Annotated in this window: 46 protein-coding genes and 3 tRNA genes (1 of these 49 running past the window's edge); 29 read left to right on the plus strand and 20 right to left on the minus strand. The window is 67.0% G+C overall.

Translation table 11 applies throughout. The features are described 5' to 3' along the window. Positions 1-82: 82 nt before the first annotated feature. A tRNA-Arg gene (locus ACAG24_RS15280) sits at positions 83-156 on the minus strand. A gap of 98 nt (positions 157-254) precedes the next feature. On the opposite strand from ACAG24_RS15280, the gene ACAG24_RS15285 reads away from it, so the two are divergent. The 10 genes from ACAG24_RS15285 (at position 255) to ACAG24_RS15330 (ending at position 16384) form a co-directional block, all read left to right on the plus strand. Continuing rightward, positions 255-1742 carry a wax ester/triacylglycerol synthase family O-acyltransferase gene (locus ACAG24_RS15285; protein ID WP_370473850.1) on the plus strand — a complete coding sequence of 496 codons (1488 nt, stop codon included), beginning with the start codon at positions 255-257 and terminating at the stop codon, positions 1740-1742. A 20-nt stretch (positions 1743-1762) separates the two neighbouring features. After that, positions 1763-3292, plus strand: a complete 1530-nt coding sequence (locus tag ACAG24_RS15290; protein WP_370473876.1) for an HAD-IB family hydrolase — start codon at positions 1763-1765, stop codon at positions 3290-3292. Beyond that, complete coding sequence (locus ACAG24_RS15295) at positions 3289-5667, plus strand: glycerol-3-phosphate 1-O-acyltransferase (RefSeq protein ID WP_370473849.1); 2379 nt, start codon at positions 3289-3291, stop codon at positions 5665-5667. Before ACAG24_RS15290 ends, ACAG24_RS15295 begins: the two co-directional genes overlap by 4 nt. Positions 5668-5698: 31 nt before the next feature. Continuing rightward, a complete protein-coding gene (locus tag ACAG24_RS15300) occupies positions 5699-7729 on the plus strand; it encodes a bifunctional copper resistance protein CopD/cytochrome c oxidase assembly protein (RefSeq protein WP_370473848.1) in 2031 nt (676 codons plus the stop codon). Positions 7730-7838: 109 nt separating this feature from the next. Beyond that, positions 7839-8006, plus strand: a complete 168-nt coding sequence (locus ACAG24_RS15305) for a hypothetical protein (protein ID WP_370473847.1) — start codon at positions 7839-7841, stop codon at positions 8004-8006. Positions 8007-8036: 30 nt separating this feature from the next. Then, positions 8037-8501, plus strand: a complete 465-nt coding sequence (locus ACAG24_RS15310; protein ID WP_370473846.1) for a single-stranded DNA-binding protein — start codon at positions 8037-8039, stop codon at positions 8499-8501. 112 nt (positions 8502-8613) lie between these two features. Further along, positions 8614-10287, plus strand: coding sequence for an energy-dependent translational throttle protein EttA (gene ettA / locus ACAG24_RS15315; RefSeq protein WP_370473845.1), 1674 nt, complete (start codon positions 8614-8616; stop codon positions 10285-10287). Positions 10288-10404: 117 nt separating this feature from the next. Further along, the gene (locus ACAG24_RS15320) at positions 10405-15288 is read left to right on the plus strand and encodes an NAD-glutamate dehydrogenase (protein WP_370473844.1); all 4884 of its coding nucleotides are present in this window, start codon (positions 10405-10407) and stop codon (positions 15286-15288) included. 53 nt (positions 15289-15341) lie between these two features. After that, positions 15342-15704 carry an acyl-CoA thioesterase gene (locus ACAG24_RS15325; RefSeq protein ID WP_370473875.1) on the plus strand — a complete coding sequence of 121 codons (363 nt, stop codon included), beginning with the start codon at positions 15342-15344 and terminating at the stop codon, positions 15702-15704. Next, positions 15692-16384, plus strand: coding sequence for a DUF8185 domain-containing protein (locus ACAG24_RS15330; RefSeq protein WP_370473874.1), 693 nt, complete (start codon positions 15692-15694; stop codon positions 16382-16384). The genes ACAG24_RS15325 and ACAG24_RS15330 overlap by 13 nt, the downstream gene beginning before the upstream one ends. 7 nt (positions 16385-16391) lie before the next feature. Here ACAG24_RS15330 and ACAG24_RS15335 read toward each other — a convergent pair whose 3' ends face one another. Genes ACAG24_RS15335 through ACAG24_RS15345 form a run of 3 tightly spaced genes read right to left on the minus strand, consistent with a single transcriptional unit; the run spans position 16392 to position 20663 of the window. Further along, positions 16392-16802, minus strand: a complete 411-nt coding sequence (locus ACAG24_RS15335) for a globin (RefSeq protein WP_445206196.1) — start codon at positions 16800-16802, stop codon at positions 16392-16394. 50 nt (positions 16803-16852) lie between these two features. Next, positions 16853-19450, minus strand: coding sequence for a LuxR C-terminal-related transcriptional regulator (locus tag ACAG24_RS15340; protein WP_370473842.1), 2598 nt, complete (start codon positions 19448-19450; stop codon positions 16853-16855). A gap of 52 nt (positions 19451-19502) precedes the next feature. After that, complete coding sequence (locus tag ACAG24_RS15345; RefSeq protein WP_370473841.1) at positions 19503-20663, minus strand: catalase family protein; 1161 nt, start codon at positions 20661-20663, stop codon at positions 19503-19505. 202 nt (positions 20664-20865) lie between these two features. Between ACAG24_RS15345 and ACAG24_RS15350 the strand changes: the two genes are divergently transcribed. The 3 genes from ACAG24_RS15350 to ACAG24_RS15360 are packed head-to-tail and all read left to right on the plus strand — an operon-like array spanning position 20866 to position 22247. Next, on the plus strand, positions 20866-21525 hold the full coding sequence (locus ACAG24_RS15350) for an HNH endonuclease (protein WP_370473873.1): 660 nt from the start codon (positions 20866-20868) through the stop codon (positions 21523-21525). Between the two features lie 25 nt (positions 21526-21550). After that, the gene (gene ctaJ, locus ACAG24_RS15355; RefSeq protein WP_370473840.1) at positions 21551-21784 is read left to right on the plus strand and encodes an aa3-type cytochrome oxidase subunit CtaJ; all 234 of its coding nucleotides are present in this window, start codon (positions 21551-21553) and stop codon (positions 21782-21784) included. After that, positions 21771-22247 (plus strand): DUF5130 domain-containing protein, encoded by a 477-nt coding sequence (locus ACAG24_RS15360; RefSeq protein ID WP_370473839.1) that lies wholly within the window; start codon positions 21771-21773, stop codon positions 22245-22247. The genes ctaJ and ACAG24_RS15360 overlap by 14 nt, the downstream gene beginning before the upstream one ends. A gap of 19 nt (positions 22248-22266) precedes the next feature. On the opposite strand, the gene ACAG24_RS15365 is transcribed toward ACAG24_RS15360, so the two are convergent. Then, positions 22267-22659, minus strand: a complete 393-nt coding sequence (locus tag ACAG24_RS15365; protein WP_370473838.1) for an HNH endonuclease — start codon at positions 22657-22659, stop codon at positions 22267-22269. A gap of 76 nt (positions 22660-22735) precedes the next feature. After that, positions 22736-25321 carry an aminopeptidase N gene (pepN, locus tag ACAG24_RS15370; protein ID WP_370473837.1) on the minus strand — a complete coding sequence of 862 codons (2586 nt, stop codon included), beginning with the start codon at positions 25319-25321 and terminating at the stop codon, positions 22736-22738. Between the two features lie 95 nt (positions 25322-25416). Here pepN and ACAG24_RS15375 point away from each other — a divergent pair, with 95 nt between their 5' ends. The 7 genes from ACAG24_RS15375 (at position 25417) to ACAG24_RS15405 (ending at position 32272) form a co-directional block, all read left to right on the plus strand. Next, positions 25417-26037 carry a mycothiol-dependent nitroreductase Rv2466c family protein gene (locus tag ACAG24_RS15375; RefSeq protein ID WP_370473836.1) on the plus strand — a complete coding sequence of 207 codons (621 nt, stop codon included), beginning with the start codon at positions 25417-25419 and terminating at the stop codon, positions 26035-26037. A 117-nt stretch (positions 26038-26154) separates the two neighbouring features. After that, entirely contained in the window at positions 26155-27552 is a 1398-nt protein-coding gene (locus tag ACAG24_RS15380; protein WP_370473835.1) for a purine-cytosine permease family protein, read from the plus strand. Next, a complete protein-coding gene (locus ACAG24_RS15385) occupies positions 27549-27992 on the plus strand; it encodes a nucleoside deaminase (RefSeq protein ID WP_370473834.1) in 444 nt (147 codons plus the stop codon). Before ACAG24_RS15380 ends, ACAG24_RS15385 begins: the two co-directional genes overlap by 4 nt. Further along, complete coding sequence (locus tag ACAG24_RS15390) at positions 27989-28942, plus strand: isopenicillin N synthase family dioxygenase (RefSeq protein WP_370473833.1); 954 nt, start codon at positions 27989-27991, stop codon at positions 28940-28942. Before ACAG24_RS15385 ends, ACAG24_RS15390 begins: the two co-directional genes overlap by 4 nt. Before the next feature lie 181 nt (positions 28943-29123). Further along, the gene (locus ACAG24_RS15395; RefSeq protein WP_370473832.1) at positions 29124-29597 is read left to right on the plus strand and encodes a ribose-5-phosphate isomerase; all 474 of its coding nucleotides are present in this window, start codon (positions 29124-29126) and stop codon (positions 29595-29597) included. A 136-nt stretch (positions 29598-29733) separates the two neighbouring features. Continuing rightward, on the plus strand, positions 29734-30534 hold the full coding sequence (locus ACAG24_RS15400; protein ID WP_370473831.1) for an Fpg/Nei family DNA glycosylase: 801 nt from the start codon (positions 29734-29736) through the stop codon (positions 30532-30534). Positions 30535-30583: 49 nt separating this feature from the next. Then, on the plus strand, positions 30584-32272 hold the full coding sequence (locus ACAG24_RS15405; protein ID WP_370473830.1) for a cation:proton antiporter: 1689 nt from the start codon (positions 30584-30586) through the stop codon (positions 32270-32272). A 3-nt stretch (positions 32273-32275) separates the two neighbouring features. Here the strand turns inward: ACAG24_RS15405 and ACAG24_RS15410 are convergent, their stop codons facing one another. Next, positions 32276-33112 (minus strand): DUF1542 domain-containing protein, encoded by an 837-nt coding sequence (locus tag ACAG24_RS15410; RefSeq protein WP_370473829.1) that lies wholly within the window; start codon positions 33110-33112, stop codon positions 32276-32278. 357 nt (positions 33113-33469) lie between these two features. On the opposite strand from ACAG24_RS15410, the gene ACAG24_RS15415 reads away from it, so the two are divergent. After that, positions 33470-35488, plus strand: a complete 2019-nt coding sequence (locus ACAG24_RS15415; protein WP_370473828.1) for an Ig-like domain-containing protein — start codon at positions 33470-33472, stop codon at positions 35486-35488. Positions 35489-35530: 42 nt separating this feature from the next. Here ACAG24_RS15415 and ACAG24_RS15420 read toward each other — a convergent pair whose 3' ends face one another. Both ACAG24_RS15420 and ACAG24_RS15425 read right to left on the minus strand, forming a co-directional pair. Then, positions 35531-36178 (minus strand): hypothetical protein, encoded by a 648-nt coding sequence (locus ACAG24_RS15420; RefSeq protein ID WP_370473827.1) that lies wholly within the window; start codon positions 36176-36178, stop codon positions 35531-35533. A 204-nt stretch (positions 36179-36382) separates the two neighbouring features. Then, a tRNA-Gly gene (locus ACAG24_RS15425) sits at positions 36383-36453 on the minus strand. Between the two features lie 136 nt (positions 36454-36589). On the opposite strand from ACAG24_RS15425, the gene ACAG24_RS15430 reads away from it, so the two are divergent. The 4 genes from ACAG24_RS15430 to ACAG24_RS15445 all read left to right on the plus strand — a co-directional run bounded on the left by ACAG24_RS15430 (position 36590) and on the right by ACAG24_RS15445 (position 39578). After that, positions 36590-36666: transfer RNA gene (locus ACAG24_RS15430), tRNA-Pro, on the plus strand. Between the two features lie 51 nt (positions 36667-36717). Continuing rightward, on the plus strand, positions 36718-38184 hold the full coding sequence (gene tig / locus ACAG24_RS15435; protein ID WP_370473826.1) for a trigger factor: 1467 nt from the start codon (positions 36718-36720) through the stop codon (positions 38182-38184). 54 nt (positions 38185-38238) lie between these two features. Beyond that, positions 38239-38910, plus strand: coding sequence for an ATP-dependent Clp protease proteolytic subunit (locus ACAG24_RS15440; RefSeq protein WP_370473825.1), 672 nt, complete (start codon positions 38239-38241; stop codon positions 38908-38910). Then, entirely contained in the window at positions 38907-39578 is a 672-nt protein-coding gene (locus ACAG24_RS15445; protein WP_370473824.1) for an ATP-dependent Clp protease proteolytic subunit, read from the plus strand. Before ACAG24_RS15440 ends, ACAG24_RS15445 begins: the two co-directional genes overlap by 4 nt. A 6-nt stretch (positions 39579-39584) precedes the next feature. Here the strand turns inward: ACAG24_RS15445 and ACAG24_RS15450 are convergent, their stop codons facing one another. After that, the gene (locus ACAG24_RS15450) at positions 39585-40025 is read right to left on the minus strand and encodes a TIGR03618 family F420-dependent PPOX class oxidoreductase (RefSeq protein ID WP_370473823.1); all 441 of its coding nucleotides are present in this window, start codon (positions 40023-40025) and stop codon (positions 39585-39587) included. Positions 40026-40158: 133 nt separating this feature from the next. On the opposite strand from ACAG24_RS15450, the gene ACAG24_RS15455 reads away from it, so the two are divergent. Beyond that, on the plus strand, positions 40159-40428 hold the full coding sequence (locus ACAG24_RS15455; protein ID WP_370473822.1) for a hypothetical protein: 270 nt from the start codon (positions 40159-40161) through the stop codon (positions 40426-40428). A gap of 411 nt (positions 40429-40839) precedes the next feature. After that, positions 40840-42120, plus strand: coding sequence for an ATP-dependent Clp protease ATP-binding subunit ClpX (gene clpX / locus ACAG24_RS15460; RefSeq protein ID WP_270720617.1), 1281 nt, complete (start codon positions 40840-40842; stop codon positions 42118-42120). Positions 42121-42133: 13 nt separating this feature from the next. Here clpX and ACAG24_RS15465 read toward each other — a convergent pair whose 3' ends face one another. The 6 genes from ACAG24_RS15465 to ACAG24_RS15490 form a co-directional block, all read right to left on the minus strand. Then, the gene (locus tag ACAG24_RS15465; protein ID WP_370473821.1) at positions 42134-42301 is read right to left on the minus strand and encodes a hypothetical protein; all 168 of its coding nucleotides are present in this window, start codon (positions 42299-42301) and stop codon (positions 42134-42136) included. Then, on the minus strand, positions 42298-43644 hold the full coding sequence (locus tag ACAG24_RS15470; RefSeq protein WP_370473820.1) for a nucleotide disphospho-sugar-binding domain-containing protein: 1347 nt from the start codon (positions 43642-43644) through the stop codon (positions 42298-42300). Before ACAG24_RS15470 ends, ACAG24_RS15465 begins: the two co-directional genes overlap by 4 nt. A gap of 11 nt (positions 43645-43655) precedes the next feature. Then, positions 43656-44966, minus strand: a complete 1311-nt coding sequence (locus tag ACAG24_RS15475; protein WP_370473819.1) for a glycosyltransferase — start codon at positions 44964-44966, stop codon at positions 43656-43658. Between the two features lie 115 nt (positions 44967-45081). Then, positions 45082-45981, minus strand: a complete 900-nt coding sequence (locus ACAG24_RS15480) for a GGDEF domain-containing protein (RefSeq protein ID WP_370473818.1) — start codon at positions 45979-45981, stop codon at positions 45082-45084. A gap of 408 nt (positions 45982-46389) precedes the next feature. After that, complete coding sequence (fdhD, locus tag ACAG24_RS15485) at positions 46390-47211, minus strand: formate dehydrogenase accessory sulfurtransferase FdhD (RefSeq protein ID WP_370473817.1); 822 nt, start codon at positions 47209-47211, stop codon at positions 46390-46392. A 34-nt stretch (positions 47212-47245) separates the two neighbouring features. Further along, positions 47246-49564 carry an FdhF/YdeP family oxidoreductase gene (locus tag ACAG24_RS15490; RefSeq protein ID WP_370473816.1) on the minus strand — a complete coding sequence of 773 codons (2319 nt, stop codon included), beginning with the start codon at positions 49562-49564 and terminating at the stop codon, positions 47246-47248. A gap of 178 nt (positions 49565-49742) precedes the next feature. Between ACAG24_RS15490 and ACAG24_RS15495 the strand changes: the two genes are divergently transcribed. Next, positions 49743-51920 carry a glutamine synthetase III family protein gene (locus tag ACAG24_RS15495; RefSeq protein ID WP_370473815.1) on the plus strand — a complete coding sequence of 726 codons (2178 nt, stop codon included), beginning with the start codon at positions 49743-49745 and terminating at the stop codon, positions 51918-51920. Positions 51921-51943: 23 nt separating this feature from the next. Here the strand turns inward: ACAG24_RS15495 and ACAG24_RS15500 are convergent, their stop codons facing one another. Further along, entirely contained in the window at positions 51944-53038 is a 1095-nt protein-coding gene (locus ACAG24_RS15500) for an NHL repeat-containing protein (RefSeq protein ID WP_370473814.1), read from the minus strand. 1 nt (position 53039) lies between these two features. Between ACAG24_RS15500 and ACAG24_RS15505 the strand changes: the two genes are divergently transcribed. Beyond that, the gene (locus ACAG24_RS15505) at positions 53040-54665 is read left to right on the plus strand and encodes a Na+/H+ antiporter (protein WP_370473813.1); all 1626 of its coding nucleotides are present in this window, start codon (positions 53040-53042) and stop codon (positions 54663-54665) included. Positions 54666-54674: 9 nt separating this feature from the next. Here the strand turns inward: ACAG24_RS15505 and ACAG24_RS15510 are convergent, their stop codons facing one another. The 3 genes from ACAG24_RS15510 to ACAG24_RS15520 all read right to left on the minus strand — a co-directional run. Then, positions 54675-55520, minus strand: a complete 846-nt coding sequence (locus tag ACAG24_RS15510; RefSeq protein ID WP_370473812.1) for a sugar phosphate isomerase/epimerase family protein — start codon at positions 55518-55520, stop codon at positions 54675-54677. Positions 55521-55622: 102 nt separating this feature from the next. Continuing rightward, positions 55623-57116 (minus strand): CoA-acylating methylmalonate-semialdehyde dehydrogenase, encoded by a 1494-nt coding sequence (locus ACAG24_RS15515; RefSeq protein WP_370473811.1) that lies wholly within the window; start codon positions 57114-57116, stop codon positions 55623-55625. Between the two features lie 30 nt (positions 57117-57146). Continuing rightward, positions 57147-57671, minus strand: partial view of a Gfo/Idh/MocA family protein gene (locus tag ACAG24_RS15520; protein ID WP_370473810.1) — the 3' portion only. 480 nt of this gene lie beyond the right edge of the window; 525 of the gene's 1005 nt are visible here — the last part of the coding sequence; its start codon lies beyond the right edge, outside the window — the gene reads right to left on this strand; the stop codon is at positions 57147-57149.

A 57671-nucleotide genomic window follows, 5' to 3' on the forward strand; every position in this document is an offset into this window, starting at 1 on the left:
CGCCCCCAAAGGCCCCAAACGGAAAAAACCGCGGACCTAAAGTAGGTCCGCGGCTATTCCGATGTCTTGCGACATCACAAAGCGCCCCCGGCAGGAATCGAACCTGCGACCTAGGGATTAGAAGGCCCTTGCTCTATCCGACTGAGCTACGGAGGCTGCGTCCAGGAGTGTATCGCGCGCGAGAGCTGTGACCGGTGTGGCAACAGCGACTAAAGCCGCTCCGCGTCCGACGGCCGCCGACTAGCGTGGTGCGCATGAGCAATGCGCCGAACTTGGACGCGGCCGGACTTCCGGAAGAACTCAGCCCGCTCGACCAGATCCTGCATCGCGGGGAGGCCAACCCCCGAACCCGCTCGGGCATCATGACGGTCGAGCTTCTCGACACGACCCCCGACTGGGACAGGTTCCGCACCCGCTTCGAGCATGCGTCGCGCAAGGTCCTTCGATTACGTCAGAAGGTCGTCACACCCACCCTGCCGACCGCGGCGCCCCGCTGGGTGGTCGACCCCGATTTCAATCTCGATTTCCATCTGCGCCGCGTGCGGGTTCCGGAGCCCGGCACCTTCCGTCAGGTCATGGACCTCGCCGAGATCGCCGCGCAGTCCCCACTCGACATATCCCGGCCCCTGTGGACGGCCACGCTGATCGAGGGGGTGGAGAACGGCCAGGCCGCCCTGATGGTGCATTTCAGCCACGCGGTCACCGACGGCGTCGGCGGCGTCGAGATGTTCGCCAACCTCTACGACCTCGAACGCGATCCGCCGCCGCAGCCGGCGCCGCCGCTGCCCGTCCCTGCCGACCTGTCGCCGAACGATCTGATGCGCCGCGGGCTCAACCGGTTGCCCGGCACCATCGTCGGCAATGTGCGCGACGTACTCTTCGGCGCCGCAAAGGGCGTCGGTCACGTCGTGCGCGACCCCGTCACCCGGCTCGGCAGCGCCATCGATTATGCGATGTCGGGGGCTCGCGTGGTGGGGCCGGTGGCCGACCCGTCGCCGATCCTGCGCCGGCGCAGCCTGTCGTCCCGCAGTGAAGCCATCGACATCGAGTTCGGCGACCTGCACCGGGCCTCCAAGGCGGCGGGCGGGTCGATCAACGACGCCTACCTCGCGGGTCTGTGCGGCGCGCTGCGGCTCTACCACCAGGCCAAGGGGGTGCCCGTCGACACGCTGCCGATGGCCGTCCCGGTGAACACGCGGTCCGACGACGACCCGGCCGGGGGCAACCGCTTCGCCGGGGTCAACCTCGCGGCGCCGATCGGACTGTCCGATCCCGAGGTGCGCATCCAGAACATCCGCTCGCAGATGACCAGCAAGCGCGACGAACGGGCTCTCGACATGGTCGGTGCGATCGCGCCCATGGTCAGCCTGCTGCCCGACAGCGTGCTTGAGTCGATGGCCGGGTCGATCGTCAGCTCGGACGTTCAGGCGAGCAACGTTCCCGTCTACGCGGGAGACACCTTCATCGCCGGTGCGAAAGTGTTGCGTCAGTACGGCCTCGGACCGCTGCCCGGTGTCGCGATGATGGTCGTGCTGGTCTCGCGGGCGGGCTACTGCACGATCACCGCGCGCTACGACCGGGCATCCATCACCGATCCGGACCTCTTCGCGCAGTGTCTGGTAGCCGGATTCGACGAGGTGCTCGCCCTCGGCGGCGACGGTCGGGCGACGCCCTCGACGTTCACCGAAGACACCGAAACCCTGGCAAGCAGAGTCGAACTGAACGGAAGTGGCCAGCAGTGACGACACCGGGCAGCGCCGAGATGCGTCTTCCAGGATCGGTCGCCGAGGTCCGGGCCAGTGAAAGCGGCCCCCACGTCGGAGCGTTCTTCGATCTCGACGGGACGCTCGTCGCCGGGTTCACCGGCGTGATCATGACGCAGGATCGATTGCGGCGCAGGCAGATGTCGGCGGGCGAATTCATCGGCATGGTGCAGGCCGGTCTCAACCACCAGCTCGGCCGGTCCGAATTCGAGGACCTCATCGGCAAGGGCGCACGCATGCTGCGCGGTAACTCGGTCGCCGACGTCGACGAGCTCGCCGAACGGTTGTTCGTTCAGAAGGTCGTCGGCAGAATCTATCCCGAGATGCGTGAGCTCGTCCGCGCCCACATGGCCCGCGGCCACACCGTCGTGCTCAGCTCGTCGGCCCTGACGGTCCAGGTGGAGCCTGTCGCCCGCTTCCTGGGCATCGACAACGTCCTGAGCAACAAGTTCGAGACCGACGACGACGGCCTGATCACCGGTGAGGTCCAGCGGCCCGTCATCTGGGGTCCCGGGAAGGCCAGGGCGGTACAGGAATTCGCCGCCGCCCATGACGTGGATCTTTCCAAGAGCTATTTCTACGCCGACGGTGACGAGGACGTCGCGCTGATGTACCTCGTCGGGAACCCGCGCCCTACCAACCCTGCAGGCAAGATGGCTGCGGTCGCCGCCAAACGCGGATGGCCGATTCTGCGGTTCAGCAGCCGCAGCGGTTCGAGTCCCGCCTCGCAACTGCGCACGGTGGCCGGCATCGCCAGCATGGTGCCGATCGCGGCGGGCGCCCTCGGCGTCGGACTCCTGACCCGCAACAGGCGCACCGGCGTGAACTTCTTCACGTCGACGTTCGGCCGCACCCTGCTCGACATCGTCGGCATCAACCTGCAGGTTCTCGGCAAGGAGAACTTGACCGCGCAGCGGCCCGCGGTGTTCATCTTCAACCACCGCAACCAGGCCGATCCGCTGATCGCCGGCCGGCTCGTCAGCGACAACTTCACCTCGGTCGGCAAGAAGGAACTCGAGAACGATCCGGTCGTCGGCACCATCGGCAAGATCATGGACGCGGCGTTCATCGACCGCGACGATCCGCAGAAGGCCATCGAGGGCCTCAAGAAGGTCGAAGAACTTGCGCGCAAAGGTGTTTCGATCCTCATCGCGCCCGAGGGCACGCGCCTGGACACCACCGAGGTCGGCGCCTTCAAGAAGGGTCCGTTCCGCATCGCCATGTCCGCCGGCATCCCGGTCGTGCCGATCGTCATCCGCAATGCCGAGGTGATCGCCTCCCGCGACTCCAGCACCTTCAACCCGGGAACTGTCGACGTCGTCGTGTACCCACCGATCCCGGTGGACGACTGGACGCACGACACCCTGCCCGAGCGCATCGAGGAAATCCGTCAGCTGTATCTGGACACGCTGAAGGACTGGCCGCACGGAGAACTGACACTCCCCGAGCTGTACACGCGAGCGAAACCCGCCAAGAAGCCGGCGCGCAAGGCGGCCAAGAAGACCGCCGCGCCCAAGGGGCGGCGGTGAAGATCCGCGCCGACGACATCGCGGCCTACACCGCCGTCGGCGACACCCTGGTCCTGGCCGCGGCGTCCTCGCCTGCCGAGGAGGCGCTGCTCAACGACTGGCTGGAGGCCCAGCGCCGCGCGCATCCCGAGTCGACGATCGAAGTGCTCAAGCTGCCCGCCGACGACGACCCACCGCCGGCCACGCTCGCCCGGCTGGTCCAACTGCTGGAGGCCGACGCGGATCGATCTGTGGTCCCGGTGCGGGTGTTCTGGATCCCCGGCGGCCTCCCGACCCGCTCCAAAGTGGTGGCCCTGATATCCGGCCGCGACACATACCGTCCGCCAAAAGTGTTGCAGCACAGCATTCTCAAGCGCGACTCGTCCCGCGCCCGCGTCGTCGCCGGCGAACCGGCCAAGGTGTCCGAGCTGCATCGGCACTGGAGCGAGACGACCGTCGCCGAGAACCCCAGGGAATTCGCCCGCTTCGTGATCCGTCGCGCAATCCTGGCCATCGAACGCGTCGAACTGCGTCTGCTCGGCCCCGAATACAAGTCGCCGCAACTGATCAAGCCGGAAGTGCTGGCGTCGGCCCGGTTCCGGGAGGGTCTGGAGAAGATCCCCGGTGCGACGATCGAACAGGCCGGGGAGATGCTCGACGAACTCGGCACCGGTTGGAGCCGCTTCTCGGTGGATCTGATCCCGTCGCTGGGCCGCGCGATCTTCAGCCGCGGCTTCGATCCCAACATCGACTACGACCGCGCCGAGGTCGAGGTCATGCGCCGCTCGCTGGAAACGCATCCGGCCGTACTGCTGTTCTCGCACCGCTCCTACCTCGACGGCGCGATCGTGCCTGTCGCGATGCAGGAGAACCGGCTGCCGCCGGTCCACACCTTCGCGGGTATCAACCTGTCGTTCGGCTTCATGGGCCCGCTCATGCGGCGCTCGGGTGTGATCTTCCTGCGCCGAAAGCTCGACGACCCGCTCTACAAGTTCGTGCTGCGCCAGTTCGTCGGCTACATCGTCGAGAAGCGGTTCAACTTGTCGTGGGCGATCGAGGGGACGCGGTCGCGCACCGGAAAGATGTTGCCGCCCAAGCTCGGTCTGCTCGCCTATGTCGCCGACGCATACCTGGACGGGCGCAGCGACGACATCCTGCTGCAGCCCGTGTCGATCAGTTTCGACCAGCTCCACGAGACCGCCGAGTACGCACGCTACGCCCGCGGCGGCGAGAAGGCCCCCGAAGGCCTGTCGTGGCTCGTCAATTACATCCGGGCGCAGGGCGAACGCAACTACGGCAAGATCTATGTCCGCTTCCCCGAAGCGGTTTCGATGCGCGAGTACCTCGGTGAACCGCACGGTCCGATGACGGCTGACGAGTCCGCCAAGCGTCTCGCGATGCAGAAGATGGCGTTCGAGGTGGCGTGGCGGATCCTTCAGGTCACCCCCGTCAATGCCACGGCCCTGGTGTCGGCACTGCTGCTGAGCACCCGCGGGGTCGCGCTGACCCTCGATCAGTTGCACCACACGCTGCAGGACTCGCTGGACTATCTCGAGCGCAAGCAGACCCCGATGACCAACAGCGCGTTGCGGTTACGCACCCCCGACGGTGTCCGCGTCGCGGTCGACGCGTTGTCCAACGGCCACCCGGTGACACGCGTCGACAGCGGCACCGAACCTGTCTGGTACATCGCACCTCACGATGAACTCGAAGCGTCCTTCTACCGCAATTCCCTGATCGACGCGTTCCTGGAGACCTCGCTGGTCGAGTTGGCACTGGCATTCGCCTCGCGGGCGGAATCGGGTCGCCTCGAAGCGTTCTGGGCTCAGGTGATGCGCCTGCGCGATCTGCTGAAGTTCGATTTCTACTTCGCCGACTCCGCGGCTTTCCGTGCACATGTGGCGGAGGAGATGTCCTGGTACCCCCGCACACGAGGAGGGGAAAAGGCAGAGTACTGGGAAAGTCACGTGGACGCCGGTGGCGAACAGATCGACGCGCTGCTGCGGGCCAAGCGCCCGGCGATCGCCGGACCGCTTCTTCGGCCGTTCTTCGAGGCCTACCAGATCGTCGCCGATGTGCTGCTCGATGCGCCGGCGGAGATCTCGGAGAAGGATCTGACCACCAGGGCCCTCGGGTTGGGGCAGCAGTATGTGGCCCAGGGGCGGGTGCAGAGCAACGAGTCGGTGTCCGCGCTGCTGTTCACGACCGCGCGACAGGTCGCCGCCGACCAGAAACTGCTCGAGCCGGCCGCCGACCTCGCCGAGCGGCGCCGGGCGTTCCGCGACGAACTGCGCGGCATCCTGACCGACATGGACAAGGTCGATGCGTACTCGCGCGAGCAGTTCTTCGAGCGGGAGCGCAGCCGCAGGCAACTGCGCAACGCACCTGTGTCGTAGATCGCGTCTGGCGAGGTCATACGCTGGCTTCATGACCACGTCCGATCAGCTGCCGGCCCGCAGCACGCCATCCGGCCTGCGCACCGCGCCGGTCTGGTCGGTGCTTTACGGGGTGGCACTGCTGGCCGGGGTGACGGCCGCCGCACTGTCCGCGCTGTCGCTGACCGCTGCACTGACCGCGACGGGCTTGCCCGACCCCGGCCCGACGACCACCTATGGGTTGCCGTTCGTGAAGGCCGTCGGGGAGATCGCCGCGGTGACGGCCGTCGGCTCGTTCCTGTTCGCGGCGTTCCTGGTGCCGCCCCAGAAGAGCCAGGTGCTCGACGCCGCCGGCTACCGCGCGTTGCGCACGGGAACCCTCGCATCGGGGATCTGGGCGGTCTGCGCTGTGCTGATGGTGCCGTTGACGGTGTCCGACGTCAGCGGGCAGCCTCTGACGACGCGACTGAGTTTCGCGGACATCTGGTCGGTGGCCGACCTGATCGAGATCGCAGGCGCTTGGCGGTGGACGGCTCTGTTCGCGATTCTGGTCACCGTCGTCAGCATCCCCGTGCTGCGCTGGTCGTGGACGCCGGTGCTGTTCGCGGGCTCTCTGTTCACACTGCTGCCGTTGGCGTTGACAGGGCATTCCTCGGCCGGTGGCTCTCATGACGTCGGCACCAACAGCCTGCTGATCCACCTGATCGCCGGCGCGCTGTGGGCCGGCGGACTGCTGGCACTGCTGGTGCACGCGCTGCGGGGAGGCGAACACGGCGACCTCGCGGCGCGCCGGTTCTCCGCGGTCGCCCTGTGGTGTTTCGTGGCGATGGCGCTCAGCGGGGTGATCAACGCGCTGGTCCGGGTTCGGCCCGCGGACCTGGTGAGCACGAGCTACGGCGCTTTGGTTCTGGTCAAGGTGGTCGCGCTGCTGGCGCTCGGCGCCCTGGGCTGGCAGCAGCGACGCAGGGGAGTGGCGGTTCTCCAGAAGGACCCCCGGGCGCGCGGCGCGCTGATCCGCCTCGCCGTCGTCGAGGCGGTGATCTTCGGCGTGACGTTCGGTGTCGCCGTCGCGCTCGGTCGCACACCCCCGCCTGCCCCGTTCGACCCGAACCTCTCGATCCCTGCGCTGGAGATCGGCTACGACCTCGCCGGCCCGCCGACCGCGGCGCGGCTGCTGTTCGACTGGCGGTTCGACCTGATCTTCGGCACGGCGGCCATCGTGTTGGCGCTCGTCTACCTCGCCGCGGTGCGCAGGTTGCGACGGCGCGGTGACGCGTGGCCCACCGGGCGGGTGGTCGCGTGGCTGCTCGGCTGCCTGGTTCTGCTGCTGGCCACCTCGTCGGGCATCGGCCGGTACATGCCCGCCATGTTCAGCATTCACATGATCGCGCACATGCTGCTGTCGATGCTGGCGCCGATCCTGCTGGTGCTAGGCGCGCCGGTGACACTTGCCCTGCGCGCGCTGCCAACGGCCGGGCGCGACGCCCCGCCGGGTCCACGGGAGTGGTTGCTGGCCGCGCTGCATTCGCGGGTGTCACAGGTGCTGACCAACCCGTTCGTCGCGACGGCGCTGTTCATCGTCGGCTTCTACGGGCTCTACTTCGGCGGCATCTTCGACGCGGTCGCGGGCAGCCACACCGCCCATCTCGCGATGAACCTGCACTTCCTGCTCAGCGGCTATCTGTTCTATTGGGTGGTGATCGGTGTCGACCCGACCCCGCGGCCGATTCCGCATCTGGCCAAGCTGGGCATGGTGTTCGCATCGCTGCCGCTGCACGCGTTCTTCGGTGTCGTGCTGATGGGCACCCAGTCGGTGATCGCCGAGACGTTCTACCGGTCACTGCAGCTGCCGTGGCACACGGACCTGTTGGGGGACCAGCGCCTGGGCGGTGGAATCGCCTGGGCTGCAGGGGAAGTACCACTCGTGGTCGTGCTCGTCGCATTGTTCGTGCAGTGGCGCCGCAGCGACGACCGCACCGCCAAACGACTGGACCGCGCCGCCGACCGCGATGAGGACGCCGACCTGGCGGCGTACAACAACATGCTCGCCGAACTGGCGCGCCGCGAGCGCGAACGCGGCTGACGCTGCCGCGCTGCGATGACCGGCGGCCACCTGCTCCGTCATATTTTCAGATGTTCAGATATTCAGGTGTTGTGCTAGCGTTGCGGCACGGGCCGGCCAGGCGACAGCGATGCAGCACATCGACGCCATGGCCGGCCCGCACCAATTGACGGGCGTCGGTCATCCCCACATCGGATTTCATCCACAGCCCGCGGTCGCCGCACCCGAGTTCCGGACGGATGTGTCGGCGGCGAAGCGCTCAATGGCGGTGTCATCGACGGGCCAGGCAGGTGCCTGACCCGTAGCCAAGGAAAAGAGAGGCACCGCCATGTTCGAGACGCCCATCACCATTGTCGGCACCATCGCCACCAAGCCGGACCGCCGTTGGGTCGGCGACCAGGAACTCATCAAGTTCCGGGTGGCCAGCAATTCCCGCCGGCGCACCGCCGACGGCACCTGGGAGCCCGGCAACTCGCTGTACGCCACGGTCAACTGCTGGGGCCGTCTGATCACCGGCGTCGGCGCGGGGCTGGGCAAGGGAGACCCGGTGATCGTCGTCGGCAACGTCTACACCAGCGAGTACGAGGACCGTGACGGTAATCGCCGGTCTTCCCTGGAGATCCGCGCGACCTCCGTCGGTCCGGATCTGGCGCGCTGCATCGTGCGTATGGAGAGCCGCAAGCATCCCGAACCGCCCGCCGCGACCCCGGCCGCGCAGGTCGAGCCCGGCGAGGACGCACTCGACGAGGACGCGTCGGAGGTCGACGAGGGGGCATTGCCGCTGACCGCCTAGCGGCCAACAGCGTCGATGCGGGCGCGCCTAGGATGGTTCCCGACTATCGCGTGGTTCGAACCGATCGCTTGAGTTCGAGACCCGAGATCTGAGAAAGGCGACATCTGAGGCTATGGCCGAGTTCATCTACACGATGCGGAAGGTCCGCAAGGCGCACGGCGACAAGGTCATCCTTGACGACGTCACGCTGAACTTCCTTCCGGGCGCGAAGATCGGTGTCGTCGGGCCCAACGGCGCCGGTAAATCGAGCGTCTTGAAGATCATGGCCGGTATCGACCAGCCCAACAACGGCGACGCCTTTCTCCAGCCCGGCGCGACAGTCGGCATCCTCATGCAGGAGCCGCAGCTCGACGAGACCAAGACCGTGCGCGAGAACGTCGAGGAAGGCGTCGCCGTCAAGGCGAAGCTCAACCGGTACAACGAGGTCGCCGAGCTCATGGCGACCGACTACACCGACGAGCTGATGGAAGAGATGGGCAAGCTCCAGGAGGAGCTCGACGCCGCCGATGCGTGGGACATCGACAGTCAGCTCGAACAGGCGATGGACGCACTGCGCTGCCCGCCGCCCGACGAGCCCGTCACCCATCTCTCCGGCGGCGAGAAGCGCCGCGTCGCGCTGTGCAAGCTGCTGCTGTCCAAGCCGGACCTGCTGCTGCTCGACGAGCCCACCAACCACCTCGACGCCGAGAGCGTGCTGTGGCTCGAGCAGCACCTCGCCGAGTACAAGGGTGCGATCCTCGCGGTCACCCACGACCGGTACTTCCTCGACAACGTCGCCGAGTGGATCCTCGAGCTCGACCGCGGCCGCGCCTACCCCTATGAGGGCAACTACTCCACCTACCTGGAGAAGAAGGCGGAGCGCATCGCGGTCCAGGGCCGCAAGGACGCCAAGCTGCAGAAGCGCCTCAAGGACGAGCTGGAGTGGGTGCGGTCGGGCGCCAAGGCCCGTCAGGCCAAGAACAAGGCCCGCCTGCAGCGCTACGAGGAGATGGCCGCCGAGGCGGAGAAGACACGCAAGCTCGACTTCGAGGAGATCCAAATCCCCACGGGCCCGCGGTTGGGCAACGTGGTGGTCGAGGTCGAGCACCTCGACAAGGGCTTCGACGGCAGGCAGCTCATCAAGGACCTGTCGTTCACGTTGCCGCGCAACGGCATCGTGGGCGTCATCGGCCCCAACGGTGTCGGCAAGACGACGCTGTTCAAGACGATCGTCGGACTCGAGGCGCCGGACAGCGGCACGGTCAAGGTCGGCGAGACGGTCAAGCTGAGCTATGTCGACCAGAGCCGCGGCGGCATCGACCCCACCAAGACCGTGTGGCAGGTCGTCTCCGACGGGCTCGACTACATCGAGGTCGGCCAGAACGAGGTGCCGTCGCGCGCCTACGTGTCGGCGTTCGGCTTCAAAGGCCCCGATCAGCAGAAGCCCGCGGGCGTGCTGTCCGGTGGTGAGCGCAACCGGCTGAACCTGGCGCTGACGCTCAAAGAGGGCGGCAACCTGATCCTGCTCGACGAGCCGACCAACGACCTCGACGTGGAGACCCTGAGCTCGCTGGAGAACGCGCTGCAGAACTTCCCCGGATGTGCGGTGGTGATCAGCCACGACCGCTGGTTCCTGGACCGCACCTGCACGCACATCCTGGCGTGGGAGGGTGACTCCGACAACGAAGCCAAGTGGTTCTGGTTCGAAGGAAACTTCGGTGGCTACGAAGAGAACAAGATCGAACGCCTCGGAGCAGACGCCGCGCGTCCGCACAGGGTCACCCACCGGAAGCTCACGCGGGACTAGTCTCGTTCTGCGACCAGGTAACCGGGTGCGCATCCGAGAAGCAGTCCAGTCCGAGCCCCAGGGCGCCCGGTTGCAGCCAACGACGGCCGGTGCGCACGTGTGAGTCAGGAGCGGCGAATGTCGTTGAACCCCGGCGCCTCGGGCGATCCAGAGCGCGCGGCCCTACCTCCCGAGGTCGCCGACCGGCTCATCCCCACCTATCTCGCCACCTACCGGGGACCGCACGGTGGCGCGCCCGGCGCCGAAGCAGCGGTGACCGGACCGCTGCGCAGACAAGGCAGCGACACGGTCAACAGCCCGGCCCTGGTTGCGGCGCAGCTCCAGCTGGGCGGCAGGCGGGCGCCGGGGGAGACGAACGTCGCGGTGTACTCCGCCGACCACGCCGGCGGCTTCGGACCCGCGCTGCAGATCGTCACCGACAACGCGACGATGCTGATGGACTCGGTGACGGTGCTGCTGCACCGCATCGGCGTCGCCTACACCGCCATCATGAATCCGGTGTTCCGCGTTCGGCGCGGCGCCACGGGTGAGCTCCTGGAGATCGCCGCCGCCTCGGACGGCACCGTCATCGACGGTGTCGACGAGACGTGGGTGCATGTGCAGCTGGCGAGCACCGTCGACCAGCGTGCGCTCGACGAAGCCGAACGGCTACTGCCGCGTGTACTGGCCGACGCCAGGCAGGTGGCGAGGGATTCCACCGACATGGCCGCGGCGCTGCGGATCCTGGCCGCCGAGCTCGACGGCGACACCGGCAGGCGCTTCCCGAGCCCGGATCGGAAAGACGTCGCTGCACTGCTGCGTTGGCTCGCCGACAGCCACTTCGTGTTGCTCGGCTACCAGCGCTGCACCGTCCGCGACGGGGACGCCACCGTCGACCCCGCCAGCCGTCTCGGCGTGCTGCGCCTGCGCCAGGACGTGCTGCCACAGCTGACCAACAAGGACGAACTCCTGGCGCTGGCGCAGGCCACGATCCCGAGCTTTCTGCGCTACGGCGCCTATCCGCAGATCGTGGTGGTCCGGGAGCAGTCCCCGGACGGTGACGACTCCGAGGCGGTCGAGCACCGCTTCGTCGGGTTGTTCACCGTCGCGGCGATGAACGCGAATGTTCTCGAGATCCCGCTGGTGTCCCGTCGCGTCAACGATGCGCTGGCCATGGCGCACCGCGATCCGAGCCACCCCGGGCAGTTGCTGCTCGACATCATCCAGACCATTCCGCGCTCGGAATTGTTCGCGCTCAGCGCTCGTGGCCTGCTCGACATGGCGATGGCCGTGGTCGACCTCGGGTCGCGGCGGCGCACCCTGCTGTTCCTGCGCGCCGATCCGCTCGCACACTTCGCATCCTGCCTGGTCTACCTGCCCCGCGACCGCTACACCACCGCCGTCCGACTCGAGATGCAGGACATCCTGGTGCGAGAGCTGGGCGGTGTGAGCATCGACTACGCCGCGCGGGTCAGCGAATCCCCTTGGGCTGTCGTGCATTTCACGGTGCGCCTGCCGGAGGGCTCTCGTAAGAACGACATCGACGTGTCCGAGCAGAACGAGTCGCGCATCCAGGACCTGCTGACCGAGGCGGCCCGCACCTGGGGCGACCGGCTGCTGGGCTCCATCCGCGCCGGTGGCCCGATCGACCAGAGCACCGCCGAGCACTACGCGTCCGCCTTCCCAGAGGTGTACAAGCAGGCCATTCCGCCCGATCATGCTCTCGGCGATATCGCGATCATCGAAGAGCTGGAGGACAATTCGGTCAAGCTCGTGCTCGCCGACGGCGACGATCCTGGCGTGTCACATCTCACCTGGTATCTCGGCGGGCAGTCGGCATCGCTGAGTCACCTGCTGCCGATGCTGCAGTCGATGGGTGTCGTCGTTCTCGAGGAGCGGCCGTTCACGGTCACACGGCCCGACGGTCTGCCCGTGTGGATCTACCAGTTCAACGTGTCGCCGCACCGTGGCATCCCGGAGGCGCCGCCGGGGCCCGAACGGGAAGCAACTGCAGAGCGTTTCGCCGATACCGTCACCGCCATCTGGCACGGCAACGCCGAGATCGACCGCTTCAACGAGTTGGTGTTGCGTGCCGGGCTGACCTGGCAGCAGGTCGCGGTCCTGCGCGCCTACGCCAAATACCTGAAGCAGGCCGGCTTCCCGTACAGCCAGTCCCATATCGAGACCGTGCTCAACGACAACGCACGCACCGCGCGGTCACTCGTCGAACTGTTCGAAGCGCTGTATTTTCCGGCCGCCCCAGCCGCTGACCAGAACCCCGGCGGCGCGAACCGGGACGCGCAGGCGGCCGCGGCAGCCGTCGCCGCCGACATCGATGCGCTGGTGAGCCTCGACACCGACCGGGTGCTGAGGGCGTTCGCGTCGATGATCCAGGCGACCCTGCGCACCAACTACTTCATCACCCGCCCGGAGTCGGCTCGGGCCGAGAACGTGCTGTCGTTCAAGCTCAACCCGCAACTGATCGACGAACTCCCGTTGCCGCGACCCAAATTCGAGATCTTCGTCTACTCGCCTCGGGTCGAGGGTGTGCATCTGCGGTTCGGCTTCGTCGCCCGAGGCGGCCTGCGGTGGTCGGACCGCCGCGAGGACTTCCGCACCGAGATCCTGGGGCTCGTCAAGGCGCAGGCGGTCAAGAACGCGGTCATCGTCCCGGTGGGCGCCAAGGGCGGGTTCGTGGTGAAGAACCCGCCCGCGCGTACCGGGGATGCGGCCGTCGACCGCGACGCCACCCGCGAAGAGGGCGTCGCCTGCTACCGGCTGTTCATCGCCGGCCTGCTCGACATCACCGACAACGTCGACAAGGTCACCGGGGATGTCATCGCGCCCGCCGACGTCGTCCGTCGCGACGGCGACGACGCCTACCTCGTGGTGGCGGCCGACAAGGGCACGGCGACGTTCTCCGACATCGCCAACGACGTCGCCAAGTCCTATGGCTTCTGGCTCGGCGATGCCTTCGCCTCAGGCGGATCGGTGGGCTATGACCACAAGGCGATGGGCATCACGGCCAAGGGCGCCTGGGAGTCGGTGAAGCGCCATTTCCGCGAGATGGGCATCGACACCCAGTCCGAGGACTTCACCGTCGTCGGCGTCGGTGACATGAGCGGCGACGTGTTCGGCAACGGAATGCTTCTGTCCGAACACATTCGATTGATCGCCGCGTTCGACCACCGCCACATCTTCATCGATCCCACACCAGAGGCCGCAACGTCGTTCGCCGAGCGGCAACGGATGTTCGACCTTCCGCGCTCCAGTTGGGACGACTACGACAAATCGCTGATCAGTCAGGGCGGCGGGGTGTTCAGCCGGGAGCAGAAGTCCATTCCGATCAGCCCCGAGGCCAGAACGGCGCTCGGGCTCGACGAGGGTGTCACCGACATGACCCCGCCCGCGCTGATGAAGGCGATCCTGAAGGCGCCGGCCGACCTGCTGTGGAACGGCGGCATCGGCACGTACGTCAAGGCCGAGACGGAGGCCGACGCAGATGTGGGCGACCGCGCCAACGATGCGGTCCGCGTCAACGGAAACCAGGTGCGCGCCAAGGTCATCGGCGAAGGAGGCAACCTCGGCGTGACATCGCTGGGGCGCACGGAGTTCGACCTCTGCGGCGGTCGTATCAACACCGACGCGATGGACAACTCTGCCGGGGTGGACTGCTCCGACCACGAGGTCAACATCAAGATCTTGATCGACTCGCTGGTGACGGCGGGGAAGGTCAGCGCCGAGGACCGCACGGATCTGCTGTTGTCCATGACCGACGAGGTCGGCCGGCTCGTGTTGGCCGACAACGAGAGTCAGAACGATCTGATGGGCACCAGCCGGGCCAATGCGGCGAGTCTGTTGAACGTGCACGCCCGCATGATCAAGGACTTCGTCGACGAGCGCGGGCTCAACCGTGAGCTCGAGGCGCTGCCGTCGGAAAAGGAGATCCGGCGCCGCATCGACGCCGGGATCGGCTTGACCTCGCCCGAGTTGGCCACGCTGATGGCCCACGTCAAGCTGGCGCTGAAGGACGATCTGCTCGCCACCGATCTGCCGGACCAGGACGTGTTCGCCGCCAGGCTGCCCTGGTATTTCCCGGCCCCGCTGCGCGAGCAGTTCACCAGTGACATCCGGTCCCATCAGCTGCGCCGCGAGATCGTCACCACGATGCTCGTCAACGACGTCGTCGATACCGCGGGCATCTCGTACGCCTACCGCGTCACCGAGGACGTCGGGGTGTCCCCGCTCGACGCCATCCGCAGCTTCGCGGCCGCCGACGCGATCTTCGGTTTCGGGAAGGTGTGGCGACAGATCCGTCGAGCCGGGGACAACGGGGTGTCGGTGGCGGTGACCGACCGAATGACATTGGATCTGCGTCGCCTCATCGACCGCGCCGCACGCTGGCTGCTCAACTACCGGCCGCAGCCACTGGCGGTGGGCGCCGAGATCAACCGGTTCGCCGAGAAGCTGGCGGCGTTGAGGCCGCGGATGCCGGAATGGTTGCGCGGCGACGACAAGGCGATCGTGGACAAGGAAGCCGGCGAATTCTGCGCACAGGGCGTGCCGAGCGAGGTCGCGTACATGGTGGCGACCGGGCTGTACCAGTTCAGCTTGCTCGACGTCATCGACATAGCCGACATCGTCGACCGGGACCCGGCGGAGGTCGCCGAGGCGTACTTCGCGTTGATGGACCACCTCGGCACCGACGGACTGCTCACCGCGGTTTCCCGGCTTGCCCGCAACGATCGCTGGCATTCGCTGGCGCGGTTGGCGATTCGTGACGACATCTACGGCTCGCTGCGGGCGCTGTGCTTCGACGTTCTGTCCGCTGGCGAGCCCGACGAGAACGGTGTCGAGAAGATCGCGGAGTGGGAGATGACGAACAGCTTCCGGATCGGCCGTGCGCGCCGGACGCTGACCGAGCTCTATGAGTCCGGGGAACACGATCTGGCGACTCTGTCGGTGGCGGCGCGGCAAATTCGCAGTATGACCAGGACGAGTGGAACGGGAAGTACCGGGTGACCCAATTGCACGGCTTCACGGCACCGGTGCATGTGCGGTGGTCGGACATCGACATGTATCAGCACATCAACCACGCCACGATGGTGACGATTCTCGAAGAGGCCAGGATCCCCTTCCTGACAGAACCTTTCGGCGACGAGATCACCACGATCGGGTTGCTGATCGCGGACGTGAACATCTCCTACAAGGCGCAGCTGCGGCTCGTCGATTCCCCGCTGCAGGTGACCATGTGGTCCAAACGGGTGCGGGCCGTCGACTTCACGATCGGTTACGAGGTGCGTTCGGTCGGAGCGGCTCCTGATTCCAGGCCCGCTGTCGTCGCTGACACCCAGCTGGCCGCCGTGCACATCGAAGAGCAACGGCTGCAACGGCTTTCCGAGTCCCAGCGCGAGTACCTACAACGCTGGATCCGATGACCGAGCGCGGCGTATGGCTCGGCCCCGACAACCGTGCGGCCCATCGCGAGGATCTCGCGACGTTCGTCGAGCGCGCCTTGCGACTCGACGAGGCGGGCGTCGTGCGATTGCGGGAACGTCCGGGCGGCATGATCGTCGCCTGGGTTGCCACGGGATTCGACGTCCTGGCCAGCCGGGTGGTGGGCGGCCGGATCAACCCGGCCGATCTGTGTGCCGGCGCCGACGCGCTGCAGCCGGCGTTGCAGGCCATGACCGCCGACGGCTACGTCGACCCGGGCTTCGCGATGGATTCCGCCTGGCGCGGTGCGTTGCCCCCCGACGCCGGCTTCGTCCACCTCGACGACCTCCCGGCGCGGGTCGTCCTCGATCTCGCCCAGCGGGGGACGAGCCTGGCCAGAGAGCACTCCAGTGCTCACGGTCCGCCCGCCTCCCTGCTGGACCAGGAGGTGGTCGGTGTGACGTCGGAGCGCGACAGCGTCGGCATTCCGATGCGGTGCGTGTTCGCATTGACGGCAATGGGTTTCCTGCCGCAGTCGCCGTCGCGTGATCGGTTCGACCCCGAGTCCGTCAGCGCCGACGAGGTGGTGCGGGTGCGGGCGACGTCGGCGTGGCTGCGCATCGACGCCCGCTTCGGCACCGTCTATCGGCGCCGGGGCGACCCCGCGGTGGTGCTGCGCTGACGGTGTATCAGAACGGGGAGTTGACCATGGACTGCGCCGCCATCTCCAGGTAGGCGATCAACTCCTGCCGGTGCGCGTCGTCGAGGGTCGACGAGTCGATCTCGGCCACCGCCGTGTGCATGCACCGCAGCCACGCGTCGCGCTCCAGGTAGCCGATGCGGAAGGGGCCGTGGCGCATCCGCAGCCGCGGATGGCCGCGCTGGTCGGAGTAGGTGCGCGGTCCGCCCCAGTACTGCTCGAGGAACATGCGCAGCCGCTCCTCGGCCCCGTCGAGGTCGTCCTCGGGGTAGAGCGGGCGCAGGATCTCGTCTTCGCGCACGAGTTCGTAGAACCGCGACACGATGGTGTTGAACGTGGCGTGACCGCCCACGGCGTCGTAGAACGACTGCTGCTTGTTCTGCGGGTCCATTGACTCCATTGTGGGCCATCGCCGATATGGGCCCCACGCGCGGACCGCTCCGGGCGCGGCTAGGACTTTCGCCTGATCAGTTTGGCCAGCTCATCGCGGTCGGCGACGTCGAGCTTGAAGCACGCCCGGTACACGTGGCCTTCGACGGTGCGCACTGAGAGCGTGAGCTGCTCGGCGACCTCCCGGTTGCCCAGCCCGGCCGCGACCAGTTCGGCGATCTCGCGTTCCCTCGGTGTCAGCGGCAGCGGGCGCGCTGCGGCCTTGATCGCGGGCGTGGTCGCACCGCCGCACTTCTCGGCCAGCCGCAGGGCGTTGGCGCCCGACTCGTTGGTCCGGCGGCGATCGCCTGCGGCGTCGTGCAGCGATGCAGCCTGCGCGGCGGCATCGGCTGCGGCCAGCAGCAGGCCGGCCTGCTCGAAGTCGGCGCTCACGGTGTCCAGCGCGGACGCATCGCCCGCGGTGAAGGCCGCCGCGTGGCGGGCCAGCAGACCCACCACCGGACCGTAGACGACCTCGGTCAGCTCGCCGAGACGCGTGGCCGTGGTCCGGTCGCCGAATCTCGTGGCGTGGTGCAGCGCCTCGGCCTCGATCGCGTACTGGCCCGACCGGCCGGCGCTGTCGGCAGCGGCCCTGGCGAGTTCGGCGGCGCGGCGTTCCATACCGTTGGCCGCAGCCAGCCACGACCGTGAGATCAGGCGTTGCGGCTCGTGCACCGCCATCGACGGCCCGGAATGCTCGGCCGCGTCGGTGAGGACGCGTTCGGCCTCGCCGGTGCGACCCAGTGCCGCGTACGCGCGTGCGAGCAGGAGACGCCCGGGCAGTTGCCACGGCAGGGAGTTCTCCGCGTTCAGCGCCGCCAACGCCTGCTCGATCGACTGGATGGACTCCGGGAAATCGCCTCGGGCGGTGGCGACGACGCCCGCCATGATCTTCGCGATGGCCCAGGCGAGGAATTGCCCCACCGACGAGAAGTTCGCGTAGTCGGCGGCGCGTTGGTCGGCGAGGTCCAGCTGGCCGGTGTGCGTCAGCGCGAGCACGTCGCAGTAGCGCACCATCACCCGGATCATGCCGTCGGTCGAGCTGAGCTCGGCACGGCATCGGGCGGCGATCGGTTCGAACTCGTCGCCGCGCCCGGCGACGGGCATCGCCATCCCGGCGGCGAACGCCGCGAACTCGACGGCCTGGTTCGGTGACCGCGAATCCTCGAGGACCGTCAGCGCCTCGGCGATGCCCTGCTCGATCTTGTTCTCGTGCACGGCCATCGCCGCGGCCGCGGCCGCGGCGAACAGCTGCAGTGACGGGTGCTGTGTGCGTTCACGCACCAGCGACATCGCCTCGTGCGCCTTGTCGACCTCGCCGAGAGACCAGAACAGCCGCGACGCGCGGGGCACGCCCCACTGGACCAGCTGCAGCTCGTCGAGTTCGTCGGGGTCGAACCCGGCCAGGACGGCTTCGGACTCCGCGGGTTTGCCCTGCCACAGCAGGGCCCGGGACAGCAGCTCGCCGGCCTGCACCGTGCCGCTGCGTTCGAACGCCGCTCGGGCGAGGCGCTCTCCGAGGGGCAGGTTGGACAGATAGACCGCGTCCTTGGCGGCCGTGATGAGCAGGGTGTCGTCGACGGTCTGGTCGCTGTCGATGGACAGCTGCGCCATTCGGATGCGGCTCGCCGCGGAGTCCATCTCCCGACGGCGCAGGACTTCGACGATCCGGCCTTTGAGCCGGCGGGACGCTGCCTGGCCGATGCGACTGCGCACCACATCCCCGACCAGCGGGTGGCTGAACCGGGCATTGAGGGTGTGGCCGTTGGGCACGCAGCGGATCAGCCCGCGCGTCTCGGCGTCGTCCACCGCGGCTTCGCCGGCGAGCTCGGTCAACGCGTCGATGTCGAGCGGTTCGCACAGCGCCAGCAATTTGAGCGCGCCGATGACGTCGTCGCCGGCCGAATCGAGTCGCGTGTCGAGAAGTTCGACGAGCCCGGCCGGCACTGCGGTCGGGCCTCGCAACTGCCAGACGTCGCCGACCTTCTTCAGGGTGCCCGCGTCGATCGAGCCCTCGACCAGGTGGCGCAGGAACAGCGGATTGCCGCCGGAGGACTCCCACATCAAATCCGCGGACAGGCCTTCGAGACGTCCGCCGATCACCGATTCGATCAACGCGACGCTCTGCTCTTTGGAGAACGGCTTCAGCTCGATCCGGCGTAGGTAGCCGTCTTTCCACAGCGACGTGACCGCGTCGGGCACCGGTTCTCCGCTGCGGATCGTGGCCAGGATGCGGCCGGTCCGATCCACCGCGATCTGGTGCAGCAGCGTCGCGGACAGCTCGTCGAGCAGGTGAGCGTCATCCACCCCGACGATGTTGTTGTTCCCCTGCGAGACAAGGGATTCGCGTGCAGTCGCCAGCAGCGCCGTCGCGTCGCGAGAGCCCGTCGATCCGACGAGGTGGGCAAAGACCCCCAGCGGGATGCTGCGTGACGACTCGGTCGACGCCACCCAGTGCACCGGGGAGCGCAACGATTCGGTGACCGTGCGCGCCAGTGTCGTCTTGCCGACCCCCGCGGCGCCGACGAGAACCACGCCGCATGACTCGTTACCCGTCAATGCGGAGCGGACCGCGCCGAACTCCGTCGGGCGGTCGACTATTTGCCAAACCCCCGCCATGTCGTGGATTCTAGGTCGCCGACGCCGCCAATTCTCGGCAATACCCCGTGTGCTAGTTACCGATTCGGCCCAGGTCGCGGTCCGGGAAGCCGGACAGGTCCGCCGGCTCGGTCTGCGGCACGTCGTTCATGTCGTGCCTGAATTTGCTGGACGCGGCGTACACCCTCAGCTTGAGTCGGTTGATCGAGCCGAGAGGAGTGTGCTCGATGATCCCGCGCCAAGAGTTGAACGTGAGCTTGTCGTCGCCGAACTCTCGGAGGGCGTCGCTGTAGGCGGTTTGCCTGGGGTAACGGATGACGCCGACCTGGACGTAGGGCGACTTCTTCTCCGACCATGGCTTGGTCGCATCTTCGATCGGCATCTCGGTCGTGTCGGTGCACAGCTGGGCCGAGACGGCATATTCGGCTCCGTGGCTGTCGAAGTGCTTCTTCACCGCGCTGGATGCCGCGTCGAATCCGTCGGACGGAACTGTCTGCTTCCGAAGCGCGACGACTTCTGCAGACAGCGGCGAGACGCTGAGCTTTGCGATGTACTTCCCGTAGCGCACCGGCGCCGCCGTGTAGAAGGTCTGGCCCAGCGGGTGGTGGTTCGGCTCGGAGAACACCCGCAGCTTCGGGGGTAGTTGCTTTCCGAGGGCATCGGCCACGTTGCGTGCGCCTCGGAGCAGAGTATTGGCCGAGATCATCACGGCGTCGGGCATGCGCGCCAGGATCTTGGCGGTCCTCATACCGCCCTTGGCGTAGTCCGCTGCGTCTTTGAACAGGAACTCCGGCTCGGTCACGAAGACGAAGTCCTGGTTGTTGTCCGTCAGGAAGTCGGCATGCGCGCGGTCGGCCGATTCGACGCCGAGAACCTTCAGTCCCAGTCCGCGCACGCCGCGCACGCGATCGGACCGGATGGCCCCGGAGGTCGCGGAGATGCGTGCGATCACCGGATAGGTCTTGCCCGCCGTGGCGAACATTCCCTGTCGGTACTCCTCGGGGAGGTCGGCGTCGACAGTCAGCTCGCCGTACAGGATCGCGCAGCTCTTGGCGTGTGCGTCGCGGATCGCGTGCGGCTTGTGCTTCTTGACGCTCTTGCGGTACTGGAACTCGTTGTTGCCGTGGAGGTCCTCGATCATCTGGTCGATCAGGGCTTCCTCGGCGGGCTGCCACGCGCTGTGCTCTTCTGTGAACTCCACGAACCTGGTCGCGGGATCTGGTGTTGCCCCCATGGCGACCAGTGTGGCGCTCGGCGGCCCCGCGGGCATGAGTAACCGACTACCTGTTTTCGCGGGCGTCAGTTCCCTCCGGCGACGCGCCGGTTGCGGGTAGGCGAGTTCGGACACCGGAAGTTCATCGGACTGACCAGCGAACACGACCGGAATTGCCATGCGATCAGAAGAGATCCGTGGTGGACTGTCGGTCGGAGGACGTATGGCGCAGCGCAAGAACGGACGCGGCCACCGGAATCACCGGGCCGCGGTGGTCTCAACCGGGTCAACGACGACTACGTCGCGCGCGCTGCACAGCGTGGTCCCCGCCGTGGACACACACCCGCCCGTGCCGGAACCCTCCATCTGGGGCCGCCGGCGGGTACTGCTCCTCAATTCGACCTTCGAGCCGTTGACGGCCCTGCCTCTGCGCCGCGCGGTGATCATGCTGATGTGCGGCAAGGCCGACGTCGTGCACGACGACCCGGTGGGCCCGGTCATCCATTCGGCGTCGCGCTCGATCGTCGTCCCCACCGTCATCCGGCTGCGCACCTATGTGCGCGTGCCGTACCGGGCGCGGATCCCGATGACCCGCGCAGCCCTCATGCACCGCGACAGGTTCCGATGCGCGTACTGCGGAACCAAGGCGGACACCGTCGACCACGTCATTCCGCGCAGCCGCGGCGGCGACCACTCGTGGGAGAACTGCGTCGCCGCGTGCTCGTCCTGTAACCACCGCAAAGCGGACAAACTGCTCAGCGAGTTGGGGTGGGCGCTGCACACGACGCCGTTGCCTCCGAAGGGGCAGCACTGGCGCCTGCTGTCGAGCGTGAAGGAGCTCGACCCGGCGTGGGTGCGATACCTGGGTGAGGGCGCGGCCTGACCGGGCCGTGGGATACGGTTTCGGCGTGAACTCGACAGCTCTGGTGCACGCAAGCTTCTTGCTGGTTCCGCTGGCTCTCGCCGCGGTTCTGGCGCTGTTCATCTACTCCAAGAAGGGTCCGCACCCGAAGACCTATGTCATGTCGGACAACTGGACGCACGAGCCCATCCTGTGGGCGGCTGACGAACCGGCGGATCACGGCCACGGCGGCCATGGCTCGCACGTGACCATCGGAGGTGGCGCAAGTGGCAAGTGGTGAAGTGACGAGGGCGGGCGCGCTGGACCTGGCGGAGCTGCCCCACGGGTCGGTCATCACGGCCAGCGGCAGGATCTCGGGGGTGACCGAACCCGGCGAGCTGTCGGTGCACTACCCGTTCCCGAACAAGGATCTGGTGATCCTCGACAACGCGCTCAAGTACGGATCGCGGGCGGCGAAGGCGCGTTTCGCCGTGTACATCGGTGACCTCGGCGTCGACACCGCGGCCCGCGCCCGCGAAATCCTGGCGAGGGTTCCGACGCCCGACAACGCCGTGCTGCTCGCGGTCTCTCCGGACCAGAAGGCGATCGAGGTCGTCTACGGTGCTGCGGTCAAGGGCCGCGGCATCGAGGAGTCTGCCCCGCTGGGTGTGTCCGCGGCTGCGGCGTCGTTCAAAGAGGGCAACTTGATCGACGGACTGATCAGCGGCGTGCGGGTGCTCTCCGCGGGCGTCTCGCCGCGCTGACGCTTTCGCAAAAGCGCCTTCACGGTAGTGGTCGGGCCTCCTCGACTGCCGTGGTGGCCGTTTCGCCAGATGCAGCGAGCAGCTCGCCCCTGATGCGGACGTAACGCTCCAGAAAACGTCGCTCGTCCAGCCGTTTGCGGCGCAGCCAGCCGGTCACTTCGTCGTTGCACTTGCTGGCGTTGCAGGCCCCGCAGGCGGGCACGACATTGTCGATCGTGTAGCGCCCTCCGCGCGAGATCGCCATGACGCAGTCACGCTGCATCGACCCGGTGGTTCTGCCGCAGTAGGCGCACCCCTCCCATGCCAGTTTCAGCGCCGCCCACTGTGCCTCGGTGAGGTCGTTGACGACGGCCGCCACCCGGCGCTGTCGCCGGCGCGCGGCACGGGCTTTACGACTGTTGTTGGCTGGCATGGCACCAGCATGCGGCGCGAGCGTCATGTCGCGAAGCAGACACGCTCGCTCGCGGTGCCACGGGTGGGACCCGGGGTCAACTCACATCGAATTCGCGGGCCCGCAGCGAGCGCTCCACACCGGCGCGGCCTTCGAGGACCAGCCTGCGCAACGCCGGCGGCACCTCGGGATCGGCCAGGAACGCGTCTGCGGCGCTCAAGGCGTCCTGGCTGATCTCCCACGACGGGTAGAGGCCGATGACGACCGTCTGCGCGACCTCACTCGAACGTCGCTCCCACACACCGGAGATCGCGCCGAAGTAGCGATCCCGGAACGGCGCGAGGACCTCGCCCTGGCCGGGCTGTACGAAGCCGCCGATGATCGCTCGAGCGGTGATGTTGGCCAGCGTGTCGTCTTCGACGACCTGTTCCCACGCGCCGTCCTTGACCGCCGCCTGCGGCCGTGCCGCCGCAGCAGCAGCCGCCTGACGCCGGCCCGCCGCCGTGCGGTCGTTCTCCGCTTCGGCATCGATGAACGGGGTTTCGGTGCCGTCGGCATCGATGACGCCGGCGCGCGCGAGCGCGGTCACGATCCGCCAGCGCAGATCGGTGTCGATCACCAGGCCGGCCAGATTCACCGCCGCGGGCTCGTTGTCCAGGAGGGTCTCCAGCACCGCAACGTGGTTGGGGGACAGCACTGACGAGCACAACGCGTTGACGAAGGCCAGCTGGTGGTCTGAGCCCGGCTGCGATTCGCGCGCGAGATCGAGCAGCGCGTCGCCGAAGGCGGGCCAGCCGTTCTCTGCGGCCCAGCCCGGATCGGAATAGGAACCCAGAGCCGTCTGCGCCTGAAGTAGCAGGCGCTGCGCGACACCCACCTCCGTCTCGGCGCGCAGCCCGCTGATCACCAGCGCCACGAAGTCGCGGGCCCGCAGCTCGGCGTCGCGCGTCATCTCCCATGCCGCCGACCACGCCAGCGTCCGGGGGAGCGGCTCGGCGATGTCGGCGATTCGCGTCAACACCGTCTGTAGCGAGTCGGGGTCGAGCCGCAGCGAACAGTACGTCAGGTCGTCGTCGTTGAGCAAAATCAGTTTGCCGCGCGAAACGCCTTGCAGTGCAGGCACTTCAGTGGCAGACCCCTCGATGTCGAGCTCTTCGCGGTGCACGCGCACCAGCTTTCCCGAGCCGTCGTCATCGTAGATCCCGACCGCGAGGCGGTGCACACGCGTCTCACCCTCGCCGGGCTTCGCACCGCCCTGGTCGATGACGAACCGGGTGAACGCGCCGTCGGCGTCGACGTCGAAATCGGGTCGCAGCGTGTTCAGGCCGGTCGTCTTGAGCCACTGACGGCCCCACCCCGACAGGTCGCGCCCCGACGACTTCTCCAGCGCGCCCAGGAGGTCGCCGAAGGTGGCATTGCCGAAAGCATGGTCGCGGAAGTAGTCACGCAGGCCGGCCAGGAACGCTTCCAGCCCGACGTAGGCGACCAATTGCTTGAGGACACTGGCGCCTTTGGCGTAGGTGATGCCGTCGAAATTCACCTCTACCGCGTGCAGGTCGGGGATGTCGGCGGCAACCGGATGCGTGGACGGCAACTGGTCCTGCCGGTAGGCCCACGACTTCTCGACGTTGGCGAATGTCGTCCACGCCTGCGTGTATTCGGTCGCCTCCGCCTGGCACAGCACCGACGCGAACGTCGCGAAGGACTCGTTGAGCCACAGGTCATCCCACCACTGCATGGTGACCAGGTCGCCGAACCACATGTGCGCCATCTCGTGCAGCACCGTCTCTGCGCGGCGTTCATAGGAGTAGCGCGTCACCTTCGAGCGGAAGACATAGTCCTCCAGGAACGTCACCGCGCCCGCATTCTCCATGGCGCCGGCATTGAACTCCGGGACGAAGAGCTGGTCGTACTTTCCGAACGCATACGGGGTGCCGAAGTTGTTGTGGTAGAAGCCAAAACCCTGCTTGGTCTCGGTGAAGAGACGCTCGGCGTCCATGTACTCGCCAAGCGACTTACGGCAGAAGATGCCGAGGGGGATGTCGCCGTGATCGTCGGAATAGACGTCGTCCCAGCGGGCGTAGGGGCCCGCGATGAGCGCCACGAGGTAGGTGCTCATCCGCGGCGTGGCCTTGAACGTGTGGTGCTTGGCGGTGCCGTCCCAGGTGACGTCGGCGGTGGCTCCGTTGGAGATCACTTCCCAGTGCGCAGGCGCGATGACCGTGACGTCGAAGGCTGCCTTCAGATCGGGTTGATCGAAACAGGCGAACATCCGCTTGGCGTCGGCGGTTTCGAACTGTGAGTACAGGTACACCTCGTCGTCGACGGGGTCGACGAAGCGGTGCAGACCCTCGCCGGTGTTCGAGTAGAGACAGTCGGCGTCGACGACCAGGACGTTGTGCGCGGCGAGGCCGGCAAGGGGGATGCCGGTCGACTCGTCGTAGCCCGAGACGTCGATGTCCACGCCGTTGAGGGTGGCGCCGCGCACCCTGTCGGCGGCGAGGTCGATGTAGGTGTCGGAGCCGGCGAGTGCATCGAATTCGACGGTCGTCACCGATCGGAACGTCCGCTCGCTCGGCTTGCCGGCGCCGTCGGTCAGGTCGAGGGCGATGCGGTAGCTGTCCACGGTCACGAGGGCGGCGCGTTCGGCGGCCTGGTCACGGTTCAGATTGGGGAGTGCCACGCTGGTCAACACTAGCCGTGAACGGGAACACAGGCTGGCGGCGCATGGTTGTGCTGAACGGATATCTGTCCCCACTGCTTCGAGAGGATCTGTAGATGGCCGAGAAGGATGTCGCCGGTTTCTGGTTCGACCCGCTGTGCCCGTGGTGCTGGATCACGTCGCGCTGGATCCTTGAGGTGCAGAAGGTGCGCGATATCGACGTCGATTTCCGGGTGATGAGCCTGGCCGTGCTCAACGAGGGCCGCGATCTGCCCGAGGAGTACAAGGAGATGATGAAGACGGCGTGGGGGCCGGTGCGTGTCGCCATCGCCGCCGAGGAACTCAAAGGACGCGAGGTCTTGGGACCGCTGTACACGGCGATGGGAACCCGCATCCACAATCAGGGCTATCGCGAGACCGATCCGAACTTCGAGAAGGTCATCAAGGAGTCGCTCGAGGAGGTGGGGTTGCCCGCCGAGCTGGCAGAGGCAGCCGGCACCGACAAATACGACGAGGCGCTGCGCAAGAGCCACCACGAGGGCATGGACGCCGTGGGTGACGACGTCGGCACCCCGACGATCCACGTCAACGGTGTCGCGTTCTTCGGTCCCGTGCTCTCGAAGATCCCCCGCGGTGAGGAGGCGGGCAAGCTGTGGGACGCCTCCGTGACCTTCGCGTCCTACCCCCACTTCTGGGAGCTGAAGCGCTCTCGCACCGAGCAACCGCAGTTCGACTGACCGCGCGGGCTCTGGGATCACAGCGCCGCCGTCGCCGGTGACCTCGCCGGGGACCGGTTTGTTTCCGGCACGTTGACTCCGGTTGCGGCGCGCCAGGTTCGGGGCGATGTTGTACCGATGACTGTGGCCGAACCGACCACCGAAGGCACTTACCGCGACCGCATCGTCGCGGTGGAACCCGGTGGGAACGAGTACATCGCTGAAGGGGATCGCCACGGCAAACCGAGCCAGCTGTTGTGGACCTGGGCGTCGCCGAACCTGGAATTCGCCACCATCTTTCTCGGTGTGCTGGCGGTGTCCTATTTCGGCATGAATTTCTGGCAGGCCGCCGGCGGTATCGTCGTCGGAGCCGGACTCGGTGCGCTGGCGCATTTCTTCCTGTCGGCGCGCGGACCCCTACTCGGCGTTCCGCAGATGGTGGTGGGCCGGCTTTCCTTCGGCTACAAGGGCAATGCCGTGCCCTCGACTCTGATGGCGATTACCGCCGGTGTCGGCTGGTTCGCGACCAACAGCATCAGCGCCGCGTTCGCGCTGTCGACCCTGTTCGGCATCGGGCCGCTCCTGGGCCTGGTCCTGGTGGTGACCGTCCAAACCGCGCTTGCCTTCTTCGGGCACAACCTGGTTCAGGCGTTCGAGCGCTTGGCCTTCCCGGTGCTGGCGGTCATCTTCGCCATCACCTCGGTGCTGATCATGTCCGAAGCCGATCTGGGCGCCCCCGCACTCGACGGCGGTGTCGGAGGAGTCGGCGGCTTCCTGCTGACGGTCGGCACCACCTTCGGCTACGTCGCGGGCTGGGCGCCGTATGCCGCGGACTTCAGCCGCTACCTGCCTCGCGACGTCTCTGCAGTGCGCACCGGCCTGTTCGCCGCGGCCGGCCTGTTTCTGGCCTGCGTCGTCCTGGCGATCGTCGGAGCCGCGTCGGTCACGATCGTCTCCGCCGCGGTGACCGACAACCCGACCGACGCCTTCACCAGCTCGCTGCCGGGTTGGCTGGCCGCGGCGACGCTACTGGCCATCGCGATCGGCGCGGTCGCTGCCAACGCAATCAATGTCTATTCGGCCGGAATGGCCTTCGTCACGACCGGCGTCAAGCTGCCCGCCCATATCGCGCGGGCACTGGCCACGGTGTTTTTCGGTCTGGCGGGTTTCCTGGTCGCATGGTGGGCGCTGGCCGATGCCGCCACCAGCTACAAGAGTTTCCTGTTCCTCATCGCCTACTGGGTTGGACCGTGGCTCGGTGTGGTGTTCGCCGATCAGTTCCTGCGCCGCGGGCAACCCGTGGACGGACTCCTCTATGACAAGACGTATTCCAACCGGCCGGGTTTACTGTCGTTCTTGATCGGCCTTGTGGTGTCGTTGGTGCTGTTCTGCAATCAGGAGCTGTTCGTGGGATACGTGGTCCGGGCATTGCCCGATCTTGGTGACATCGGATTCTTCGTCGGCTTCGTCATTGCCGCCGGCAGCTACCTGATTCTGTGCCGGTCCAGGATCGACGCGCAGAAGAAGGCCGTATGACCACACTGCAGGAGATGCTCGACGTCGCGGTCGAAGAGGCTCGAAAAGGACTATCCGAGGGCGGTATTCCGATCGGAGCCGCGTTGTTCTCGGCCGGCGGCACACTGCTGGGCAGCGGCCACAACCGGCGGGTGCAGCTCGACGACCCGTCGATCCACGCCGAGACCGACGCGTTCCGCAACGCAGGGCGGCAGCGCGGCTATCGCTCGACGACGATGGTCACGACGCTCTCGCCGTGCTGGTACTGCAGTGGGCTGGTCCGCCAGTTCAACATCGGTGCGGTGGTGATCGGCGAATGCCAGACATTCACCGGGGGGCACGGCTGGCTCGCCGAGCACGGTGTCGAGGTCACGGTCCTCGACGACGAACGCTGCGTCACGCTGATGCGGGACTTCATCGAGAAGAATCCGGATCTGTGGGCGGAGGATATCGGAGAATGATTACGACAGTTGACCTTTCGCTCTGGCGAGGCGGTGGTGCAGGGGCTGACACGGTCGCCGCCGAGGTCGACGCGGGTCTTCAGCGCGCCGGCTTCATTCTGGTGCGCGGACACGGTGTGGACCCGTCGCTCGCTCGTGATGTGAGAGCGGCGGCGCGCCAGTTCTTCGCGCTGCCCGAGCACGTCAAAGCGCGATACTCGGTGCCGGTGGGTGGTCATGGGTGGATCGGACCCGGCGCCGAGGCCAACGGTTACGCCGAAGGCACGGAGACGCCGCCCGATCTCAAGGAGAGTTTCAGCCTGGGAGCGGAGACAGCGACCGGTGACCCCGACGTGGATCGCATCTGGTTCGCGCCCAATGTGTGGCCGTCCGAAGTGCCTGCGCTGCAACGGTTGGTGGGCGAGTACACCGCGCAGATGCGCCGGGTGGCCGACGAGCTCTTGGCGTTGTTCGCGTACGCACTGAAGTTGCCGGCCAATCCCTTCGCGGAAATGGCAAGCATGCCGACGTGGACGTTGAACATCAACCACTACCCGCCGGTCAGCATCGTCGGAGAACCGGAGGAGGGCCAGTTCCGTATCGGCCCGCACACCGATTTCGGCACCGTCACGATCCTCGATCGCGAACTCGGTGCGGGCGGGTTGCAGGTCCACTCGGAAGAGGCCGGCTGGCAGGACGCGCCGTACGACCCCTCGGCCTTGACGGTGAACATCGGAGATCTGTTGGAGTACTGGAGCGGCCGCCGCTGGCCGTCGGGGCGGCACCGGGTCCTGCCGCCGCAGCCGCAGGCCCCCGAGGAGGACCTCGTGTCCTTGATCTATTTCTACGAAGCCAACCACGACGCGCTCGTCACGCCGCTGGACCCGCCGGTCGGCAAGGTGTCGGGGCTCGACCCGGTCACGTGCGGGGACTTCATCAAAGAGCGACTCGACGCGATCACCGTCGGCTGAGCCGACGAGCTGGCTGGGGTCGGCTGAGCCGACGAGCTGGCTGGGGTCGGCTGAGCCGACGAGCTGGCTGGGGCGGCTGAGCGAGTGCTCGGCGAGGGTGACGAAACTGCGCGCTGATGGCGGCGCGTCCCCGGGCAGACACGCGCGCTCGCGGTGCAAGGGGGCGGCTAGGGTAAGCGCCATGCGCGTCTACGTAGGGGCCGACCACGCCGGGTTCGAGTTCAAGCAGACCATCATCGACCACCTCGCGACGGCCGGGCACGAACCGATCGACTGCGGTGCGTACACCTATGACGCCGAGGACGACTACCCGGCGTTCTGCATCGCCGCTGCCGAGAAGACGGTGGCCGATCCCGGCAGCCTCGGCATCGTCCTGGGCGGGTCGGGCAACGGTGAGCAGATCGCAGCTAACAAGGTGCCGGGTGCCCGGTGCGCGCTGGCGTGGAGTACCGAGACCGCGACGCTTGCCCGGGAGCACAACAACGCGCAACTGATCGGGATCGGTGGTCGTATGCACTCGACCGAGGAAGCGCTCGCGATCGTCGATGCGTTCCTGAGCGCCAAGTGGTCGGAAGCTCCGCGGCACCAGCGCCGGATCGACATCCTCGCCGAGTATGAGAAAAGCCACGTGGCACCGCCTGTTCCCGGCGCCTGAGCCGGCGAGGCCGACCCTTTAGGAGTCGACGAACGCCTCGCTACGATGTGACGGATCCGCCGAAGGCGCCGACGTCAGTCATTACGGCAGCTGGCCGGCCGCCCTTGCCGCGGGCGCGGTATCGCAGACTTGGGGGATGCCCGAAGGACATACCGTTCACCGACTCGCCCGGCGCCATCAGAAGATCTTCCGCCACCAGCAGGTCGCCGTCAGCAGCCCACAGGGCCGGTTCATCGACGGAGCCGACGCCATCAACGGCCACGTCTTCGATCGGGCCAGCGCCTGGGGCAAGCACCTCTTCCACCACTATTCGGGCGGCCGCATCGTTCACGTCCACCTGGGGCTCTACGGCAAGTTCACCGAATTCGATGTCGACGCGGGCGTGCCGGAACCGGTCGGGCAGGTGCGCATGCGCATCGTCGGCACGCAGAAGGGGACGGATCTGCGCGGGCCGACGGCATGCGAGGTCATCGACGAAGCGCAAGTCTCGGAGATCCTGGCCCGGCTCGGCCCTGATCCGTTGCGCAAGGACGCCGACCCAACGGCGGCGTGGGAACGGATCAGCAAGTCCCGCAGGGTGATCGGCGCGCTACTGATGGACCAGAAGGTCATCGCCGGCATCGGTAACGTCTATCGCAACGAGCTGCTCTACCGCCACCGCCTCAACCCCCACCGACCCGGGACGCGGATGCTCGAAAGCGAATTCGGGGAAGCGTGGACGGACCTCGTCGAGTTGATGAACGTCGGTGTGCGGCGCGGCCGGATCATCACCCTTCGCCCGGAAGACGACCACGGCATGCCCTCGTACGCACCGCGGCGTCCTCGCACCTACGTGTACCGCCGGGCGGGGGACCCGTGCCGGATCTGCGGCACGACCATCCGGACCGAGGTCATGGAAGGTCGCAACCTGTTCTGGTGCCCGACCTGCCAGGCCTAGCCGGGGGTGTCAGCGGGACATCTTCAGAAAGAGTCGGGAGAATCCGCGCGTGGAACTGATTCTGGTCGTCGTCGGCGCGATCGTCGTCACCGCGATGGCGCATCGTCGCGGACTCGAACCCGCGCTCATCATCGTCGTCGTCGGCATCGCCGTGTCGTTTGTGCCCGGATTCGAGGCGCCCGAGCTGGATTCACACATCCTGCTGTCGGTCGTCCTGCCACCGCTGCTGTACTCGGCCGCACTCGACTTCTCGTTCCCGACATTCCTGCGCAACATCAAACCGATCCTCGGCCTCGGCGTCGGGTTGGTGGTCGTCACCGCCTTCACGGTGGCCGCGGTGTCGTCCTGGCTCGTGTTCGTCCCGCTGACGTTCGCGACCGCGCTGGTGCTCGGCGCGATCGTCGCCCCACCTGATGCCGTCACCGCCGTGGCCGTCGGCCGCAAGCTGGGACTGCCCAAGCGGGTCATGTCGATCCTGACCGGCGAGAGCCTGATCAACGACGCGGCCGCACTCGCGCTGTTCTCGGTGGCGGTGGCGCATGTTGCAGGCAGTCACACCTTCATCGAAAACCCTCTGCTGCTGTTCACCTACAGCGCGATCCTCGGTCCGGTGGTCGGCGCAGCGCTGGGCTACATCACGCTGTGGATCCGTCGTCGGCTGGCCAACCCGGCGCTGGAGACAGTGCAGGGACTCATGGTGCCGTTCGCGGCGTTCATTCTCGCCGAGGAGATGCACGCATCCGGCGTCCTCGCCGTCGTGGTGGCGGGGTTCGTCGTCGGCACCGGCACGGTGGACGCCGGCTACCAGACCCGGCTACAGGAACGGTACGTGTGGAACTCCGTGGACGTTCTGCTCGAGGCGTTCGTCTTCGCCTACATCGGCCTGCATCTGCGCTTCGTGCTGGAAGATTTGCGCGAGGCGCACGAGTCGCTCGCGCAGGTCGCCGTCGCCTCACTGGTCGTGCTCCTCATCGTGCTGGTGATTCGCCCTGTGTCGGTGTTCGCGATGTTCGGCCGCAAGAAGCTGGCGAACCAGGTCGAGAAACGGTTGAGTGTGCCGATTCCCGAGGGTGGCGGCCGGGGCGCACTGGGCGTGCGGCGCCGGGACCCGTCGCGCGGTAATCGGCGTCCGCGCACCGGCAACCGCGCGCTGAGCTGGCAGGAGAACGTGGTCGTCTCGTGGACGGGGATGCGCGGCGTGGTGACTTTGGCTGCGGCAGCGGCGATTCCGGTGACGACGGCGTCCGGAGAACCGTTCCCCGAACGCGCCTCCATCCAGGCCATCGCGTTCGTCGTGAGCGTCGGCACCCTGCTGCTGCAGGGGTGGACGTTGCCGCTGCTGATCCGCAAGCTCAACGTGTCGGCGGACGCGGATCAGGCAGAAACGCTGGGCGAGACCGAAAAGGCAGAACGGGTGGTGCATGAGGCCGCCGACGTCGTGCTCGCCGACTTCCGGGCGAACCCTCCCGCAGGACTGGACCTGCGGGTGCTCGCCGAGATCCGGGGCATCGTGGAGCGCCATTCCCAGGACGCCGACGAGATGCCCGATCCCGAAGCCCATACGCTGCGCGCCGAGGTGTTCGCTCAGCTGTACCGCGATGTGCTCGCCGCGCAGCGGCTGGCGCTCATCGGTGAACGTGACGCGGGCCGAATCGACGACGAAGCGGTCCGGGCCATGCTGGAGCGGCTGGACCTGCAGGAGGCGGGTGTGTCCGCGCGGCTGGAGAGTCGCTTCTAGGTTCTAGAAGTCGAAGCCGCCGAAGTCGCCGCCGCCGCCCCAGTCGCCGCCGCCGAAGTCGCCGCCGCCGGAATCCCAGCCGCCGCCACCCCAGTCACCGCCGCCGGCGTCACCGCCGCCCCAATCGCCGCCGCCGGCATCGCCTGCGCCATCGAGCTGGCCCTGATCCAGCCCGTCCTGGAACCCGTCGCCGTAGCCGTTCTCGAATGCCTGCGCGTCATACCCGACACCGGCCATCCCGGAGAACATGGTGCTGAACAACAGTGCCGAGCCCAGACCCCACGCGCCCGCCACCAGCGCCGGCTTCCACCACGGCTCCGAGTACCACCCAGCAGGCACGGGTCGACCCGCGACGCGCCCGCCGGGGTAGTAGTTCGGGGTGCGTTCCGACGGTGTCGGTGACGCCTCGATCTCGCGGCCCTCGAAGTTGACGCGACGATCCTCGGTCACGGTGCCCGCCGACCGCTGACCCGACAGCGACTCGAGCTCCGGGCCCGGGTCCATCCCCATCGCGGTACGCGCGGCGCGCACGTAGTAAAGGCCTTCCATCGCGCTTTCCTTGGCGAGCTCGGCTTGCTTGGCCGTGGTGGCCTGGTCGATCTGCGAGGAGGCAGCCGTGTAGCGCTCCGACGCGTCGGCGAGTGCCTGCTTGGACGCATCGTCGGTCCCGGAGAGGGCGAAGACCTGACCGCCGAGGCGCTCGATGACGCGGCGCGCATCGGCTTTGGCATCGGCCAGCGACGCCGCGTTGCGCTTGCCCGTGGCTTTGGACGACGCGTACACGGCGATACCGATCGCCGCGACGACCAACAGGATGAGGACGATCAAAGCGCCATTCATGGTTCACAGCGTACCGACAGAAACCGTGAGAACCCTGGGCGTCGAGGGAGCATGCACCCGACCGCATCTGGCCCGTGGTCTGCGCCGAGTAGGCCTTCGAGCGAGAACGCCACGCCTCGGTCGCTGGTGGTCTCACCGGTGGCCGGCGGGCGGGGCAATCAAAACTGGTACCGCCAAATCTTCGAATTGCGCCTCAGTCAATATTTGCTGACTGATATGAATGTCTCGTCAACGTGTTCCTCTTCCCCATCGTGCGGCGGCGAAGCGGTTAAGCGCCGCAATGCATCAGGGGCGGCGAGGACGTCAACAGTTGTGTCGTAAGGACTTTGCTTGCGAGCCGAAGGCCTAGGGGGGTCAATGAGTTATGCCGCAAACGTCGGCCGGGTGGGTGCTCTCGCTGTGGCGCTGGGAGTCGGCGCGGCCATAGCAAGCAACACCGCGGTGGCCTGGGCTGACGAAGCGTCCAGCACCTCGTCGTCCTCGGCCTCCTCCGATGCCGGCCCCGCCCGCGCCAAACATGCCCGCGGATCCGACGACGACCGTGAATCCGTGACGAGAAACACTGCGGCACAGGCGGACTCGCAGGACGAGTCGGGCAGCGACGCGGGCGACCGTGAGGCGCCGACGAACAGCTCCCGCGAGTCCGACGCGAGTGACGACGAACCGCTCCCCGAAACCGCTGCCGACGAGGCCGACGCCGCTGACGAAGCCGTCGACGATGTCGGCGACGAAGATCCGCAGACCTCCGCCACGACGACGGTCGAGGTGTCCCAGAGGGGGCAGGCGACGGCCGAGCCGCCGCAGGCCGGCCCCACACCGGCGCCCGTCGGTGGCGGCCAGGCAGCGCTCGCCGCCTTCCTGCAGTGGTGGCGCCGAGAAGTCCAGGGCGCTTTCACCAACGGGCGGCCGACGTTCGCGCCGTCGGCCCCCGCTGCCGTCGAAGGCGGTACCTGGAGGGGTGGCCTCGGAGCGACAGATCCCGACGGCGACCCACTGCGGTTCAGGCTCGATCAGCTTGCGGCGCACGGGCAGGTCACGATCGGCGCCGATGGCACGTTCACGTACGTGCCCGACGACCCGAATTTCATCGGCACCGACACCTTCACCGTGACCGCGCGCGACCTCGGTTTCCGATTGCTCAGCAGGACCGGCGTCACCACGGCCACCGTGTCCGTTCACCTCGGCCCAGCCCCGGCGATCAGTTTCGTCGAAGCAGCGGCGGATGCCGCGAGCACCGGACGGTCCGCGGCGGTGCCTGACGCAGGCGGTGGCCAGAATGCCGTTGCCGCAGCGGCTTTGACGCCGGACCAGGCGAGGGCTCTGCTGCGCGACCCGGCCATCGTCGACCGGATTCAACGATTGACAGGTATGAGCGCGACGCAGATCCGCGCTGCAGCGCAGGATTCGGGGATCATCACCGCGATCGTCGCAGCGAGCCAGAACCCCGCGGGGCGCGAGATGTTCGGCAACGGCGGCAACGGCAACTACTGGCGGGTCAACGGCGAAGACGGCGGCTGGTTGGCGGGCAACGGCGGCCATGGATTCAACAGCGGCGGCTACGCCGGCAAGGTCGGTGGCAACGGCGGCAACGGGGGAATCTTCGGAAGCGGCGGCAACGGCGGCAACGGCGGATCGAGCGCCGACGGGGGCCGCGGCGGTGACGCCGTGTTCTACGGCAACGGCGGCAACGGCGGCCGTGGCGGCGTGGGCACCAATGGTGGTAACGGCACTGTCGGTCGGAACGGCGTCAGTGCCCGCAACGGACAGAGCGTGCGCGGCAGGGCGGGCAGCAACGTGCGTGGCGGCAACGGCGGCAACGGAACCAGCGCCACCAACGGCGGCCGCGCCCAGGACGGGAGCCGGGCCGGCAGTGGCGGCCGGGGCGGGAACGGCGGGGTGAACTTCGGCAACGGAGGCAGCGGCGGAAACGGCGGGATCGGAGGCAACGGCGGCTTCGGCGGGGCGGGCGGGAACGCCGGTCACGGCGGCAACGGTGGATACGCCAGTACGGCCCGCCAGAACCGCAGGAACAACTACGCCTATGGCGGCAACGGGGGACACGGGGGCCACGGTGGCCATGGCGGCCGCGGGGGCAACGGTGGAGTCGGCGGTAGCGGCGGCGCGGGCGGCAACTCCGGGGTCAACGGAACGCCCGGAACAGGCGGGACAGCGGGTACAGGCGGCTTCGGCGGCAATGGCGGCAACGGCGGAAGCGCCGGTCGGGGTGGCCGAGGCGGTAACGCATCGGGTGCATGGCGCAACCGCGGAGGCGCAGGCGGGAAGAACGGTGTCCGGGGCACGGCCGGACAGGCGGGATTCAACGGCACGAACGGGCAGGCGGGCAAGGCCGGGACGAGGAGCCTGACAGGCCCGTAGGTCGCCGCGCGCCAATCACGGCGACCTACGGACTGCGCGGTGTCACCGGTTGTAGATGCAGTGCGCGGCCATCCCCGGGGGCTGCTCGACGACGACGCGGCCGTCTATGGAGATGCGGCAGCCCTGCATCCCGGTCTTGGTCACGACGACGACCTGGAGCAGATGGACATCCGGCGCGACCGTCGCCCTCCTCGACCACGGCGCTGCGGTGTCCTCGGGTGCGGTTCCCTGATCCGGGTCGGTGTTGATGCTGTAGACGGTGCCGCCACCGGTGACTTCGAAGACCACGTCGGCTCCTCCGGCGCCGGGTTGGTTGCGCTGGTAGTTGGCCTGCGCGTTCGCGTTGGCCGCCTTGTTCTCGGCGCGGATGTCCGGTGTCACGCAGATGGTGTCGCCGTCGAACGCCTCGCGCCAGACATAGCCCTGCGAGCAGGACTCCGGCCCGGACCCCGCGTTCGGGTTCTTGTTGGCGCCGGGGGTGGAGTTCTCGAGCGCCGTGCGTTGGCGGAAAGCCGGTGTGACACAGACGGTGTCACCGGCGCGCGCTTCCCGCCACACCAGCCCCGAGATGCACGTGTCCGGGCCGTAGGGCAGCGGCGCGGCAACGGCCGGCGCCGGTATGGCGGTCGCGATTGCAGCCACCGCGATCGGCAGCGGAGTCAGTTTCCAGAAGTCGGCCTTGGTAGCCATGTGAATCATCCTTCGAACGTTGGTTTCAGCGGCTGGTCCCCCCAGCTGCGATCAACGTAAGAGCCGCACGGCCGAACGGATTGGGTAGTGCACTACCTGTCTTTGACGTCGCAAACGGCAGCTCGCTGGCGTAGTCGACGCGAAATCGGCCGCGCGAAAAGGGCCGCGAACAGTTGTTCGCGGCCCTTACGCTGATTCCTTCGGAGCGGGCGACGGGAATCGAACCCGCGTAGCTAGTTTGGAAGACTAGGGCTCTACCATTGAGCTACGCCCGCGTGTGCTGCACTACGTGAGAGTACCGGCAGACTGTACCGGTCCCACCTAACTCAAATCCAATTGATGGTTCGGTGTGGCCAGGCCGTAGGATCGCCGGTGGTCCAATGCTGCGCGCATGCGCGTTGCGGCGATGACCGGGGTGTAGCGCAGCTTGGTAGCGCATCCGCTTTGGGAGCGGAAGGCCGCAGGTTCAAATCCTGTCACCCCGACCAGCACGACCCCCCTGCACCACCAACATAGAAGCAATAAGAGGAGCACCAATCGTGAAGAGCACCGTCGAGAAGTTGAGCCCCACCCGGGTTCGCATCAACGTGGAGGTGCCCTTCGCGGAGCTCGAACCCGATATCGACAAGGCGTTCAAGCAGCTGGCCAAGCAGATCCGTCTCCCCGGCTTCCGCCCCGGCAAGGCACCCCGCAAGCTGCTGGAGGCCCGCGTCGGCCGCGGCGCGGTGCTCGAGCAGGTCGTCAACGACGCGCTGCCCGCCCGCTACAGCGAGGCCATCACCTCGGAGTCGCTGCAGCCGATCGGCCAGCCCGAGATCGAGGTCACCAAGCTCGAAGACAACGAGGAGCTGGTTTTCACCGCCGAGGTCGACGTTCGTCCCGAGATCGACCTGCCCGACCTCAAGACCCTGAAGATCACCGTCGACCCCGTGACGGTCACCGACGAGGATGTCGATGCCGAGATCGAGGCGCTGCAGAAGCGCTTCGGAACCCTCACCGGCGCCGACCGGCCCGCCGAGAACGGCGATTTCGTATCCATCGACCTGTCGGCGACCGTCGACGGCAAGGACGTGCCCGAAGCCAAGACCGAGGGCCTCTCGCACGAGATCGGTTCCGGTCAGCTGATCGAGGGCCTCGACGAGGCGATCATCGGTCTCAAGGACGACGAGTCCAAGACTTTCACCACCACGCTGGTCGCGGGTGAGCACGCCGGCCAGGAGGCCGAGGTCACCGTCACCGTCAAGTCGGTCAAGGTGCGCGAGCTGCCGGAGCTGGACGACGACTTCGCCCAGCTGGCAAGCGAATTCGACACCATCGACGAATTGAAGGCCGACCTGCGCGAGAAGGTCAGCCGGGTCAAGACGGTCCAGCAGGCCGAGGCGATCCGCGACAAGGCCATCGAGGTGCTTCTCGAGCAGACCGAGATTCCGCTGCCCGAGGCCGTGGTGCAGGCGCAGGTCGACGACACGCTGCACAACGCGATCCACGGTCTCGACCACGACGAGGACAAGTTCGCCGAGACGCTCAAGGAGCAGGGCAGCAGTCGCGAAGAGTTCGACGCCGACAACCGCACCAACGCCGAGAAGGCGATCAAGACCCAGCTGCTGATGGACGCCATCGCCGACAAACTCGAGATCCAGGTCGGCCAGAACGACATCACCGAACGACTCGTGCTGATGTCGCGCCAGTACGGCCTGGAGCCGCAGCAGCTGCTGCAGATGTTGCAGCAGAACAATCAGCTGCCCGCCATGTTCGCCGACGTGCGACGGGGCCTGACCGTGGCCGCGGTCGTGTTCGGCGCGACCGTCACCGACACCGACGGCACCGAGATCGACACCACCGAATTCTTCGGACCGTCCGGCGAGCAGGCTGCCGCGGCCGACGCCGGAGCGACCGGTGAGGGCGATGAAGGCGGCGATGATGCCATGGTCGAGGGCGGTGTCGAGGCCAGTGTCGAGGGCGAAGTCGTCGATGAAGCAGACGACAAGGCCGACGACACGAAGTGACGCTCTGAGCGAACGCGCGCCGTCTGGGGACTCCCCGGCGGCGCGGGTTCGTTAGTGTCATTCGTAAGACCGGTCTCCGCGTCGGAAGTAAAACAAGAAAGCAGGTATCCAGTCGTGACTGACATGCGTGGCGCCTCTTCGGGCCTCAACCTTGTCGACTCGGTATATGAGCGGTTGCTGGCCGAGCGGATCATCTTCCTGGGCTCCCAGGTCGACGACGACATCGCCAACCGGCTGTGCGCCCAGATCCTGCTGCTCTCGGCCGAGGATCCGACCAAGGACATCCACCTCTACATCAACTCGCCCGGCGGCTCGATCAGCGCCGGTATGGCGATCTACGACACGATGGTGCTCGCCCCGTGCGATGTCGCGACCTACGCGATGGGCATGGCCGCCTCGATGGGTGAGTTCCTGCTCGCCGCAGGCACCAAGGGCAAGCGCCATGCGCTGCCGCACGCGCGAATCCTGATGCACCAGCCCCTCGGCGGCATCACGGGCGGCGCCGCGGACATCGCCATCCAGGCAGAGCAGTTCGCCGTCATCAAGAAGGAGATGTTCCGCCTCAACGCGGAGTTCACCGGGCAGACCATCGAGCGCATCGAGGCCGACTCCGATCGCGACCGCTGGTTCACCGCTCAGGAAGCGCTGGAGTACGGCTTCGTCGACCACATCATCACCAACGTCAACTTCAACGGCGACGGACCAGGAGCAGGACTCGACAAATGACCGACAAAATCTCTTCGTCAATCCACCCGAGCCTGGACGCCCGCGTGCAGCCACAGGCGCGCTACATCCTGCCGTCGTTCATCGAGCACTCGAGCTTCGGCGTCAAAGAGTCCAACCCGTACAACAAGCTGTTCGAGGAGCGCATCATCTTCCTCGGCGTGCAGGTGGACGACGCGTCGGCCAACGACATCATGGCTCAGCTGCTGGTGCTCGAATCGCTGGATCCCGACCGTGACATCACGATGTACATCAACTCGCCCGGTGGCTCGTTCACGTCGCTGATGGCGATCTACGACACCATGCAGTACGTGCGCGCCGACATCCAGACGGTGTGCCTGGGTCAAGCCGCGTCGGCTGCGGCCGTGCTGCTGGCCGCGGGCACCCCCGGCAAGCGCCTGGCGCTGCCGAACGCCCGCGTCCTCATCCACCAGCCCGCGCTGGGCGGGGTGATCCAGGGTCAGTTCTCGGACCTCGAGATCCAGGCCGCCGAGATCGAGCGCATGCGCACGCTGATGGAGGAGACCCTGTCGCGCCACACCGGCAAGCCGGCCGACGTGATCCGCAAGGACACCGACCGCGACAAGATCCTGACCGCCGAGGCGGCCAAGGACTACGGGATCATCGACACGGTGCTCGAGTACCGCAAGCTCTCGGCGCAGAAGGGCTGACCCGACTCAGCCGTTGCTGTAGATCCTCGTCGGTGTGACGAGGACGGCGGTGCGCCGCTGTTCGCGCATCGTCGCGTCGTACTCGTCCCAGTTGTCGTGCGTTCCGCCTGCCGCGGTGAAGATCTCGCGAAGCAACGGAGCCAGCGCGTCGGGTCCGAGCCACTGCTGGGGGTCATCGGGGCCGGCCAGTTCGGCGCGGCCCTCCACGGCTGCCCACTGCCAACCCTTTCTGAAGGTCAGCGCAACCTGGGGCCGTGCTCGCAAATTGGCCAGCTTGACCTTGCCGTAGGTGACGAAGCCGAGCACCTCCTGTCCGGTGGACGGGTGGGCGAGTGGTCCGGCGTTGACGAGCGACGACTGAATGGTGAGATCCGCCCGCAGCGTCGACACCACCGCCAGGCCGTTGTCGTTTTCAGCCAAGGCGAACGCGTCGGTCAGCGTGGTCATGACCGCAGACTACGGCGGGCTGGGCAGGCTAATGCTGCGAAAGCAGGTTCCCCTGGCGTTCGCCCGTGTCAGGCTGATATTCCACGAGGTCGTCAGTTTGCCGGGCGACCGCGGCCGAGCTAGGGGGTACCTCATGGAGATGCGGAAGACGGCAGCGATTGCACTTATCGGCACGGCCGCCGGGGCGATGTTCCAGCTAGGGGTCGCCCAGGCCCAGGAGCCCGTCTGCCCGGCGGGCACGTACTGGAATCCGGTCGCGGTGCGCTGCCTGCCGTACGGGGTGAATCCGGTAGTCGGGCCGGCTGGCCCTGTCGGCGCGGGCGGCGTCGTCGGACCGGTGGGGCCCGGTCCCGTCGGTCCCGGACCGGTCGGCCCTGGGCCGCTCGGCCCCGGGCCGCGCTGACGCACGAGTCGACACGCGCCGCGACGACGGTTGCCGGTGCGCTGAGGGCGAAGAGCTCCGAAGGTGGCGAAAAGCCCACGTCGCGGCCGCCTCACGACCGCGCGACAGCGCTCTTGGGACGTCGGCCGGACACTTGCCGTTTACGTTTCCGCCGGACAGGTACTCTCGGTCGGGTAACGGCGGCGACACGCCAGAGACACGGTGGCGCGTTCCGCGGCCGTTGGGGACGAATCAGGCGATATGTTGTCGCAACTACATGTGAATACCACCGACGCTATTCGGCTTTATCGGTCGCACGGCGACGGAAACAGCGGGTAGCGTCGGGGCTACACACTTTCGGTTCCCGGTGCCCGGTACGGACGGCACGCAACGACAGGTATCGACAGCTACAGGAAGTAGGACCCCAGCACCATGGCACGCATTGGAGATGGCGGCGACCTGCTGAAGTGCTCGTTCTGCGGTAAGAGCCAAAAGCAGGTGAAGAAGCTCATCGCCGGACCGGGCGTCTACATCTGCGACGAATGCATCGACCTGTGCAACGAGATCATCGAGGAGGAGCTCGCCGACGCTGACGACGTCAAGCTCGACGAGTTGCCCAAGCCGGCGGAGATCCGCGACTTCCTCGAGGGATACGTCATCGGCCAGGACACTGCCAAGCGCACGCTGGCCGTCGCGGTCTACAACCACTACAAGCGCATCCAGGCGGGCGAGAAGTCCCGTGACTCGCGTTCTGAACCCGTCGAGCTGGCCAAGTCCAACATCTTGATGCTCGGCCCGACCGGCTGCGGCAAGACCTACCTCGCGCAGACGCTGGCCAAGATGCTGAACGTGCCGTTCGCAATCGCCGACGCCACCGCGCTGACCGAAGCCGGCTACGTCGGCGAGGATGTCGAAAACATTCTGCTCAAGCTGATCCAGGCCGCTGATTACGACGTCAAGCGCGCCGAGACCGGCATCATCTACATCGACGAGGTCGACAAGATCGCCCGCAAGAGCGAGAACCCGTCGATCACCCGCGACGTCTCCGGTGAGGGCGTCCAGCAGGCGCTGCTGAAGATCCTGGAAGGTACCCAGGCCTCGGTACCCCCGCAGGGCGGCCGCAAGCACCCGCACCAGGAGTTCATCCAGATCGACACCACGAATGTCCTGTTCATCGTGGCCGGTGCGTTTGCGGGGTTGGAGAAAATCGTCTCCGACCGAGTCGGCAAGCGCGGCTTGGGCTTCGGCGCCGAGGTGCATTCGAAGGCCGAGATCGACACCCAGGATCACTTCGCCGAGGTCATGCCCGAGGACCTCATCAAGTTCGGCCTGATCCCCGAGTTCATCGGCCGCCTCCCGGTTGTCGCGTCGGTGACGAACCTGGACAAGGAATCTCTGGTTCAGATCCTGTCCAAGCCGAAGAACGCGTTGGTCAAGCAGTACACCCGCCTGTTCGAGATGGACGGCGTCGAGCTGGAGTTCGCCGACGACGCGCTCGAAGCCATCGCCGATCAGGCCATCCACCGGGGCACCGGTGCCCGCGGCCTGCGCGCCATCATGGAAGAAGTTCTGCTGCCGGTGATGTACGACATCCCCAGCCGCGACGATGTCGCCAAGGTGGTCGTCACCAAGGAGACCGTCCAGGACAACGTGCTGCCGACGATCGTGCCGCGCAAGCCGTCGCGCACCGAGCGTCGCGACAAGAGCGCCTAGCGCCGAGACCCCATCACCGGGTGTGCACTGAGGGCTGTTCAGTCTGATCGGACTGACGGCCCTCAGTGCATTTGCGTCCGATGCAGGCGCTGTCGTCGGGCAGCCACGCATCGCACACCGCGCTGGCGAGGCCCCACAGCAGGAAGGCGGCAACGGCGATGAATTGCAGTTCGTCGATCATGATTCGAGTCTTCTGCTCGCGAGATCGGGCGTCGTGCGTAGCGGACTACGCGACCGCACGGACCGTTCGCAGATGACTTCGTCGACCAGTGCCGCGATCTCGGCGACGCCGTCCCTGCGCGCGAACGCCGCCTCCAGTCGACGCGCGTTGCGCAGATAGCGGTCGTCGGTGCGGATCCGGGCGACCGCCGACCTCACGTGCGCCGGCGACGGCGTGCCGGTCTTGAGGTTGATCCCCGCACCGGCCCATTCGACGCGGGCCGCGACTTCCGGCTTGTCCTCGGTGCTGCCCGCGACCACGATTGGCACGCCGGACGCGAGGGCACGCTGTACGGCGCCGTAGCCACCGTTGGTGACCATCACGTCGACCTTGGGCAGCAGGCGGTCATGCGGGACGTGTTCGGCGACATAGGTGTTGTCCGGGATCGGAATCCGTAGGGTCCTCGGATCCCGGCCGCCGGTGCTGGCCACCACGATGGCGTCGCTGTCGGCGAGCGCGATGATGGTGGGTTCGATGAGCCGCGAGAGGTCGCGATTGTCGACGGTGCCCTGGGTGACGTGGACGACCGGGCGGTCACCGTCGAGAGTGTGCCACCACGCCGGTTGCACGAATGTGTCGCAGGCCCGCGGCCGGACCGCACCCACGAAGCGCACGTGGCGCGGCAGGTCACTGCGCGGATATTCGAAGCTCGGCACCGTCGGCACGATCAAACGATCTGCGAGCAACCCCATATCCAGTAGAGGTACCGGCAGCGGCTTCGCGCCGCACGCTCTCAACATTCGGTCGGCGACGTGTTGTGCGTTGCGCAGCAACACTTTCTGCGACAGCAGAGTCAGGGCCCGATATGCGGCACGGCGGGCAATTGTCCTGGCGGGCGGCAACGCCATCCCGGTCGGAGCCGTGTCGCGGCTCGACAGCAGAAGGGGAGTGGGCGTGAAGGACAGCAGCGGCGGGACGCCGCCCCAGCTGCCGAGGATCAGCGGCAGCACGCCGAAGAATCCGTAGTCGACAATCATCGCGTCGTAATGCCGATCGGCCAGCGCGTTGCACAGTTCGGTCATCTGGTGGGGCATCGGCCTCAGGAAGAGCCGGATGACGGCCTGGCTGAGCGCGTCGATGCCGGAATGGGCGGCCCGCTTTTCGGCATCGAACGGGGCGTCGTCGAGGTCCGCGGCCGGTGGCAGCACGTGATGCGCAGCGCCCACCGCTCGCACAGCGCGAGCGTGAGCGGGCCCGGTCATCACGGTAACGCGGTCACCGCGGTTCACCAGATCTTCGGCGACCGCGAGCAGCGGCTCGGCATGACCGACCGGTGACAGCGCGGCGATCAAGATGGAGGCCATCCGCGTCCCTCTCAGACCGTTTGCAGCCGAGGCGTTGTGTCGGCGATGGCCTCGTCGACGACGGTGGCGATCTCGGTGACGCTGTCGCATGCGGCGTAGGCACTTCGCAGTCGACGGGCGTTGGCGCGGTATGTCGCGTCGTCCAATACGAGGCGGACGGCGCGGCGCACCTGCGCCGGTGTGGGCGTCCCTGTGCGCAGATTCACTCCGGCACCGAAGTATTCGACGCGGGCGGCCACCTCCGGTTTGTCCTCGGTCTGCCCGGCGACGACCATAGGCACTCCCTCCGAGAGGGCACGCTGTACGGCGCCGTATCCGCCGTTGGTGACCATCACGTCCACGAGGGGGAGAAGCACGTCGTGCGGGATGTACTCGGCAACAAACACATTGGCGGGCAACGGCGTTGCGATCTGGGTCACCGGTCGGCCGCCGGTGGTGACGATGACGGTGACATTCTCGCCGGCAAGCGCTTCGATGGTCGGTTCGATCAGACGGGTGAGGTCGGCGTTGTCGATGGTGCCCTGCGTGACGTGCACGACGGGGCGGCCGTCGTGCAGTTCGCCCCACCACGACGGGGCGATGAAGTTGTCACTGGGCAGCGGGTTCACGGCTCCGACGAACCGCACGTGGCTGGGCAAGTCGCTGCGGCGGTATTCGAACTGGGGGATCGTCGGAACGATGACGCGATCGGCCAACGCCGCACAGTCCAGCACGAACACAGGCAGTTTCGGCAGCCCCATCGCTTCGAGCATGCGGACGGCGGCGCGGTGGGCCGGCCGCAGCATCACCTTGTGCGCGGCCAATGTCAGCAGGCGGTTGCGGAGCCGTCCGATCGGGCCGGGCATCGGGGTGATGCCGGGTCCGCCGGGTGCGGTGTCCTTGCTGGACAGGAACAGCGGGGTGGTGCAGTAGGACAGGATTGGGGGCCGCTGCGCCGATGTGCCGAGCAGCAGCGGAAGTGTGCCGAGGAAAAAGGCATCGGTGATGATGGCGTCGAAGTCATTGGCGGCCAACAGTTCCTGTATCGCACTGAACTGATGGGGCATGGGCCGGACGAAGACGTGCTCGACATCGAAGTTGATGCGCGCGATACCCGACGTCTCGGCGCGGCCGGGAAGGTCGGCGTCGAAGCTGGAGTCGTCGTAGTCCGCGCCGAAGGGCAGGGCACGCGGGTGCGCACCGACGGCCCGGATCTTGTCGGCGTGACGGGCGCTGGTGAGGACGGTGACGCGGTCGCCGCGCGTGACGAGTCCGCGTGCCACGTTCAGCAGTGGTCCGATGTGTCCGATGGGAGGGCAGGAGGCGATGAGGATCTCTGGCATGGCGTCGATACTCGCCGCAGGACGGGTGTGGGGGCTTGGAGCTTGGGTGGAGATTGCGTGGAGATCGGCGGTAGATGAGCGCTTGCGCGAAGACCATGGATGCAGATGAGCGGCGTCAGGCAAGGGGCGGCAGGGTCACCACCGCATGGGAACTCCGGTCGCCTCCGCCGCGCTTGGCAATGTACATCTGCCTGTCGGCCTCGGCGACGAGGAACTTGACGAAGGTCGCATGGTCTGTCGTGCGTGCATCGACGCTTTTCGCATGTGCGGTGCCGATACTGGCGGTGATCGCCGGAGAGGTTGCAGCTATCGCAGCCCGAAGCTGTTCGGCCATCGCCACCACGCCGCCTGCATCGATGTCGTCGATGACGAGGAACTCTTCGCCGCCAACACGGGCCACAGTGGCTGATGGTCGGACGGCGGTAAGCAGGGTTTGACCGACTCCGACGAGGACGGCGTCGCCTGCCGCATGCCCCGCGGAGTCATTGATCGACTTGAAATTATCCAGGTCAATCATTACTGCCGTGATGCCCCGATCCCCGAATCGCGATGCTGCCGTGAACGCTTCGCTCATTCTTCGCTCGAGTCCGCGCCGATTCAGCAGGCCGGTGAGAGGGTCGACATCGGCATTGAGCACATCGAGACCGACGAACTGCAGCAGCGTCTGCAGGCTGAACGGGATCGATACGACAGCTACTACGAGCACGACGAACTTGCAGGCTGCCAGCAGGGTGTCCTCTGCAGCAAGCCGAACCGACAGAACGGCAATCGTCAGCAGAGCGGTCGACAGGTTGAGCACCATGAGCCGGGCCGAATGGAAGAAGGCGATGTAGCCGCCGACGGCGGCGAAGGAGGCGCATCCGGTCAGCCCCGCCAAAGGTTGGGCGTCAGCCAGGCAGGCGGCGCTGAGGCACACCATCGCAGCGACCGTGAACAGCTGCGATTGCCGCTTCGACGGCCAACGGGGGCGTGCCCAGAGCGCGACAAGTGCCAAACACAGGAGGGAAACGACCACCAGCACACCTCTGGCGCCGACGGACGTCGTGGATTGAGGGCTGAGCGTCAGGACGATCGGCACCGCGGCTAGCGAGGCGACAGTCACCAGTACGACATGACGGGTGAACCTCTGCAGCCCCCGGCTGTGCAGGTATCTGACGAGCCAGTCGTAGCTGTCAGGGTTTGCCCACCAGCTTCGCAGGATCCAAGCGCTCACATGTTCTCCACCATTCAGCAAACATTCTGGAGAATATCGGACGCCGAAGGCGCGTCTGGCCGAGATGTCGGATCCGTCATCGTTGCAGGTAAGACCTTAGGCTAACCAATCTGAAGCGAATTCCATCGCTCCATCTCCCACGTCAATCCTTGCAAGCGCAAAGTGGCGACTGCAGCATTGCATGCGCGAACCACGCCGCGGTCAGCTTTCCTACTTGACGCGGTCCGGGCGGGTGTAGACGTTCATCGAGTCGCCCCGCAGGAAGGCCACCAGCGTGAGACCGGACTGGCCGGCAAGGTCAACCGCGAGTGACGACGGCGCCGACACCGCGGCGAGCACCGGGATGCCGGCCATCACCGCCTTCTGGGTGAGTTCGAACGATGCCCGTCCGCTGACCAGAAGAACCGTGCCGGCCAACGGTATCCGGCGCTGCTCCAGTGCCCAGCCCACAACCTTGTCCACGGCATTGTGGCGACCGATGTCCTCCCGCACGACCAGCGTCTCGCCGGCGGTGTCGAAGAGCGCCGCGCCGTGCAGTCCACCCGTCGCGGCGAACACCTTTTGTGCGGCGCGCAGCTTGCCGGGCAGCGCCGACAAGATGGCGGCACCGACGACCGCCGGGTCGTCGCCGGGCCCGTGCTTGCTGATCAGTCGGACCGCATCCAGTGAGGCCTTGCCGCAGACACCGCACGAAGACGTGGTGTAGAAGTTGCGCGTCGGCTCCACGTCCGGTGGGGGCACGTCGGGGGCCAGGGTCACGTCGAGCACGTTGTAGGTGTTGACCCCATCTTCCTGGGCGCCGCGGCAGTAGCGCACCGACAGGATCTCGTCACGGCGGCTGACGATCCCCTCCGTCAGCAGAAACCCCTGTGCCAGTTCGACATCCGAGCCGGGCGTGCGCATCGTGACCGTGATGGGGCGCCCGTCGACGCGGATCTCCAGCGGCTCCTCGACCACCACGGTCTCCGGCCGTGCGACCGCGTCCCGCGCGGTGACGTGATGCGCGCGCCGACGGGCGGTGACTCGTCCCACTATGTCTTTCCCCCGTCGCTTCGCTCGCCCATCATCACGCCCGTTCCAGCCGGACCACGATCGCCTTGGACACGGGGGTGTTGGATTTCGTCGCGGTGTGATCCAGCGGGACAAGAGGATTGGTTTCCGGATAATAGGCCGCGGCGTTGCCCACCGGTGTCGAGTACGCGATGAGGGCGAAGTCTTTGGCACGCCGTTCCTGCAGGTGCCCGTCGGCGTCGGTGAACTCGGACACCAGGTCCACGCGGTCGCCGTCGGACAGCCCGAATTTCGCGAGGTCGGCGGGGTTCACGAACACCACGCGGCGACCACCCTTGACGCCGCGGTAGCGGTCGTCGAGGCCGTAGATCGTGGTGTTGTACTGGTCGTGGCTGCGCAGCGTCTGCAGCACCAGCCGGTCCTGGGGTACCGGGACCCATTCGAGCGGATACACCTCGAAGTTGGCTTTGCCTGTCGCGGTGTGGAACTCGCGCGAATCGCGGGGCGGGTGGGGCAGCTGGAAACCATCGGGAGCGCGCACCTTGCGGTTGTAGTCGTCACAGCCGGGGACGACGGCGGCGATGGCGTCACGGATGGCGTCATAGTCGGCGTTGAACGTCGACCACGGCACGGCATGGTCGGTGCCGAAGACAGCGCGGGCGAGCTGGCAGATGATCGCCACCTCGCTGCGTACCTGATCGCTCGGTGGGTGGAGGCTGCCGCGGGACAGATGCACCATCGACATCGAATCCTCAACGGAGACCAGCTGTTTGCCGCCGGCCTGGATGTCGCGGTCGGTGCGGCCCAGCGACGGCAGGATCAACGCGGTGCGACCGTGTACAAGGTGGCTGCGGTTGAGCTTCGTCGACACCTGCACGGTGAGCGCGCAGTTGCGCAGGGCCGCCTCGGTCACCTCGGTGTCGGGGGTCGCGGACGCGAAGTTGCCGCCCATCGCCATGAAGACCTTGGCGTTGCCGTCGCGCATGGCACGGATCGCGCCGACTGTGTCGAGTCCGTGCTCACGCGGGCTGTGGATGCCGAATCGCTTGTCGAGGTTCGTCAGGAACCGTTCGGGCATCTTCTCCCAGATGCCCATGGTGCGGTCGCCCTGCACGTTGGAATGGCCCCGCACCGGGCACAGGCCCGCGCCGGGCTTGCCGATCATGCCGCGCATCAGCAGCAGATTGGTGATCTCGGTGATCGTGGGCACCGCGTGTTTGTGCTGGGTCAATCCCATGGCCCAGCACACGATCGTGCGCTGCGAGGATGCCATCATCGCGGCGACTCGGTCGAGTTGCTCTCGTTCGATCCCGGTGGCCTCGCGCACTGTGTCGAGGTCGACGTCGCGGGTGCGGGCCTCGTACTCCCCGAAACCGGCGGTGTGGTCGGCGACGAACGCTGTGTCCACCACGCTGCCGGGATTTCGGTCATCGGCCTGCAGCAGGAGCTTTCCCAGCCCCGCGAACAACGCCATGTCGCCGCCGAGGCGGATCTGGACGAACTCGTCGGCAATCGGGACGCCGTCACCGACGACGCCGTGCACCTTCTGGGGGTCCTTGAACCGGATGAGGCCGGCTTCCGGAAGCGGGTTGATCGCAATGATCTTGGCGCCGTTGGCTTTCGCCTTCTCCAGGATCGACAGCATGCGCGGGTGGTTGGTGCCGGGGTTCTGGCCGGCGATGACGATGAGGTCGGACAGGATGAGATCCTCGACGGTGACCGAGCCCTTGCCGATGCCGATGGAGTCGATGAGCGCGGTGCCCGACGATTCGTGGCACATGTTCGAGCAGTCGGGAAGGTTGTTGGTGCCCAGGCACCGCACGAACAGCTGGTACAGGAACGCGGCCTCGTTGCTGGTGCGCCCGGAGGTGTAGAAGACGGCTTCGTTCGGGCTGTCGAGCCCGCGGAGCTCGTCGGCGATCAACCGGTAGGCGTCGTCCCACCCAATCGGCCGGTATCGGTCGTCGCCGGGCCGCAGCACCATCGGTTCGGTGAGGCGGCCCTGCTGGGAGAGCCAGAACTCCGGCTGGGACTCGAGTTCGGCGACCGAGTGCCGTGCGAAGAACTCACGGGTGACGACGCGCGTGGTCGCTTCCTCGGCGACAGCCTTGGCACCGTTCTCGCAGAACTCGGCCAGCTTCCGGCCGCCGTGCTCCTCGGGCCAGGCGCAGCCGGGGCAGTCGAAGCCGTGCCGCTGGTTTAGTCTGGACAGCGTCCTGGTCGTGCGGAGCAGACCCATGGACTCCAGGCCACGCTTGAGCGAGACCATGACCGCCTTGACGCCGGCCGCCTCGCGTTTGCGCTGGGTGACGGTCAGGCTGCGCTCGTCGACATCGGCGTCGATGTCTCGGTCTGGATGGCGGCGCGTGGACATGTTCTCCATTGTGGTCTTTCGCGCAACAGCTGGCCACGAAGGGCCGCAATGGCCGGTGGTAACCCGCGCATTCTGACGTTGACGCTCGCGTAACAAGTTCGGCATCGAATGTTCCTACTGTTGGCCGGTCAACTGTCCGTCGAGCCAGGGCGCGGACACAGCAGTGATAGGAAGTCCATTGAGCGGTAATGCGGTACGCCTGCAGGCGATCAACAACGTCGAGGCGTATGTGCCGCCGGCGATCAGCTTCGATCCGGCCGAGGCGCCCGGCCAGATCTTCGGCTCGAACGTCTTCACCAAAGCCGAGATGCAACTGCGCCTGCCCAAATCGGTCTACAAGTCCGTCGTGGCGACCATCGAGAAGGGCGCCAAGCTGGATCCGGCGATCGCCGATTCCGTTGCCTCGGCGATGAAGGACTGGGCCTTGTCGAAGGGTGCCACCCACTACGCGCACGTCTTCTATCCGATGACCGGTCTGACGGCCGAGAAGCACGACAGCTTCCTGGAGCCGGTCTCTGACGGGGAGACCTTGGCCGAGTTCGCGGGCAAGACGTTGATCCAGGGTGAGCCGGACGCGTCCAGCTTCCCCTCCGGTGGGCTGCGGAGCACCTTCGAGGCCCGCGGCTACACCGGCTGGGACGTCACCAGCCCCGCATACATCCTGGAGAACCCCAACGGAAACACACTGTGCATCCCGACGGTCTTCGTGTCGATGACCGGCGAGGCGCTCGACTACAAGACCCCGCTGCTGCGCAGTCAGCAGGCCATGGGCGTGCACGCCGAGCGGATCCTGACACTGTTCGGACACAAGGATCTGCAGAAGGTCGTCTCCTTCTGCGGTCCGGAGCAGGAGTACTTCCTCGTCGACCGTCACTTCTTCCTGGCCCGGCCCGACCTCGTCAACGCGGGCCGCACGCTCTTCGGCGCGAAGCCGCCCAAGGGCCAGGAGTTCGACGATCACTACTTCGGTGCGGTGCCCGAGCGCGTGCTCGGATTCATGATGGACACCGAGCGGGAGTTGTTCAAGCTCGGCATCCCCGCCAAGACGCGGCACAACGAGGTCGCCCCCGCGCAGTTCGAAGTGGCGCCGATGTTCGAGCGCGCCAACATCGCCTCTGATCACCAGCAGCTGTTGATGACGGTGTTCAAGACGATCGCCAAAAAGCACGGCATGGAATGTCTGTTCCACGAGAAGCCGTTCGCCGGGGTCAACGGGTCCGGCAAGCACGTCAACTTCTCGATGGGCAACTCCGAACTGGGCTCGCTGTTGGTGCCCGGTGACACCCCGCACGAGAACGCCCAGTTTTTGGTCTTCTGCGCCGCGATCATCCGCGCCGTGCACAAGTTCGGTGGGCTGCTGCGTGTTTCGGTCGCCTCGGCGACCAACGACCACCGGCTCGGCGCCAACGAGGCGCCGCCGGCCATCATCTCGATCTTCCTGGGTGCCCAGCTGGCCGACGTGTTCGAGCAGATCGCCAAAGGTGCTGCGACGTCGTCGAAGGGCAAGGGAGTCATGCACATCGGCGTCGACACGTTGCCGTCGCTGCCGACGGATCCAGGTGACCGCAACCGCACCAGCCCGTTCGCGTTCACCGGCAATCGATTCGAGTTCCGGGCGCCCGGCTCTGGCCAGACAGTGGCTGTGCCGATGATCGTGCTGAACACGATCATGGCTGATTCGTTCGATTACATGGCGACCGCCCTGGAGAAGGCCACTGCCGACGGAGTGGACTTCGACAGTGCCGTGCAGACACTGCTCACCGAGATCATCACCGACCACGGTGCCGTCGTGTTCAACGGCGACGGCTATTCCGAGAACTGGCAGACCGAGGCCGCCGAACGTGGCCTGCCCAACCTCAAGACCACCCTCGACGCGATCCCCGAGCTGATCAAACCCGAGGCGGTCGAGGTGTTCGAGCGCTACGGCGTGTTCAGCGAGCGGGAGTTGCACAGCCGCTACGAGGTCCGCTTGGAGCAGTACGCGTTGACGATCGCCGTGGAGGCGAAGCTGGCCCTGGAACTCGGCACCACGGTCATCCTGCCCGCTGCGGTGCGCTATCAGACCGAACTGGCACAGAACGTCGGGGCTCTGAAGGCCGCCGGCGTCGACGCTGATGTGAGACTGCTGCAGTCGGTTTCGGCACCGATCGGTGAACTGACGGCGGCACTCGGCGCGCTGAAAAGCGCACTGGGTGATCATTGCGCGGAGTCGGCGCTCGACGAGGCCACACATGCGCAGAAGGCGTTGCTACCTGCGATGGAGGCCGTGCGCGCGGCCGCCGACACGCTCGAAAGCGTTGTTGCCGACGACCTTTGGCCACTTCCGACCTACCAGGAGATGCTCTACATCCTGTAAGGCGTTGCCCTGGCCGAGCGGGCTCACCTCGGGTCGACGATCTGCACCACACCGGTCGTCACGCCGGCCACGAACAGCCGGCCGGTCTTCGAGTCGACGGCGACGGTGTAGGGGTTCTGCACCGTCGGCACTCGCATGACCTCCCGGGGCGTCTCCTCGGACATGTCGTAGCCGACCACCTCGTTGGTGCCCGACGAGGCCACCCACAGCCGGTCCCGGGTTGCGTCGTAGGTGATGCCGTACGGGCCGCCGGGCTGCGCGGTCTCTGCGAGTTGCGTTGGCGTGGTATCGAACACGCGCACCGCGTCACCGCGTGTGTCGGCGGCGATCAGGCGGCCGTGCTTGTCGGCGACCAGGTGCGTGGGGCCCGCTCCGGCGGGTGTGGAGCCGACGATGGTCAGGTTCACCGTGTCGTACACCGTCAGGTCGTTCTTGCGCACGTCGAGCAGGCCCATGCGATCACCGACGGGCGCAAGCCCCGCCGGCTGCACGCTGTCGGTGAACACCTTGACGATGTCGCCGCCGCGTACCGCGCTGACGGTGCCGCCGAGTTCGTTGGCCACGAAGGTGGTTCCGTCGGGGGCCTGCGACGCGTCGTGCGGAACCGTCCCTGTGATGATCTCCGGATTCGCCTGCCCGCCGGGCAGGTCGACCCTGACCAACGCGTTGGCGCTTTCGACAGGAACCAGGACCGGGCCGCCCGGTGCTGCGAGCTGAAGGTGACGCACCGCGCCGGGCAACGGTGTCCTTGCGGTGATGTCGCCGGTGTCCGCGTTGAGCAGCACGAGTTCGAAGGGGTCGCGCGTCGCGACGGCCACGACCCGGGTGACGGGATCGACGACGATGCCCTCAGGTGCGGTGCCGACCTGGACCTGACGCCCGGCAGGGGCCTGCGTCGGAACCCCGGCCGCCAGCGGCTCGGCCGCCGCGGGCAAGTCCTCGGTGGGCGGCCGCGTGCCTTCGGTGGGCACCCCGGGCGGGATCAGTCCTGTCGTCGTGGTGGCTTGCGTGCCGGTCGTGGCGGCCTGTGTATCCGTGGCGGGGTCTGTCTCGGCGGGTGGATTGCCGCATGCGCCCACCAGCAGTACGGCGGCGGCAACGGCGGCGTAGAAGCGCATCGTGGGGGAATACCCACGCGTCCGAGTGGGAAAGCCGCACGGCGCCGACCGTAAGAAAGAGGTGATCGTGGCCGGATTGACGTTGTTGCTGCTGCTGGCCGCGGCGACGGTGCTGCTCGCGCCGCTGGCCGAGCGCATCAGCGTGCCGCACCCCGTCGTGATGCTGATGTTCGGCCTGGCCATCGCGTTCGTGCCCGGTCTGTCGGTGTCCTCGCTGAACCCCGAGCTCATCCTTCCGTTGGTGTTGCCACCGCTGCTGTTCGCGGCTGCTCGCCGGACGTCGTGGCGGCAGTTCCTCGACAACCGGCGCGCGATCGCCCTGTTGGCGGTGGCACTGGTGGGCATCACCGCATTCGTCGTCGGCTTCGTTCTGCAGGCCGTGGTTCCAGGGCTTCCGCTCGTTGCCGCCGTCGCGCTGGGCGCCGCGGTCGCGCCTCCTGATCCCGTGGCGGCCACGGCGGTGGCGCACAAGCTGCATCTGCCCCGCCGCCTGCGCACCATCCTCGAAGGCGAGGGCCTGTCCAACGACGCCACCTCGTTGGTGCTCTACGAGGTCGCGGTCGCCTCGACGATGGCGGGCGCCTTCGCTCCTGCGCATGCCGGGGCGACCCTCGCCGGCGCCATTGCGATCGGCGTTGCCGTCGGGCTGGCGATCGCGGTCGCGACCAGGTGGCTGCTCGGCAAACTGCCCGCCCACCCCGCCGGCAGCGCTCTGGTCCTGGTGATGCCGTTCGCGGCGTACATCGCTGCCGACGCGGCGCACGGCAGCGGCGTGCTTGCGGTCGTGACCATCGCGCTGGCGCTGAGCCGCTACTCCGACCACGAGTCTGCGCAGACCAGGCTCGTCACCGTGACCACCTGGGAGATCGTGGAACTGCTGGTGACTGGTGCCGCTTTCGCGTTCGTGGGTCTCGAGCTGCGCGCTGTCGCCGAGCAGGCGTCGGATTCGATCGGCACACTCATCGCGCAGGCGTTGTTGATCACCGCCGTCGTCGTGGTGGTCCGCTTCGCCTGGATCTTTCCTGTCTCTGCGCTCGACGAGAAACTGCTGCGCAGAAAACGCGGCATCGCCGAACCTGTCGGCTGGCGGGAGATGACGGTGGCGTCGTGGGCCGGTATGAGAGGGGTGGTCACGCTGGCGGCGGTACTGGCGCTGCCGCCGGGCTTCCCGGAGCGGGAGCGGCTGATCTTCATCGCGTTCTTCGTCATCATCGCGACCATGCTCGGGCAGGGTTTGACGCTCCCGCTGCTGGTTCGTGCGCTCGGGGTCACCTCCTCCGAGGAGGATCAGGAGGCCGAAGAACGAAACCTGTTGCGCGCAGGCCGGGCCGCGGGTTTCGAGCGGCTCGGGGAGATCCGCGAGCGCGGTGACGTGAGTGTGCAGATTGTCGACGAGGCCAGGGAGAACGCGGACCGGATGTGGCACTCGCTGGGCGTGTCCGAGGACGCCGGGGATCGCGGGTCCGTTCATGCCCACGACGCCGGAACGTTGAACGCACTCAAGAAGGAGATGCTCGAAGCGGCGCGGGACGCGGTCGTCGAACACCGCAGCGCGTCGGGCAGCGACCCCCTTGTCGTCGACGCGGTCCTGCGCCGCCTCGACGCACGCGGGTCCACCGATTCGTAGGAGGGGCGCCTAGAGGATGCCCGAAGCGGAGTCCGCCGCGAGCCGCAGGGCTCGCCCGACGGGCAGCTCGCGAAACGACCTGGACAGGATTTCGACACCCCAGGGTCCGTCAAATCCTTTGTCGCGCAGCACTTCGATGAGACCGGTCAGGTCGAAAGACCCCTCGCCGCACAGCAGCCGCCGCTCGACGGTGTCCTCGAACAGCGAGCCGACCACCGCGGGTGAGGCATCGTCGAGCTCGACGCCGAAGACCATGCCGTCCTGCAACGCCGTATCGAGCTCGGGGAGGGACGTGCCGGCGCGGAACACGTGCCACGCGTCCACCAACAATCCCACGCCCGGGTGGTCTGCAGCGGCAACGAGTTCGGCGCCCATCGGTACCGTCGCGAGCCGCGAGAACGGCATCGTCTCGATCGCGATCCGGGTTCCGAGCCCCGCGGCGTCATCGGCAAGTTTACGCAAGGGCGGCACGAGCGCCATGAGATCGGTTGTCGCGGAGCCGTTTTCTGATCCGATCTTGATGAACGCGGGATTGAGGACGTCCGCGGCCTCGAACAGGAGGTCGCGGGTCTCGTAGGTGTGCCCGCGGCGGTCGCGCGGGATCCACCATCGCTCCAGCAATTCGATCTCGATGTGCGACAGACCTTTTTCGGCGGCGAGGTCGCCGAGAGCGGCGAATCCGATCGAATCGCGAACCACAACAAGGTCGTCGGCGATCAGGCCGAAGCCGATGTAGCCCGCCTCGGCGATGGCGTGGAGCCGCTCGGTGACCGGAACCGGACTGGTTGCGGGGAAGAGCATCGGCGACGTGTCACCGGCGCTGGTCCATGCCGTTGCGACGAGATCGGTGTTCACGAGGTTCCTCCCCGGCGTGCGAATGTGCGCGAAATGCCACCGCGAGCGGCGTGTCCCGGTATAGACACGCGCGCTCGCGGTGCAGGTGCATTCCCCGGGAACTCAGCCGTTCTGCGGGAAGCCCAGGTTGATGCCACCGTGGCTGGGGTCGAGCCAGCGCTGGGTGATCGCTTTCTGGCGAGTGAAGAACTGCACGCCGTCCATGCCGTGGGCGTGGCTGTCACCGAACAAGGAGGCCTTCCAGCCGCCGAAGCTGAAGTAGGCCATCGGAACCGGGATCGGCACGTTGATGCCAACCATGCCGACCTCGACCTCGTTCTGGAAGCGCCGGGCCGCACCACCGTCGTTGGTGAAGATGGCCGTGCCGTTGCCGTAGGGGTTGGAGTTGATGAGGTTCAGCGCGTCGTCATAGGTCTCGACCCGTACCACCGAGAGCACCGGTCCGAAGATCTCGTCGGTGTAGACGCTCATCTCGGGGGTCACGTTGTCGAGCAAGGTCGGTCCCAGCCAGAAGCCATCTGCACCTCCGTCGGCCTTGACGTTGCGTCCGTCGACGACGACCTTGGCTCCGTCGGCTTCCCCGGCGTCGATGTAGGAGGCCACCTTGTCGCGGTGGACTTTCGTCACCAGCGGACCCATGTCGGAATCCTTGGTGCCGTCGCCGATCTTCAACGGTGTGGTGCGCTCGGCGATCTTGGCGACGAGGTCGTCGGCGATCGGTCCGACCGCGACGCAGGCACTGATGGCCATGCACCGCTCACCGGCGGACCCGAAGCCGGCGTTGACCATCGCATCGGCAGCCAGATCGAGGTCGGCGTCGGGCAGGATCACGGCGTGGTTCTTGGCTCCGCCCAGCGCCTGGACCCGCTTGCCCGCGGCGGTGCCGGTGGAATATACGTACTGGGCGATGGGCGTCGAGCCCACGAAGGACACCGACTTGATCTTCGGGTTGGTCAACAGTTCGTCGACCGCGGTCTTGTCGCCCTGCAGGACGTTGAAGACACCGTCGGGCAGCCCGGCTTCCTTCCACAGGCTGGCCAGCCACAGCGAGGCGCTCGGGTCCTTCTCGGACGGCTTGAGCACGACGGTGTTGCCCGTGGCGATCGCGATGGGGAAGAACCACATCGGGACCATGGCCGGGAAATTGAACGGAGAGATGATGCCGACCGGGCCGAGGGGCTGACGGATTGAGTAGACGTCGACCTTGGTGGACGCGTTCTCGGTGAAGCCGCCTTTGAGCAGATGTGGGATGCCGCAGGCGAACTCGACGACCTCCTGGCCGCGGCTGACCTCGCCGAGCGCGTCGGACACGACCTTGCCATGCTCGCTGGTGATGATCTCGGCCAGCTCACCCTTGCGCTCGTTGAGCAACTCTCGGAAAGCGAACAGGATCTGGGTCCGCTTGGCCAGCGAGGTGTCGCGCCAGGCCGGGAACGCTGCAGCCGCGGCGTCGATGACCTTCTGCGCGTCCTCGACGCTGGCCAGCGCCACCTGACCGGTCGTCTGCCCGGTCGCCGGATTGGTCACCGGCGCAGTCGACTTCGAGCTGCCCTCGAAGGGAGCATTGTCGACCCAGTGAGAAATCGTATTGGACATGTGTGTTTCTCCTCGCTTGTTGTTGGGGTCTCAGGGCCGGTCGGCGAGCTGCACGTCCACGGGCAGGCCGGTTTCCAGCGATTCGACGCCGGCGGCGCACACGGCCGCGGCTGCATAGCCGTCCCACGCGGTAGGACCGTCGATGTTGACGCCGGTCCGGACGGCGTCGACCCAGCGTTGGATCTCGGTGTCATAGGCACGCCCGAACCGCTCCCGGAACCCTGGGGTGATCTGACCACCCCAGCTACCGGGGGCACTCTTGCGAATCATGCCGACATCCAAACCGATCATGGCGCTTCCCTTTTCGCCGACCACTTCGGTCCGCACCTCATAGGCCACACCTGTGGTGACGAACAGCTCGACATCCACGTGTCGACCCGCCACTGTCCGCAGGATCGCGATCTGCGGATCGATGACGCCCTCCGGCGCACCGGGATTCGAGGACGGTTTGACGATCTGCACGCTCGCGATCTCCTCGCCGAACAGAAACCGCGTGACGTCCACCTCGTGGACGAGCGAGTCCTTGACGATCAGCGAGCTGTCGAAGTACGACGG

The organism is Mycobacterium bulgaricum (assembly GCF_041287165.2).
In the GTDB taxonomy this organism is placed as follows: domain Bacteria; phylum Actinomycetota; class Actinomycetes; order Mycobacteriales; family Mycobacteriaceae; genus Mycobacterium; species Mycobacterium bulgaricum.

Excerpts from the sequence above, each read along its gene's own strand:
- ACAG24_RS15285 (WP_370473850.1), top strand. The coding sequence starts at position 255 with ATGAGCAATGCGCCGAACTTGGACGCGGCCGGACTTCCGGAAGAACTC.
- ACAG24_RS15290 (WP_370473876.1), top strand. The coding sequence starts at position 1,763 with ATGCGTCTTCCAGGATCGGTCGCCGAGGTCCGGGCCAGTGAAAGCGGC.
- ACAG24_RS15300 (WP_370473848.1), top strand. The coding sequence starts at position 5,699 with ATGACCACGTCCGATCAGCTGCCGGCCCGCAGCACGCCATCCGGCCTG.
- ACAG24_RS15305 (WP_370473847.1), top strand. The coding sequence starts at position 7,839 with ATGCAGCACATCGACGCCATGGCCGGCCCGCACCAATTGACGGGCGTC.
- ACAG24_RS15310 (WP_370473846.1), top strand. The coding sequence starts at position 8,037 with ATGTTCGAGACGCCCATCACCATTGTCGGCACCATCGCCACCAAGCCG.
- ettA (WP_370473845.1), top strand. The coding sequence starts at position 8,614 with ATGGCCGAGTTCATCTACACGATGCGGAAGGTCCGCAAGGCGCACGGC.
- ACAG24_RS15320 (WP_370473844.1), top strand. The coding sequence starts at position 10,405 with ATGTCGTTGAACCCCGGCGCCTCGGGCGATCCAGAGCGCGCGGCCCTA.
- ACAG24_RS15325 (WP_370473875.1), top strand. The coding sequence starts at position 15,342 with ATGTATCAGCACATCAACCACGCCACGATGGTGACGATTCTCGAAGAG.
- ACAG24_RS15335 (WP_445206196.1), bottom strand. The coding sequence starts at position 16,802 with ATGGAGTCAATGGACCCGCAGAACAAGCAGCAGTCGTTCTACGACGCC.
- ACAG24_RS15340 (WP_370473842.1), bottom strand. The coding sequence starts at position 19,450 with ATGGCGGGGGTTTGGCAAATAGTCGACCGCCCGACGGAGTTCGGCGCG.
- ACAG24_RS15345 (WP_370473841.1), bottom strand. The coding sequence starts at position 20,663 with ATGGGGGCAACACCAGATCCCGCGACCAGGTTCGTGGAGTTCACAGAA.
- ACAG24_RS15350 (WP_370473873.1), top strand. The coding sequence starts at position 20,866 with ATGGCGCAGCGCAAGAACGGACGCGGCCACCGGAATCACCGGGCCGCG.
- ACAG24_RS15365 (WP_370473838.1), bottom strand. The coding sequence starts at position 22,659 with ATGCCAGCCAACAACAGTCGTAAAGCCCGTGCCGCGCGCCGGCGACAG.
- ACAG24_RS15375 (WP_370473836.1), top strand. The coding sequence starts at position 25,417 with ATGGCCGAGAAGGATGTCGCCGGTTTCTGGTTCGACCCGCTGTGCCCG.
- ACAG24_RS15380 (WP_370473835.1), top strand. The coding sequence starts at position 26,155 with ATGACTGTGGCCGAACCGACCACCGAAGGCACTTACCGCGACCGCATC.
- ACAG24_RS15385 (WP_370473834.1), top strand. The coding sequence starts at position 27,549 with ATGACCACACTGCAGGAGATGCTCGACGTCGCGGTCGAAGAGGCTCGA.
- ACAG24_RS15390 (WP_370473833.1), top strand. The coding sequence starts at position 27,989 with ATGATTACGACAGTTGACCTTTCGCTCTGGCGAGGCGGTGGTGCAGGG.
- ACAG24_RS15395 (WP_370473832.1), top strand. The coding sequence starts at position 29,124 with ATGCGCGTCTACGTAGGGGCCGACCACGCCGGGTTCGAGTTCAAGCAG.
- ACAG24_RS15400 (WP_370473831.1), top strand. The coding sequence starts at position 29,734 with ATGCCCGAAGGACATACCGTTCACCGACTCGCCCGGCGCCATCAGAAG.
- ACAG24_RS15410 (WP_370473829.1), bottom strand. The coding sequence starts at position 33,112 with ATGAATGGCGCTTTGATCGTCCTCATCCTGTTGGTCGTCGCGGCGATC.
- ACAG24_RS15415 (WP_370473828.1), top strand. The coding sequence starts at position 33,470 with ATGAGTTATGCCGCAAACGTCGGCCGGGTGGGTGCTCTCGCTGTGGCG.
- ACAG24_RS15420 (WP_370473827.1), bottom strand. The coding sequence starts at position 36,178 with ATGGCTACCAAGGCCGACTTCTGGAAACTGACTCCGCTGCCGATCGCG.
- ACAG24_RS15445 (WP_370473824.1), top strand. The coding sequence starts at position 38,907 with ATGACCGACAAAATCTCTTCGTCAATCCACCCGAGCCTGGACGCCCGC.
- ACAG24_RS15450 (WP_370473823.1), bottom strand. The coding sequence starts at position 40,025 with ATGACCACGCTGACCGACGCGTTCGCCTTGGCTGAAAACGACAACGGC.
- ACAG24_RS15455 (WP_370473822.1), top strand. The coding sequence starts at position 40,159 with ATGGAGATGCGGAAGACGGCAGCGATTGCACTTATCGGCACGGCCGCC.
- clpX (WP_270720617.1), top strand. The coding sequence starts at position 40,840 with ATGGCACGCATTGGAGATGGCGGCGACCTGCTGAAGTGCTCGTTCTGC.
- ACAG24_RS15465 (WP_370473821.1), bottom strand. The coding sequence starts at position 42,301 with ATGATCGACGAACTGCAATTCATCGCCGTTGCCGCCTTCCTGCTGTGG.
- ACAG24_RS15470 (WP_370473820.1), bottom strand. The coding sequence starts at position 43,644 with ATGGCCTCCATCTTGATCGCCGCGCTGTCACCGGTCGGTCATGCCGAG.
- ACAG24_RS15475 (WP_370473819.1), bottom strand. The coding sequence starts at position 44,966 with ATGCCAGAGATCCTCATCGCCTCCTGCCCTCCCATCGGACACATCGGA.
- ACAG24_RS15490 (WP_370473816.1), bottom strand. The coding sequence starts at position 49,564 with ATGTCCACGCGCCGCCATCCAGACCGAGACATCGACGCCGATGTCGAC.
- ACAG24_RS15500 (WP_370473814.1), bottom strand. The coding sequence starts at position 53,038 with ATGCGCTTCTACGCCGCCGTTGCCGCCGCCGTACTGCTGGTGGGCGCA.
- ACAG24_RS15515 (WP_370473811.1), bottom strand. The coding sequence starts at position 57,116 with ATGTCCAATACGATTTCTCACTGGGTCGACAATGCTCCCTTCGAGGGC.